This window comes from Desulfobacter curvatus DSM 3379 (assembly GCF_000373985.1).
Classification (GTDB): Bacteria; Desulfobacterota; Desulfobacteria; order Desulfobacterales; family Desulfobacteraceae; genus Desulfobacter; species Desulfobacter curvatus.
Genome location: NZ_KB893071.1, coordinates 1 through 47,265, shown reverse-complemented (window position 1 = coordinate 47,265; position 47,265 = coordinate 1). Strand labels below are relative to the sequence as shown.

42 protein-coding genes and 1 riboswitch are annotated in these 47,265 nt (G+C 49.5%); of the genes, 22 read left to right on the top strand and 20 right to left on the bottom strand.

Annotation, left to right across the window (positions count from 1 at the left end; all coding sequences use genetic code 11):
* Positions 1 to 320: 320 nt before the first annotated feature.
* From B147_RS0116730 to mnmG, 4 genes are all read right to left on the bottom strand, one after another.
* Positions 321 to 2,105 (bottom strand): DUF3426 domain-containing protein, encoded by a 1,785-nt coding sequence (locus B147_RS0116730; protein ID WP_020588352.1) that lies wholly within the window; start codon positions 2,103 to 2,105, stop codon positions 321 to 323.
* 30 nt (positions 2,106 to 2,135) lie between these two features.
* Positions 2,136 to 2,648 carry a hypoxanthine phosphoribosyltransferase gene (gene hpt / locus B147_RS0116725; protein ID WP_020588351.1) on the bottom strand — a complete coding sequence of 171 codons (513 nt, stop codon included), beginning with the start codon at positions 2,646 to 2,648 and terminating at the stop codon, positions 2,136 to 2,138.
* Between the two features lie 6 nt (positions 2,649 to 2,654).
* Positions 2,655 to 3,614, bottom strand: coding sequence for a DnaJ C-terminal domain-containing protein (locus B147_RS0116720; protein WP_020588350.1), 960 nt, complete (start codon positions 3,612 to 3,614; stop codon positions 2,655 to 2,657).
* Positions 3,615 to 3,728: 114 nt separating this feature from the next.
* Positions 3,729 to 5,612, bottom strand: a complete 1,884-nt coding sequence (gene mnmG, locus B147_RS0116715) for a tRNA uridine-5-carboxymethylaminomethyl(34) synthesis enzyme MnmG (RefSeq protein ID WP_020588349.1) — start codon at positions 5,610 to 5,612, stop codon at positions 3,729 to 3,731.
* 150 nt (positions 5,613 to 5,762) lie between these two features.
* Between mnmG and mnmL the strand changes: the two genes are divergently transcribed.
* Complete coding sequence (gene mnmL, locus B147_RS0116710; RefSeq protein WP_020588348.1) at positions 5,763 to 6,710, top strand: tRNA modification radical SAM protein MnmL/YtqA; 948 nt, start codon at positions 5,763 to 5,765, stop codon at positions 6,708 to 6,710.
* Positions 6,711 to 6,898: 188 nt separating this feature from the next.
* Here the strand turns inward: mnmL and B147_RS0116700 are convergent, their stop codons facing one another.
* The 3 genes from B147_RS0116700 to B147_RS31830 form a co-directional block, all read right to left on the bottom strand.
* A complete protein-coding gene (locus tag B147_RS0116700) occupies positions 6,899 to 7,102 on the bottom strand; it encodes a cold-shock protein (RefSeq protein WP_020588346.1) in 204 nt (67 codons plus the stop codon).
* A 260-nt stretch (positions 7,103 to 7,362) separates the two neighbouring features.
* On the bottom strand, positions 7,363 to 8,406 hold the full coding sequence (locus B147_RS0116695) for an FAD:protein FMN transferase (RefSeq protein ID WP_020588345.1): 1,044 nt from the start codon (positions 8,404 to 8,406) through the stop codon (positions 7,363 to 7,365).
* 45 nt (positions 8,407 to 8,451) lie between these two features.
* Complete coding sequence (locus tag B147_RS31830; RefSeq protein WP_020588344.1) at positions 8,452 to 8,625, bottom strand: hypothetical protein; 174 nt, start codon at positions 8,623 to 8,625, stop codon at positions 8,452 to 8,454.
* A 166-nt stretch (positions 8,626 to 8,791) separates the two neighbouring features.
* Here B147_RS31830 and hisD point away from each other — a divergent pair, with 166 nt between their 5' ends.
* Positions 8,792 to 10,090: a histidinol dehydrogenase gene (hisD, locus tag B147_RS0116685; protein WP_020588343.1), complete on the top strand. Its 1,299-nt coding sequence runs from the start codon at positions 8,792 to 8,794 to the stop codon at positions 10,088 to 10,090.
* Between the two features lie 115 nt (positions 10,091 to 10,205).
* On the opposite strand, the gene B147_RS0116680 is transcribed toward hisD, so the two are convergent.
* Positions 10,206 to 11,933 carry a hybrid sensor histidine kinase/response regulator gene (locus B147_RS0116680; protein ID WP_020588342.1) on the bottom strand — a complete coding sequence of 576 codons (1,728 nt, stop codon included), beginning with the start codon at positions 11,931 to 11,933 and terminating at the stop codon, positions 10,206 to 10,208.
* 691 nt (positions 11,934 to 12,624) lie between these two features.
* Here B147_RS0116680 and B147_RS0116665 point away from each other — a divergent pair.
* From B147_RS0116665 to B147_RS0116650, 4 genes are all read left to right on the top strand, one after another.
* Entirely contained in the window at positions 12,625 to 13,593 is a 969-nt protein-coding gene (locus B147_RS0116665) for a universal stress protein (RefSeq protein WP_020588339.1), read from the top strand.
* Positions 13,594 to 13,697: 104 nt separating this feature from the next.
* Complete coding sequence (locus B147_RS0116660) at positions 13,698 to 14,342, top strand: TetR/AcrR family transcriptional regulator (RefSeq protein ID WP_020588338.1); 645 nt, start codon at positions 13,698 to 13,700, stop codon at positions 14,340 to 14,342.
* A gap of 32 nt (positions 14,343 to 14,374) precedes the next feature.
* Positions 14,375 to 15,550, top strand: a complete 1,176-nt coding sequence (locus B147_RS0116655; protein WP_020588337.1) for an acetyl-CoA C-acetyltransferase — start codon at positions 14,375 to 14,377, stop codon at positions 15,548 to 15,550.
* A 65-nt stretch (positions 15,551 to 15,615) separates the two neighbouring features.
* Positions 15,616 to 16,467 (top strand): 3-hydroxybutyryl-CoA dehydrogenase, encoded by an 852-nt coding sequence (locus B147_RS0116650; protein WP_020588336.1) that lies wholly within the window; start codon positions 15,616 to 15,618, stop codon positions 16,465 to 16,467.
* A gap of 69 nt (positions 16,468 to 16,536) precedes the next feature.
* Here B147_RS0116650 and B147_RS0116645 read toward each other — a convergent pair whose 3' ends face one another.
* The 6 genes from B147_RS0116645 to B147_RS0116620 all read right to left on the bottom strand — a co-directional run bounded on the left by B147_RS0116645 (position 16,537) and on the right by B147_RS0116620 (position 21,868).
* Positions 16,537 to 16,776 (bottom strand): YheU family protein, encoded by a 240-nt coding sequence (locus B147_RS0116645; RefSeq protein ID WP_020588335.1) that lies wholly within the window; start codon positions 16,774 to 16,776, stop codon positions 16,537 to 16,539.
* Positions 16,777 to 16,861: 85 nt separating this feature from the next.
* A complete protein-coding gene (locus B147_RS0116640; RefSeq protein WP_020588334.1) occupies positions 16,862 to 17,473 on the bottom strand; it encodes a class I SAM-dependent methyltransferase in 612 nt (203 codons plus the stop codon).
* Positions 17,474 to 17,491: 18 nt separating this feature from the next.
* Entirely contained in the window at positions 17,492 to 17,671 is a 180-nt protein-coding gene (locus tag B147_RS0116635) for a FeoB-associated Cys-rich membrane protein (RefSeq protein WP_020588333.1), read from the bottom strand.
* A 10-nt stretch (positions 17,672 to 17,681) separates the two neighbouring features.
* Entirely contained in the window at positions 17,682 to 19,889 is a 2,208-nt protein-coding gene (gene feoB, locus B147_RS0116630) for a ferrous iron transport protein B (protein ID WP_020588332.1), read from the bottom strand.
* Position 19,890: 1 nt separating this feature from the next.
* Positions 19,891 to 20,124, bottom strand: a complete 234-nt coding sequence (locus tag B147_RS0116625; protein ID WP_020588331.1) for a FeoA family protein — start codon at positions 20,122 to 20,124, stop codon at positions 19,891 to 19,893.
* 226 nt (positions 20,125 to 20,350) lie between these two features.
* Positions 20,351 to 21,868 carry an AMP-binding protein gene (locus tag B147_RS0116620; RefSeq protein ID WP_020588330.1) on the bottom strand — a complete coding sequence of 506 codons (1,518 nt, stop codon included), beginning with the start codon at positions 21,866 to 21,868 and terminating at the stop codon, positions 20,351 to 20,353.
* 272 nt (positions 21,869 to 22,140) lie between these two features.
* On the opposite strand from B147_RS0116620, the gene B147_RS0116605 reads away from it, so the two are divergent.
* The 11 genes from B147_RS0116605 (at position 22,141) to B147_RS0116555 (ending at position 36,692) form a co-directional block, all read left to right on the top strand.
* Entirely contained in the window at positions 22,141 to 24,183 is a 2,043-nt protein-coding gene (locus B147_RS0116605) for a urocanate hydratase (RefSeq protein ID WP_020588328.1), read from the top strand.
* A gap of 139 nt (positions 24,184 to 24,322) precedes the next feature.
* Positions 24,323 to 25,294, top strand: a complete 972-nt coding sequence (locus tag B147_RS0116600; protein ID WP_020588327.1) for an MBL fold metallo-hydrolase — start codon at positions 24,323 to 24,325, stop codon at positions 25,292 to 25,294.
* 172 nt (positions 25,295 to 25,466) lie between these two features.
* Positions 25,467 to 26,531 (top strand): branched-chain amino acid aminotransferase, encoded by a 1,065-nt coding sequence (locus B147_RS0116595; protein ID WP_020588326.1) that lies wholly within the window; start codon positions 25,467 to 25,469, stop codon positions 26,529 to 26,531.
* A 90-nt stretch (positions 26,532 to 26,621) separates the two neighbouring features.
* Complete coding sequence (locus tag B147_RS0116590) at positions 26,622 to 27,167, top strand: helix-turn-helix domain-containing protein (protein WP_020588325.1); 546 nt, start codon at positions 26,622 to 26,624, stop codon at positions 27,165 to 27,167.
* Between the two features lie 30 nt (positions 27,168 to 27,197).
* The gene (locus tag B147_RS0116585) at positions 27,198 to 28,352 is read left to right on the top strand and encodes an acyl-CoA dehydrogenase (RefSeq protein WP_020588324.1); all 1,155 of its coding nucleotides are present in this window, start codon (positions 27,198 to 27,200) and stop codon (positions 28,350 to 28,352) included.
* 383 nt (positions 28,353 to 28,735) lie between these two features.
* Positions 28,736 to 29,320 (top strand): hypothetical protein, encoded by a 585-nt coding sequence (locus tag B147_RS0116580; protein ID WP_020588323.1) that lies wholly within the window; start codon positions 28,736 to 28,738, stop codon positions 29,318 to 29,320.
* A gap of 176 nt (positions 29,321 to 29,496) precedes the next feature.
* Complete coding sequence (locus B147_RS0116575) at positions 29,497 to 31,551, top strand: helical backbone metal receptor (RefSeq protein ID WP_020588322.1); 2,055 nt, start codon at positions 29,497 to 29,499, stop codon at positions 31,549 to 31,551.
* On the top strand, positions 31,551 to 32,429 hold the full coding sequence (locus B147_RS0116570; protein ID WP_020588321.1) for an ABC transporter substrate-binding protein: 879 nt from the start codon (positions 31,551 to 31,553) through the stop codon (positions 32,427 to 32,429). Before B147_RS0116575 ends, B147_RS0116570 begins: the two co-directional genes overlap by 1 nt.
* Positions 32,426 to 33,433, top strand: coding sequence for a FecCD family ABC transporter permease (locus tag B147_RS0116565; protein WP_020588320.1), 1,008 nt, complete (start codon positions 32,426 to 32,428; stop codon positions 33,431 to 33,433). The genes B147_RS0116570 and B147_RS0116565 overlap by 4 nt, the downstream gene beginning before the upstream one ends.
* Positions 33,430 to 34,242 carry an ABC transporter ATP-binding protein gene (locus tag B147_RS0116560; protein WP_020588319.1) on the top strand — a complete coding sequence of 271 codons (813 nt, stop codon included), beginning with the start codon at positions 33,430 to 33,432 and terminating at the stop codon, positions 34,240 to 34,242. The genes B147_RS0116565 and B147_RS0116560 overlap by 4 nt, the downstream gene beginning before the upstream one ends.
* Positions 34,243 to 34,400: 158 nt before the next feature.
* Positions 34,401 to 34,582: riboswitch (cobalamin riboswitch) on the top strand.
* Positions 34,583 to 34,694: 112 nt separating this feature from the next.
* Positions 34,695 to 36,692 (top strand): TonB-dependent receptor, encoded by a 1,998-nt coding sequence (locus tag B147_RS0116555; RefSeq protein ID WP_020588318.1) that lies wholly within the window; start codon positions 34,695 to 34,697, stop codon positions 36,690 to 36,692.
* A gap of 88 nt (positions 36,693 to 36,780) precedes the next feature.
* Here the strand turns inward: B147_RS0116555 and B147_RS0116550 are convergent, their stop codons facing one another.
* The 6 genes from B147_RS0116550 to B147_RS0116525 form a co-directional block, all read right to left on the bottom strand.
* Positions 36,781 to 37,317 carry a 2-oxoacid:ferredoxin oxidoreductase subunit gamma family protein gene (locus B147_RS0116550; protein ID WP_020588317.1) on the bottom strand — a complete coding sequence of 179 codons (537 nt, stop codon included), beginning with the start codon at positions 37,315 to 37,317 and terminating at the stop codon, positions 36,781 to 36,783.
* Between the two features lie 18 nt (positions 37,318 to 37,335).
* Positions 37,336 to 38,079 (bottom strand): thiamine pyrophosphate-dependent enzyme, encoded by a 744-nt coding sequence (locus B147_RS0116545; RefSeq protein WP_020588316.1) that lies wholly within the window; start codon positions 38,077 to 38,079, stop codon positions 37,336 to 37,338.
* 22 nt (positions 38,080 to 38,101) lie between these two features.
* Entirely contained in the window at positions 38,102 to 39,172 is a 1,071-nt protein-coding gene (vorB, locus tag B147_RS0116540; protein WP_026259696.1) for a 3-methyl-2-oxobutanoate dehydrogenase subunit VorB, read from the bottom strand.
* 22 nt (positions 39,173 to 39,194) lie between these two features.
* A complete protein-coding gene (locus tag B147_RS0116535) occupies positions 39,195 to 39,413 on the bottom strand; it encodes a 4Fe-4S dicluster domain-containing protein (RefSeq protein ID WP_020588314.1) in 219 nt (72 codons plus the stop codon).
* 21 nt (positions 39,414 to 39,434) lie between these two features.
* The gene (locus tag B147_RS0116530) at positions 39,435 to 40,118 is read right to left on the bottom strand and encodes a nucleotide-binding protein (RefSeq protein WP_020588313.1); all 684 of its coding nucleotides are present in this window, start codon (positions 40,116 to 40,118) and stop codon (positions 39,435 to 39,437) included.
* Between the two features lie 82 nt (positions 40,119 to 40,200).
* Complete coding sequence (locus tag B147_RS0116525) at positions 40,201 to 41,487, bottom strand: radical SAM family protein (RefSeq protein WP_020588312.1); 1,287 nt, start codon at positions 41,485 to 41,487, stop codon at positions 40,201 to 40,203.
* Between the two features lie 523 nt (positions 41,488 to 42,010).
* Between B147_RS0116525 and B147_RS33215 the strand changes: the two genes are divergently transcribed.
* The 5 genes from B147_RS33215 (at position 42,011) to hypE (ending at position 47,073) form a co-directional block, all read left to right on the top strand.
* On the top strand, positions 42,011 to 42,136 hold the full coding sequence (locus tag B147_RS33215) for a hypothetical protein (RefSeq protein ID WP_281167897.1): 126 nt from the start codon (positions 42,011 to 42,013) through the stop codon (positions 42,134 to 42,136).
* Positions 42,137 to 42,267: 131 nt separating this feature from the next.
* Positions 42,268 to 42,498, top strand: a complete 231-nt coding sequence (locus B147_RS0116510; RefSeq protein ID WP_020588309.1) for a HypC/HybG/HupF family hydrogenase formation chaperone — start codon at positions 42,268 to 42,270, stop codon at positions 42,496 to 42,498.
* Between the two features lie 7 nt (positions 42,499 to 42,505).
* Positions 42,506 to 44,863: a carbamoyltransferase HypF gene (hypF, locus tag B147_RS0116505; protein WP_020588308.1), complete on the top strand. Its 2,358-nt coding sequence runs from the start codon at positions 42,506 to 42,508 to the stop codon at positions 44,861 to 44,863.
* 90 nt (positions 44,864 to 44,953) lie between these two features.
* Positions 44,954 to 46,042: a hydrogenase formation protein HypD gene (gene hypD, locus B147_RS0116500; protein WP_020588307.1), complete on the top strand. Its 1,089-nt coding sequence runs from the start codon at positions 44,954 to 44,956 to the stop codon at positions 46,040 to 46,042.
* A gap of 17 nt (positions 46,043 to 46,059) precedes the next feature.
* Positions 46,060 to 47,073 carry a hydrogenase expression/formation protein HypE gene (hypE, locus tag B147_RS0116495; RefSeq protein ID WP_020588306.1) on the top strand — a complete coding sequence of 338 codons (1,014 nt, stop codon included), beginning with the start codon at positions 46,060 to 46,062 and terminating at the stop codon, positions 47,071 to 47,073.
* The last annotated feature ends 192 nt before the right edge of the window (positions 47,074 to 47,265 follow it).

Genomic DNA, 47,265 nt, shown 5'->3' with positions numbered 1-47,265 from the left:
AAGGCGCTCAGTCGATTCGTATACCCAAGTATTTCACGTTCTACCTGCTCCAATTCTTGAGCATTGCGAACCAACCTCGGATCGTCCTCCAGTTCTTTCAGGCAGGCATAGACTTCTTCAACAGTATTGCAATCTTCAGCTTTTTTCATCAGCACAGTCCAATTTTATAGTCGTCTCAGCGAGAAGAAACTATCACGTTTTTTGTTCTCAAAGATAGGCTTTTTTCAAACCGGGAAAATGGGAATGCGCCCGAATCCAGTTACCTGCCGGAGACTATCTTACACGGGCTGACCTGTTCTTTCACCAAGGCAGGCCACAACCTATTCTTGAGCCGGCTCAAATCCCTCTACCGCCACTGTAAAATTGGACAAATCCTCTGGCAAATTGGAAAAAATCAGCATAAACCAGACTTCCGCGCCGGGCTTGATATTGACATTGGTATTTTGATTGCCTTGTTTGACACCCATCTGCTTGGTTATGTCCGAGATATTGCCGGACTTAAGTGTCTCTTCAGGAATTGTATTTCCGCAATAGGCAATCAGCGTTCCTGCTTTGGTGTTGTTCTTTTTCATCAGGGTGCCTTTGACCCGGATGTAGCTGACGGCAGCATTGGACGGGTTTTTAACCTTGCCTGTAATAATGAACAGGTCCCCTGCGCTTTTATTGGAAACAAACCGGCCATCAATGCTGGGTTCGTCCAGTACGGGCTTCAGTGGCGGCTGGGGAGCCTGTTTGGGCTTAATCCACTGGGTGATAAAGGGAATCTGGATGTCGGACACCACCGGAATAGTTACACCAAGACGGATGATTGCCGCATAGCCAACCAGGATCAGCAGCACCAGCACCAACAGAATTTTAACGGCCGGGCTTCCCCCTTTTTTCTTTTTTGCGCTTCGCTTCTGGCGGACACTTTGTGCGGACGGTGGCGTGATCAAAGGCGCTTGTTCTATTGGTTCCCCTGTGGAGATCCCTATTTCGTCATCAGTCGGGGGGGGCAGAGGTGTGTTGTCTTCCGCTTCCGGGTCCGGAATGGTTATGCCGGTATCTTCCGGCTCTGTCTCCTGTTCCAACACCTTGTCATATTCTGCAAATTTATCCTGTTCTGATGCGGCCGGCTCAATTTCTTCGTCCTCGTCCTGTTCCACCGGTTCTTCATCGCCGGCATCAGATTCAAGCTCAAGGTCATTTGAAGGGGAATCGTCTTTTTCTAAATCCGGTTGCGCTTCAATTATGTCGTCCTGCTGTTGGTCAGATTCGTCAATTTCGGCTTTTTCGGGGTCGAAGGATAGATCCCGGGCGTCGTCATCTTCAATGCTAAGATCTTCCTGGAGATCGTCTGCAAATTCAAGTTCCGGCGTTTCATCCTCTTCGATTTCCAGTTCAAGATCTTCTTCCAGTTCAAGGCCGTCAATGGACGGTGCCTCTATATCCGGGTCATCCATATCAAAAGACAGCCCTTCCAGTTCAAGGTCTGCCCCTGTGTCGTCATCCTGGTCAAAACTGATTTCAATATCAGCCGTATCTGAATCTTCGGATATTGATGCCGGTTCAAAGACGGTTTCATTTTCAGTTTCTTCAAATTCAAAATCCTGGGTGTCCAGTTCGAGGCCATCATCCTGAAAGTCCAGTTCCGGTTCATCTATCTCAAAATCAGCCGTTTCGAAATCAAGTCCCCCTTCGTGAAAGTCGTTGGATGGGTCTTCAATTTCGATTTCAATATCCTGGACCTGGGAATCCGGGGATTCTGTGTCTGCCTGGCCTTCAGCCGGCTTTTCTTCAAATACCTGTTCATCGAATTCAATTTCTGAGAAATCAATGTCCGCATCTTCCTGGTCGGCGCTTTGGCTGTGCGAATCGCTTTCTAATTGGGAGTCGTCATCTTGTGATGTGTTAAAGTCCAAATCGTCTTGGGTTGCCGGTTCATCAAAGGAGATCTCGTGTTCTTCAGGTTTCGGGTGATCAGGGAGCTTAATTTCCGGCGGGTCCGGTGGAAAGGCTGTAAAAACATGCCGGCACTTACCGCATCTGACCTTTGACCCCTCCGGCTTAATCAGGGCGTCATCAAGGACAAATTGGGTTGAGCAATTTTCGCAGGTAATTATCATTGGGCATCCCCTTAATTTGAATAATTAACTTTAAAATTTTAATTCAAAGATTGCCGGTAGGTTTCTGTATTTTTCATTGTAGTCCAGCCCATAACCTACGATAAACCCATCAAGACAAAAACATGAATAGTCCACATTAATTTGCGTTTCCCGGCGTTCTTTTTTATCAATCAGCGCACATATTTTTATGGACCGGGGATTTAACAATTGCATGGATTCGACTGTCTTGGTAATGGTCCGGCCTGTATCCACGATATCTTCCACCAGCAGTATATCACGTCCTTTAAGTTCAAGGTCGGGCTGTTTTGTAAACACGATCTGTCCGGTAGATGATGTGTTTTGGTAAGATGATGCACCCACCAGATCAATTTCAAGATCAATGGTGATCTGCCGGACAAGATCGGCCAGAAAAACAAAAGCGCCCTTGAGCACCCCTATAACCACGAGATCAAGACCTTTATAATCCTGGGTGATTTTTTGTCCGGTCTCCTGGATTTTTTCCTCGATTTCCTGTTGGGAAATCAAGGGGATGAGTTCAGGCATGTTAAATTATAATCCCGTTTCTTTAAGTTCCTTGATTAGCTTTTGCTGTTTGGAGTTTAACTTTTTCGGCATCTCTATATTAACCACAACATAGAGATCTCCGCAACCATTTCCTTTCATGTGGGGAATTCCCATGCCAGGCAAACGCATTTTTGACTTGTGTCCGGTCCCCGGCGGCAAGGTCAGGTTTATGGTTTTGCCTGACGGGGTGGTCACCTCAACCTTATCGCCTAAAAGGGCCTGGGTAAGCTGAACATCCTTTGTCATCAGGATATCGTTCCCCTCCAGGGTAATGCCCTGGGGCAAGGTCGGGCTGGACTTGATGTAAAGGTTGCCGGCCGGACCGCCATTGGCACCTGATTCGCCTTTGCCTGCCAGTCTGATTTTTTTACCCTGGGTCAGGCCTTTGGGGATTTTTACCTCAATGGCTTTAGCCTGCCCATTCTGCGAAATGGTGATGGTTTTGCCGGCGCCGTTGATTAATTCGTCCAGGGTTAAAGGAATTTCATATTCCAGATCCTTGCCCCGGGCCGGGGCTTTGCGGCCGAAACCGCCACCAGGCCCCGCGTTCTGGGAAAAGGGATTGCCCCCCATGCCGGAGAACGACGACCTTGCACCACCCTGTTTAAATGCAGAAGAAAAACCGCCGGACCGGTTGAACCCGCCGCCACCGCCAAAACCAAATTCTTTGAGAATATCGCCCAGGTCAAAGTTTCTGAAAATATCCTCCTGGGAGAACCTTTGCTGGAAGTCGGCAGATCCGTAAGTGTCATACTGTTTTCTTTTTTCAGGATCACTGAGCACTGCGTAGGCTTCGGAGATGGTTTTAAACTTATCTTCCAGAGCCTTGTCACCTTTTGTTTTATCCGGATGGTATTTAAGAGCAAGTTTTCTGTACGCCTTTTTTATGTCGGCGGCTGTTGCCGTTTTATCTATTCCAAGTGTTTTGTAGTAATCTTGCGCCATTTTATATCTTATTCCTTTGTGTTTAGCTGTATGGTTATTTCTTTAGTACAAATGTGTAATAAAAATAAGGCGCAACCCGTTTAAGTCAAGGGACTGCAGGGCTCGTCTTTTGCATCAATTAAACCGGTTTTGTCCGAATGCGCTGATGGCCACCATGAGAACGGAGATGGCTGCCGGGGTCATGCCGTCAATGCGGGATGCCTGGCCCAGGGATGCAGGATTGATCCGGTTGAGTTTTTCCCTGATTTCATTGGACAGGCCGTGGGCCGCATCAAAGGAAAATTCAGGCGGAATCTTTATCCGTTCCAGATTCTCAAATTTTTTAATTTCATTATACTGCCGCCGGATATACCCTTCATATTTAATTTCAATTTCCACCTGCCGGGCTGCGCGGTCCTGGACTGGTTCAGAGGCAGGGGCTATCTGCTTTAACAGGTCGTAATTGAGCTCCGCCCGTTTGAGCAATTGAGTTAACGGAACGCCTGTGTCAATGGGATTGGAGTTGTGCCCGGTAAGAAAGGCATTGGTTTCATCACTGGGTTTAACCACGGTTCTGCTCACCCGTTCAAGTTCTCTTTCCGTGGCGGCTTTGATCCGGGAAACCTCATCCAGGCGCGCCCGGTCTGTCAGACCGTATTCATATCCGATCCGGGCCAGGCGCAGATCTGCATTGTCTTCCCTGAGCAGCAGCCGGTATTCGGCCCTGGACGTGAACATGCGGTAGGGTTCTTTGGTGCCCCGGGTGACAAGGTCATCCACCATGACCGCGATATATGCCTGGGACCGGTCCAGAATAAAAGGCGGGCGGCCAAGTATTTTTGCCGCAGCATTGGCTCCGGCCCAAAGGCCTTGGCCTCCGGCCTCTTCATAGCCTGATGTCCCGTTGATCTGTCCGGCCAGGAACAGCCCTTTGATCTTTTTGGTTTCAAGGGCGGGCGTCAGTTCCAGAGGCGACACATAATCGTATTCAATGGCATAGGCCGGACGCATGATCTGGGCCTGCTCAAGCCCTTTGACCGAGCGTACCACCTGGTACTGGATCTCAAGGGGCAGACTGTTGCCCAGTCCCGACGCATAAATTTCTTTGGAGTCGATGCCTTCATATTCCAGGATCACATGGTGGGAGTCCCGGTCCGGAAATTTTACCACCTTGTCTTCAAAGGAGGGGCAGTACCTGGCGGATTGGCCCTTGATATGCCCGCCGTACAGCGCTGAATATTTCAAGTTGTTGCGAATGATGGCATGGGTATCCGGGTTGGTCTGGCCCATGAAACTTGGCAGCATGGGGGTTGTCACCTGGGTGGTGGAAAAGGAGAAGGGTTTGATCACCTCGTCTGATCCGTGGACATTGAATTTTGAAAAATCAATGGAGTCGGCATGCAGCCGCGGCGGGGTTCCGGTTTTCATCCTGCCCATCTCAAGTCCCATGGATTCAAGGCTCAGGGCCAGGCCTGTGGACGCAAATTCTCCGGCACGTCCGGCCTGGATTTTGGAGGACCCGATATGGACGGTGCCCCGTAGAAAGGTGCCTGTGGTAATGACCAGGCAGGCGGCCAAATATTCAAATCCGGTATTATCGGTAATCCCTTTGATTTCATTGTTTTCAACAATCAAAGATTCCACCATGGCCTGTTTAAGGTCCAGATTTTCCGCCTTTTCCAGGACAAGTTTCATGTTTCGCGAATACAAGTTCTTGTCATTCTGGGTCCGGGTGGACTGGACAGCCGGGCCTTTACGGGTATTCAGGGTTCGGTACTGGATGGCCGAAGAATCTGAGACTTTTGCCATCCAGCCGCCCAGGGCATCAATCTCCTTGACCAGCTGTCCTTTGGCGGTACCGCCGATGGAGGGACTGCAGGGCATGGCTGCAATTTTGTCCATGTCAATGGTGAGCAAAAGGGTCTCGCAGCCCATACGAGCTGCAGCCAGAGCCGCTTCACACCCGGCATGTCCTGCACCCACCACAATGACGTCATACTTGTTTTTGAAAGTGTTCATAACATCCTTAGCTATTTTTTACAGGCACTTAATATAATGTCTGGTCGCTATTGGTCAAGCTTTCGCTGCTAATCTTCACCTTGGCAAATTCATTTGTAATCTGTATGGTTAAGCGGCTGCCTTAAGGGGTGAACGCATGAACGTAAAAAGATGAAATGGAGGAAAAAATTGGCAGATGCCGACCGAATGAAACGCTACTCGGATTATAATGCTTATCTGCGCAGCCTGTTTGGTGAGCGGGTGCAGAAAATTTCCGTGGATGCCGGGCTGACCTGCCCGAATCGGGACGGAAGTTTGTCCTGGGCCGGATGTATTTACTGCAATGCAAAAGGGTCGGGAACCGGGGCCTTTGCCAGGGGCCTTTCCATTTCCCAGCAGATTGAGGCCGGAAAGATCGGGGCCGTGAAAAAATACAAAGCCAGAAAATTTCTTGCCTATTTCCAGTCGTTTACCAATACCTATGCCCCGGTGGAGCATCTTAAAGCCCTGTATGACGAAGCCCTGTCTTGTGAGGGTGTGGTGGGCATGGCTGTGGGAACAAGGCCCGACTGTGTGGACAAAGAGAAGATAGATCTGCTTGACGCCTATACAAAGGATTATCTTATCTGGCTGGAATACGGGCTTCAGTCAGCCCATGACGCCACCCTGGCCCTGATCAACCGGGGGCATGATTTCAAGGCCTTTGAACGGGCCATGGCCCTGGTTACCCCTAAAAAAAAACTTAATGTCTGCGCCCATATTATTTTGGGACTGCCCGGAGAAACCCGGGACATGATGCTGGAGAATGCCAGAATTATAGGGGACCTGGGGGTAAATGGCGTCAAAATCCACCTGCTTTATGTGGTCCGGGGCACCGCCTTGGACAAGATGTATGCTCAGGGTCGGTGCACGCCTTTAGAACAACAGGAATATGTGGACCTGGTCTGCGATTTTTTAGAACGGCTGCCCAGGTCCATGATTATCCAGCGAATTACAGGGGATCCTCATTCTGACGAACTTGTGGCCCCGTTGTGGTCGGCCCGGTACAGAGAAACATTCAACATGATTCAACACACCCTTGAAGCCCGGGATTCGTATCAGGGAAAATGCCGGATTTAAATGCACCTGCTACCGCAGGCCATGACAGCCAATAAAAAAAAGCCCCTGAGAATAGAATTCTCAGGGGCTTTAATAACTGTTCAGATGAAAGCGTCCGAAATGCGCCAAGACCCTTTCATATTTTCCTCGGAGAGACCGGGAAACAAAGATAAGGTCCGTCCATGACAGTTATAAATAAAAGTGGTCAGCTATATCACTGTAACATTTGCAGCAGCCGGCCCTTTGGGGCCCTGCTCAATGTCAAATGTGACCTGGTCGCCTTCGTTCAGGGTTTTAAAACCTGTTGCGTTAATGCCTGAATGATGAACAAAGACATCTTTTCCACCATCTTCTACTTCAATAAATCCAAAACCTTTAGTTTCGCTGAACCACTTTACGGTACCTTTTGCCATGTTGGCGGTCTCCTAAATAAAAAAATAAAAATTTGCTTCTAACTTTGGGGGGTAATCACAGAAAATATTGAGATATACACCTTAAGGAAGGAACATATGCATTATACAAAATATACATTTTTCGCATTGTACTGAAAAAATAGAAAATGTCAAGAATATTCCAAGATATATCGTCTATATTTTTACAAATTTGTCCAAGTGCAATGCAAAACTGTTTGCTTGATTCATCAAGTTAAACAGGGAAAGGTTTCATATACGGATCAGAAACCAATTTCATATGATTTAAATCCGGATGACCGCAGTGCTGTTCTTTTTTTCCCGTCCTGGCAGATGATCAGGCATTCGGTATTTTCAAGGCTGTTGATCAGCGCCAGGGCCTGTTGGGTATCCATGACCATCAGTGCTGTGGCAAGACCATCGGCCCGGGTGCAGGTATCGGAAATCACCGATGCCGATACCACGGCGTTTTCAACCGGATAGCCGGTTTTCGGGCTGATAATGTGGGAGTAGACGTGTCCGTTTTTTTCAAAATAGTTTCTGTAATTGCCGCTGGTGGCAATGGCCTTGTTATCCAGGCGCACTTCTTTGTATAAGCCGGCATTCAAAAAGCCTTTTTTGGGGTTTGCAATACCCACGATCCATGGCTTCCGATGCTTGTTTTCTCCAGCGCCGACCAGCTCTCCGCCGATTTCCACAAGGTAGTTCTCAATTCCACCTTCCCTGATCAGGCGGGCAATTTCATCCACGCCATACCCTTTGGCTATGGAACCTAAATCCAGTGTGATGCCGGACGTTGTCTTGGTCAGGACATGATCCCCGATTGTAAGCTTGTTAAAGCCGATACTATTAAGTGCTGTTTTGATCGCCTCCGGTTTAGGTGGCGTGTCCCGCCGTCCCTGTGTGCCGAATCCCCACAGGTCCACCAGGGGTTTGACCGTGCCGTCCCAGGCCCCGTCGGTCAGGGCATGCAGGGTCCTGCATTGGTATAAAACCTGGTAAAAATCTTCAGAAACCCTGAAAGCCTGGTCCTTTGGCGCGGCATTGAACCGGGACAGTTCACTGTCTTTCCGGTACATGGACAACCGGGCATTTACCTGTTTTAAGCGCAGATTAATTTTTTCCTGCCACAGGCTTTTGGACAGCGGTTTGGCGGAAATCAGCTTAATGGAATAGGTGGTGCCCATTGTCTGGCCGGTAAACACATACTCCTGGGCCGCCAAAGACTGGGTGGGTAAAAGCAGGGTGGTTGCTGCAAGCAGCATCAGTTCGAAGATAACTGTTGTGATATACTTGGTCTCAGGCATGGGTGTTTTTCTCCTGGTTTTGTTTATTTTACAGGCATGTATTTATCATACCGGGCAGGATACGTCTATTTTCGATCCGGTCTTAAAATGCAGTGCTTTTATGTAAAGATTTTTTTCATCATCGCTCATTTTCTTTTTTTGAGAGTAAAACTCAAGGCTCCGGTCCAGCCCGTTTTCCCTCTGGTTCTGTTCGATTGCTTCAGCCACGGCCTGTGACATATTCTCATCATTTGGGCTGGATTTTTTAAACCCATTGGACTTGACATTGGTTTTTTGTGCTAAAAATTGATATATATTATCCTTTTATCAAGCGGCTCTGTTCCTCTATTTTGAAAATGGAAGCAGCTTTTTGGCCGAAAAAGAACATAAGTTAAAGAGACACACCATGAAAATATTTAATTACCCGTCCCCGGAAGCGGAAAAAAGGGTCCAGGATACCATAGACAGAGGTTTAGGGTTTTCCAGGGAAGACCAGGACAATGTCCAGGCATTTTTAGATGATGTTAAGAAAAGAGGGGATGAGGCGCTCATCGAATACACCAACAAATTTGACTCCCCGGCTGTTACTTTAGATACGCTTAAGGTAACGGAACAAGAATTTGAAGATGCCCTGAAACAGATGGCCCCACAGTTTTTAAAGGCCCTTAACCGGGCCGTTGAACAGCTCACCGCGTTTCACAGCCGCCAGAGGGAAAATTCATGGATGGACACCCCCAGAAACGGGGTGATGGTAGGCCAGATGGTCCGGCCGGTGGCCGCGGCAGGCATCTATGCCCCCGGCGCCAAGGGCGGTAAAACCCCCCTGGTCTCGTCCGTGCTCATGGGCGGAATCCCGGCCAAGGTGGCGGGCGTGGAATCAATCTCGTTGATGACGCCGCCTATGGCTGACGGAAAAATCAATCCCCAGCTTCTTGCGGCAGCCCGGGCCGTGGGTATTGATTCCGTGTTCAAGGCCGGTTCTGCCTGGGCCATTGGGGCGCTGGCTTACGGAACGGCCCAGGTGCCCAAGGTGGATGTGATTGTGGGGCCGGGAAATATTTATGTGGCCCTTGCCAAAAAAATTGTTTCCGGAACCGTCAGTATTGATATGATTGCAGGTCCCAGCGAAATTCTGATCATTGCAGATAACACCGCAGATCCTGAATGCATTGCCGCAGACCTGCTTTCCCAGGCCGAGCATGATGTTCTGGCATCGGCTGTACTGGTGACCGATTCCCAGGATCTGGCGCAAAAGGTTTCCGCTGCGATTGGGCCCCAGCTTGATGCCCTGCCCCGCAAGGATATTGCCGGACCGGCCATTAATGATTTCGGCGCCATTCTAGTGGTTCCGGATATCGATACAGCCATTGACCTGTCCAACCGCCTGGCGCCAGAGCACCTTGAAATTATCGTGGAGTCGCCTTTTGATTATATTGACAGGGTTCAAAATGCAGGGGCGTTGTTCCTGGGACCGTACACCCCCGAACCCATGGGTGACTACATTGCAGGCCCGAACCATGTGCTGCCCACAGCAGGTACGGCCCGGTTTTCATCTGCCTTGAGCGTATCCCATTTTACCAAGAAAACCAGTTTGATCCATTATTCCAAGACCGCCTTTGAACAGGAGGCCGATGATGTGATCACCCTGGCCCGGACCGAAGGCCTGGATGCCCATGCCAATTCAGTAAAAATCCGGCGGAAATAACAACCCTTTTGTTTCCTGTCTTTTTATGAAAGTCTCAATGGGTTCGAAATAAACTTTTAAGCGTTGTTGTGGGTTGAGCCTGGATGTCGATAACCCAGCTCAGCCCATGGCTGTTTTAGAGATTGTCAAGGGCCTGTTGCAGCGCCATGATGGAAAAGGGTTTGGACAGGGCCGCAGAAAATCCGAAAAAAGAATGGTTTTCCATGACCGCATCATTGGCATATCCCGAGGACACAATACCCTTAATGCCAGGATTCAGTGCCAGCAGCTTTTCCATGGTCTCTTCGCCTCCCATGCCATGCTTCACTTCAAGGTCAAGGATCACCTTGCCGATAATTTTACCTTCCACAAGACAGGACTGATATTTTTCCACCGCCTCTTCGCCGGATTTTGCAAGGACAGGTTCGTAGCCCAGCCGGGTAAGAATTATTTCGGTGATTTCCAGAATCATGGCATCGTCATCCATACACAACACAAGGGGTTTCCGGGTTGCCGCCCTGACGGGCCGTATTGCCTTGGGCTCCGCCTCTTTGGGCTTAAGGGTTTCTTTAGGGGTATCTTTTGGGAAAATAGGCAGAATGATATCCACACAAGTGCCCTGGCCCAGGGTAGAGCGGATCTGGATATTGCCCTGGTGATTTTTCACAATGGCCCAGGCAATGGAAAGTCCAAGCCCGGTTCCCCGATTACCCCCTTTAGGTTTGGTGGAAAAATAGGGATCAAAAATTTTTTCTAAAATATCCGACTTGATTCCCCTGCCCTGGTCCATGATTGATATGACAATCATGCCTTTTCTTTTAGGATAAAGTTTAGCCGTGATCTTCACCGTACCCTTATTGTCCATGGCCTCTGATGCATTGATAACAACATTCTTCAGCGCTTCATTGAGGGCGTCCCTGTCAGCTTCGATAACAGGAGGCAGGTCAAAGACCTCGAGCCGGGAAACAATATTTTTTTCCTGTTTCAATTGGTCAAAGGTGGCGGTAATAAAGCCTGTCAGGTCAATGTGGGTTTTAATACCCACGGTACTGCTGCTGGAAAAAATTACAAATTTAGAAGCAAGATTTTTTGCCTGGAGAACCGATTGTTCTGCGTCATCCAGGTATCCTCTGATGGTCCCGCTTGCCGCCGCCATCTGGGCCAAATTAATATTGCCAAGCGTGACGGAGAGGGTGTTATTGAAATCATGGGCAATGCCCCCTGCCAATGTGGCGATGGCTTCAAGCTTCTGGCTGCGGACCAGGCGTTCTTTGGCTTTGCTGAGTTCATTCTCCGCCTGCTTCTTTTTAATGGCCGTGGCAATGGTATCTGAAACGAAACTGAGCAACTCCACATGTGCTTCATTGTATTTGACGGCACTGGTATAACTTTTTACCGCCATCACGCCGATCACTTCGTCCTTGACCATCAACGGAATACCCAGCCAGTTTTTAGGCAATCGTCCCAAAACCCTGCCTTTGGCTGCAAGGTCCGTAAGTTGCTGTTCATCCAGCAGTAACGGTACTTTGTTCATAACCACATCACCGGTTAAACAGCACTTTTCAGGGAAATTGTATACCCATTCAGGTGACAGGTCTGACTGTTCATCCCTGCGAAATACGTACTGTATGGCTTTCTGATCTTCGTGATAAATGGCTATAAAAAAATTAGAGATATCCATAAGACCTGATACCCGTTTATATATGGAGGCATACAGATCCGCAAGGGAATCACAGGTAGTCAAATCGGATGTAATATAGAACAGTGTTCTATTGATCAATTCCGCCCGGCGAGCGCCCTGGATGGAGCGCTCCAGTCGTTTGATCTGTTGCTCAAGCATTTCGTAACTGGGTTTATCGCTCATTCAAATCTTCCCTGTAATACAATGTACTTCTTGCATGAAGGGTCGGGGCAGATAAGGTGCCAGATAGTACCTCAAGTATAATATACGCACCCGCTTTAAGGGTACTATTGCCTTTTTATCTTCCGATGTTAATCCCCCAACGTTGAGGAATACTTTGCCTCGGGCCATGGTTACGGTCCTTTTGGACATGGCTTGGAAGAATGTATCTTATATGATTTTCACAAAAGCATCAAGTCATTGGGACGGCCCCAAATCCAGGATCGACACAATTAAAAACCTTTACCCCCAGGATGAGACAAACCGGACGCAGTCGGCAAATGCTCTGCTTCATGATTGAAATAAAATCTCCCACCTACTGATCTTTAAATTCTAATTTATAAAAATAGGCAAGTCCACAATTTTTTCCATGTGGGGGGGGTAACAGATCTCTTTTTCATAACTTGAGCTCGATTAAGACAAGATGCCAATAACAATCTCCTTTTTGATTTTTAATCGGCAATCCGAAAATCCCTTCCGTTGCCTATACAAGCATATATGAAGGTGCTACAATACATAAAAAAGGTGTTCATAAATTTGAAAATATTTTTTACCTTAATGACCGCTGATTGGTCTATAAATAAAAGAGATAAATTCATTTTGATTATATGGACACAAAAAAATGTATACGTCTATATAATTTCAGGAGCAGATAATGAACCGGTTCAACCACATTATGGCGTGTATTGACCTGTCCGATTACTCACCCATGACTCTGGGCTATACCCTGGGGCTGGCAGGACAGGCGAATATGAAAGTCACCATTTGTTCCATTGTCCCTTTGCGTGAGGTTAACCCGGTGTATATGGCCGGAATGATGTACCCCTGCAGGGAGGACACCAAGGAGTATCTTGAGGAACTTAAAAAAGAGAGGATTGCCCAGATCAAAGAACTGATCCGGACACGTTACCCTGAATTCAACGGCAAAACAGATATCCAGATCAAAATGGGATATCCTGCCGAAGAGATCCTCAGCATGATTGATGAGGTCGATCCGGACCTTGTGGTCATGGCCAACAAAGGGCGTTCCAACCTGTCCAGCTTTATGTTCGGCAGCGCGGCGGAATTTGTATTCCGTCACTGCAGAAAGGCGTTGTTTAGTGTCAGGGACAAACATATTTTTAAGCGGATGTACTCAGGCACCGAACAGCCGGAACCCGGAGAAATTCGGAACATTATCGCTGCGGTGGACTTTTCTCCCTGGACCGAGCATATTCTGGCACGGGCGGGATGGATGGCCCAAACAACCGGCGCAAAGCTCCATGTGGTCCATTGCATCGGCAACAAGGAGATGGCCTGGATTAAATCCCATTACATCCCTGAAAACACCTTTTCCGAAGAAGAATTTTTACCCAAAGCCAAACAACGGCGAAGGGACCGGCTTGAGGGTCAGATAAAGGCGGCAGGCATTGGGGATTTACCAGGGATCGATATCACTATTGATTCGGGAGATCCTTGTGAACAGATCCTTTCTGCCACAAAGGCTCTCAGAGCAGATGCCCTGATTTTAGGCCCCCTAGGTCACAGTCGCTCGGTCAAATTCGTTCTGGGCAGCACCATTGAAAAAATTTTTCGTCATAGCCCGGTGCCGGTACTGCGTCTGAGTCCTGATATCTGCATTTAAGAATCATTCAATAATGACGCATACCCAGAATATTCCCTCCCGGGAACACGGTTTGTCCGTCCCGGGAGGTTTTGAATATTTGGGTTCACCCGAAGGAGCACCCCATGGCCCGGCAAAAGGCGCAACCTGCATCCGGTGCAGATGTCCCCACCCAAATAAAAAATGAAAAGTTAGTCCGCAAACGGCGTCAACAGATCATTGATGCCACGGTCAAGCTGTCCATCGAACATGGTTACCACAATACCACCACGCGGATGATTGCCAAAGCTGCGGGCTTTTCCATCGGCTCTTTGTATGAGTATATCAGCTCCAAGGAAGACCTTTTGTATCTGGTGTGCAGCGCCATCCACGAAGAGGTCCAGAAGGCCGTGGAAGATGCCCTGTCCGGTGAAGTCTGTGAAAAGACACAACTTGCCACTGCCATTCGTCGGTATTTTATTGTATGTGATAAAATGTCGGATCATGTCCTGCTCATGTACCAGGTCACCCAGTTTCTGCCGGACAAATGGAAAAAAAGGGTACTGGACACTGAACTGGATATTTCCAATACATTTATTAAAGCCCTGACCCAACTGTCCGGGAAAAATGATTTCCCCCATCTGGATGAAAAAGCATGCAGCCTGGTGGGGCACAACATTTCCGTGCTCGGGCATATGTGGGCCTTTCGGCGGTGGTATCTTAAAAAAAATTTTACCATAGACCAGTACATTTCCACCCAGACAGACTTTATTTTGGGTCTTATTTATTAAAAAGACAGGGTAAAAGAATAAAGGAGCGTAAAATGAATAAAGCAGTAATCGTCAGTGCCACCCGAACCCCTTTAGGCAGTTTTGGCGGTTCATTAAGCGGCATGGGTGCCACAACACTTGGGGGCCTTGTAATCAGGGAAGCAATCCGGCGTGCTGATATCGAGGATGCCGTGGTGGATGAGTGCATCATGGGCATGGTTCTGCCCTGCGGTTACGGCCAGAATCCGGGAAAACAGGCGGTGGTTAAAGCGGGCCTTCCCTGGGAAGTTGAAGCCATTACCGTAAACAAAGTGTGCGGATCATCGCTTAAAGCCGTTATGCTGGCCGCCCAGGCCATCCAGTGCGGTGATGCCGATGTGGTGGTGGCCGGCGGCATGGAGACCATGAGCATGGCACCTTATTATATGGACAAGGCCAGATGGGGGCACCGCATGGGACCGGGCCGCATTGAGGACCATATGGTCCATGACGGGCTGTGGGATGTTGTCAATGATTTTCACATGGGCATGTCCAACGAGCTTTGCTCCGAGCGCTGGGACGTCACCCGTGAGGACCAGGACCGGTTTGCGGCCCAGTCCTATGAAAGGGCCAACAAGGCGGTGGCCCAGAGGCGGTTTAAGGATGAAATTATGCCCGTTTCAATCCTCCAGCGAAAGGGTGACCCCAAAGTTTTTGATACGGATGAATGCCCCAAGGAGACAAGCTTTGAATTTTTGTCTAAAATGAAGCCGGCGTTTAAAAAAGATGGCGTGGGCACGGCAGGCAATGCGTCCATCATCTCCGACGGCGCAAGCGCCGTGGTCGTTATGAGCGAATCAAAAGCAAAGGAGTTGGGATGTACGATCATGGCTGAAATCGGCGCCCAGGCCTCCTACGGCATTGATATGAAATATGTGCTCATGGCCCCCATTTATGCCATCCCCAAAGTGTTAAAAAAGCAAGGGATCAATATTAATGATGTGGGCCTGTTTGAAATCAACGAAGCCTTTGCCGGCACATCCGCCGGCATTAACAAGGTCCTGGAACTGGACCCGGAAAAAGTGAACGTGAACGGCGGCGCCGTCTCTTTGGGCCATCCCATCGGCGCTTCCGGAGCCCGGGTTCTGACCACGCTATTATATGAAATGGCTAAAAGAGATGTGAAAACCGGCCTGGCTTCGCTCTGTTTGGGGGGAGGGGAGGCAGTGGCACTAGTTGTTAACCGGTAGGCACTAAATAGTGCCTGTCCTAAATAAAAATTTTTTCAAGTTGAATGCATAGGAGAACACAAACAATGGAAGTAAAAACCTTTGGTGTTGTTGGTTCCGGCCAGATGGGCAACGGCATTGCCCAAGTGGCTGCTGCGGCAGGGATGAATGTAATCATGAGCGATATTAAAGAAGAGTTCTGCGAAAAAGGCCTTGCCACAATCTCAGGCTCCATGGACCGTCTGTTAAAAAAAGAAAAAATAACCCAGGCGGATAAGGATGCCACCCTTGCCAGAATCACCACCACTACGAATTTAAAAGATATGGCCAAAGCCGATTTTGTGGTGGAAGCCGCTGTGGAACGTGAAGACCTGAAATTTCAAATATTCAGAGACCTGGATGAAGCCTGCCCGGAAAACGTAATCCTGGCCTCCAACACCTCATCCATCCCCATCGGCAGCATTGCGGCCCAGACCTCCCGGCCGGACAAGGTGATAGGCATGCATTTCATGAACCCCGTTCCCATGATGAAACTTGTGGAGGTCATCAAAGGGATTGCCACTTCCGAAGAGACCTTCAACCTGACCTGGGATCTGTCTAAAAAATTCGGCAAGGTCCCGGCGGAAGCCAATGATTATCCCGGGTTCATTGCCAACCGGATCCTGATGCCCATGATCAATGAGGCGATTTTCTGTCTCTACCAGAGCGTCGGCACCAAAGAGGACATTGATACGGTCATGAAGCTTGGTATGGCCCATCCCATGGGGCCGTTGACCCTGGCCGACCTCATTGGTCTGGACACCTGCCTGGCCATCATGGAAACCTTGTATGATGGATTCAAGGACTCCAAATACAGACCCTGCCCGCTGTTGAGAAAATATGTACAAGCCGGCTGGTTGGGGCGGAAGACCGGCAAGGGATTTTACGATTATAAATAGTGTTTGACGGCATCCCGAATAAAAAAATAAGGAAAAGGCGGGGCACTCTTCACCCCGCCTTTAATCTTTCTATTTTACAAATTTCAAGATAGGATCATTGGTCTTGAATATATTACAGGTTTCCGATTCCGAATCAAAAACAATAACGGCTTTTCCGGTTCGAAGCTGATCCAGAACTTGATTCATTTTGATTTCCAGGGGCACTTCAGTCTCCCCGTAATCGGTACCGTCACGGGTAACGAACTCTTCAACAACACCTTCAAGCGCGTCAGGGCTAAGCTGGTCATAGGGTATTTTAACCGCTTTCATTACTGAATTTCCAATCCAACATGGTTTTAATCTTTTTATCGGTCCGAGTCTTTTTTAAGTTGACCAGTTTTCCAATTCATCTCCATTATTTTGCCGCCATGACCCAAATGCTTACGACACCCCGCGCGTGTCGGATCTGCTGCTGGATTTCAAAATAGTCTCGAATTACAGGTGACATGCCGCCGTTGCCTACATAGGCTTTAAAATTGAGATAGTGCGCTTTTCCGGCCAGGCGTTCAATCATGTTGACAGCGATCTTGCTGGTCATCTTGGTCTGATTATCCAAAGAAAAATCCACCAGAATAAGTTGCCCACTAAGCGCGAGCAGGCGCCTGGCCTCAGCTATCATCTTAGTTTGCACCCTGGCAGGTTTTTCATGAACAGCAAGGGAAATAATGATGGTGTCGAAACTTGCACCAGGCAGACCAGTCTCCTGCACATCGCATTCCAGCAGATTGGCAATTTTGTTGCCTTTTCCGGCAACCTTTAGCATGTCGGAGGATATATCCACACCTGTTAAATTGCTGAAACCTGCATCGGACAATCTTTTGAGCTGATCGCCGGTGCCGCAGCACAAATCCAGAATGCGTGCGTCATGGTCCGGGATCAGCCGGATTATATCCTGCCGGATATTTTTCAGGACAAAATAGAGAATCGGATCGTATATTTTTGCAGTAAAAGCGTCTTGGGTATCCATTGTTCCCTTCCGATTATTTCATGACTGGTCGTCGGCATCCGAGTCATCTTTCTGGGTGCAGCAGTTTTTTTCCGGGCCGGGTGTACATCCTTCGCATCCGCAAGCGCACGAGGACTCTCCTTTAAAAGCATTGATCATTCTTTTTATGCAGTAAAACAACGCCGCTGCCACAATCAATCCAACCAGAATATTTCCCATTTTTTCCTCCTTAATTAACAAGCAGGGATCCGACCTGGTACGTCACTACAGACAACATAAAGGCCAGGACGGTGTTAAACCCAACAGAAAAAGCAGCCCATTTCCATGACCCGGTTTCCCTGGCAATGCAGACAACGGTGACAAAACAGGGGGCATAAAACACCGTAAAAATCATCAGTGCAAAGGCGGTTACAGGCCCCCATCCGGGAGATTTGGCAAGCCTTTGACCCAAAGAATCTGTGCTTTCAGGGTCCACATCACCAAGGGAATATGCTGTTCCCAGTGTGGAAACCACCACCTCCTTAGCGGCAAAACCACCCACCAGGGCGATATTGGTCCGCCAGTCAAAGCCAGCCAGGTAAGAAATTTTTTCAAGACCTTTGCCGATTCTGCCGGCAATGGATTTTTCCAGCCGGGTCAAGGCAGCCTCTCCGTCAATACCGGATAGGGCATCCTGAACCTCCCGGGCTTCGGGTGAAAGCTCCGCGCCGTCATCTGCGGTTTCAAGTTCCTTTAAAACGTCTGCCGGGACTGAATCGGTAATCGCTGTGCGCCGGGATTCAAATTGTGCGGTAGTTTTGTCATCAAGCCCGGGAAAGGTCATCATGGCCCAAAGCAGAATGGAAATCCCCAGAATAACGGTCCCGGCTTTTTTCATATATTGCCAGGTCCTTTCCCAGGTGTGGATCCAAAGGCCCTTGAGGGTGGGAAAACGATAGGGGGGCAGTTCCATGACAAAGGGTGTGGCTTCGCCCCGGATCACTGTGGTCCTCAACAGTTTCGCCACCAGAAGTGCGCCGATCCAGGAAATCAAGGTCAAAATGACCATGATCGTGGCCTGGTTTTTTGGAAAAAAGGCGGCGATCAGCAGGGCATACACCGGCAGTTTAGCCCCGCAGTTCATGAACGGCACCGTTAAAAGTGTGGCCAGCCGTTCCCGGGGGGATTTCAGGGTACGGGCCGCCATAACGCCGGGAACGGCACATCCGCCGGCAATACCACCGGAAACGATAAATGCCATCACCGAACTGCCGTGAAGCCCGAATATCCGAAATACTCGGTCCAGCATAAATGCCATTCTGGCCAGGTATCCTGAATCTTCAATAAATGAGATGCCTAAAAACATGAACATAATCAGCGGTACAAACCCCATGACACCGCCTACGCCATCAATGATTCCGGAGACGATCATGGATTTGAGAAGGCCGTCGGGCAAAACCGCATCCGCCACACCGCTGACCCAGCCAAAAAGCCCTTCGATCCATTCCACCGGCAACGCACTGTAGGTAAAGGTAAACTGATACAGGGCTGCCAGCACCCCCACCATAATCAAGGGACCTAAAAACCGGTTGGTCAGCACTTTGTCGATTTGATCCGAACGCTGGAGCCGGTTGCGGTCGTAAGCAAACCGAATCACATTCTGTTTGAGTACGGAGTTGATAAATCCGTACCGCTGATCGGCAATCATGCCTTCGGGATGGATGTCAAGGGTGGCAGACATATGGCGCTGGAGCTTTTCCCCAATGGCCATGAGTTTGGCCGCTGTTTCTTTATCCCGGGAGTCGCCAAGCTCAAGAATCTGGGTATCGTTTTCAAAATATTTAAGGCCCACCCAGCGGGCCGGATAGATATCCGTTAAAAAGTGGTTTTCCTCGATGATCTTTTCCATTTCATCCAGGGCTTCGTCAATGTCCTGGCCATAGGAGATCAACAACGGCGAGGCAGGTTGGCCAATTCCCTTTGCGACCTGCTCCAGCAACTCTTTTTTGCCTTTACCTGTCCTTGCCACCATGGGCACCACAGGAACACCTAAAAGGTCGGACAGTTTGTCAATATCAATATCTATCCCTCTTTTTTTAGCCACATCCATCATGTTCAAGGCCAGACAGACCGGAATACCCATTTCCATAAACTGCACGGACAGGTAAAGATTCCGTTCCAGGTTTGAGGCATCCACAATATTAACGACCATGGCCGGTTTTTCATTGACCAGGTAGTCCCTTGCCACCACCTCTTCCAGGGAATAGGCTGTCAGGGAATAGGTGCCCGGGAGGTCTATGATCTCAAAGGTACCGGCCTCGGAAACGCAGGTGCCCTGTTTTTTTTCAACCGTGACCCCAGGGTAGTTGCCCACCTGCTGGCGGGCCCCTGTCAGTTCGTTGAAAAGGGTTGTTTTCCCGGCGTTTGGATTCCCTGCAAGGGCAATGGCGATACTCATTTTATTCCACCTCCACCTGGATATAATCGGCTTCGTTGTTTCTCAAGCTCAACGTGAATCCCATAATCCGCAATGCCACCGGGTCATAAAGCGGGGCACGGCCCTGGATGGTGATTTCTTTTCCGGGAACAATACCCATGTCCCTTATACGGCGGCCCATTTCGCCCTGCGCTTTTACCGACGTTATGACCCCGGTTTGATTTCTTTTCATTTGCCTCAGGTTGATGACGGTCATTAAAAAAACTCCTCTTATAATTCACAATCTGACTTGTGATGCTTTTTAGCGTCATTGCGGATAAGTTTTATACAAATAACTTTTATGTTGGTCAATAAAGAAGTAACCATTATTGAACAATAGGGAAGGGGGAAGGATAAAAACGTAAGGACGTTGAACGGCACAATCTTTGTGGACAAAGAAGTTGTCGATAAGGACTGTGCCGAGTTTGCCTGGTATATAATGATTATTGTCCGTGGGTATATTTTTCTTTAATTGCAAAGCGGTCTATCTCTCCTGCCGCAGTCAGGGGCAACTGATCAACAAATACAATGGATTTTGGTTTCTTAAAACCGGCAATCAGGGTGCCGGTATAGGCAATTAACTCTTTTTCTTCAACAGTGCAGCCGACGTTCAGGGTACACACGGCCTTGACGGCCTCTCCAAATTCCGCATCCGGCACGCCGAAGACACATGCCTTATCTACGGCCTCATGGCTTACAAGGGCATTTTCCACCTCTGCGGGGAACACATTTTCCCCGCCGGGTTTGATCAACTCCTTTTCCGGCTTGCGGCCTTTAAAATAAAGGTAGCCGTTTTCATCCAACTGTCCCATGTCACCGGTATGGTGCCAGCCGTTTCTGAATGTAAAGGCATTGAGGTCGTCGGCATTCCAGTACCCCTTGAATACCAGGGGGCCTTTGACAAGGATTTCTCCGGTGCTGCCCGGCGGCAGGGCATGATCCAGATCATCGGCAACGATCATCCTGACCAGGGGCGACACCTGGCCCGCAGATCCGGGCGCCTCAAAAATAGGAGAAAACGTAATCAGGCCGGAGGTTTCAGTCTGTCCATACATAATCCAGAATTTTGATCCTGTTACCGCCTCCCACTGTCCCGCGGTTTCCGGGTTTTCAAGGCCTGCGACAATTTCAAGGCTGGACAAATCCGGTGCCGTCTCCTGGGATTGGATGCATTCCAGAATGCGGCCCAGAATCGGGGGGAAGGAGCCAAAAATCGACACATTCTGTTCCAGGATCAGGTCGAGGCTGGCTTGGGGCGAAAAGTGGTCCATTATCACATTTTTTCCGCCGGCCATAAGCGTACCAAGCCCGATATTCACCCCCATGATGTGAAACAGGGGTAAAATATTTAAATAGGTTTTTGTTTTGTCCAGACCATAGGCATGCATGAGTTGAAGGTTGGCTAAGATAAGGTTTGCCTGGCTGAGCACCGCCCCCCTTGGTTTACCTTGGACTGCTGCGGTGTGAATAACAATGTAGGCAAGGTCCGGGTCCGAATCACCGGCCAGTTCAACGGCACCCTGGGGTCCAGGCGCATAGAGGGAGGAAAAGTTCTCCGTCAGATTAAAGCTGTGAACAATGCCGCTTCTGTCCTGAATCAGGGGCAGCATTTTGTCTTTCATTTCCTCATCATAAATGACAACCTGTGGCGTGGTGTCATCAAGGGCATGGACCAATTCATCTTCGCCCAGCCGCCGGTTAACGAGCACAAGACACAGGTTTAACGCAGATGCCGCGGCAAACAGGTGAAAAAATGCCGGGCAGTTTTTGGCGACCACGGCCACCCGGGTACCGGCAGCCAGATTGAGCTGTGCCATGCCGCGGGTCAACCGGCAGGCATCGTCAAACAGTTCTGAATGGCTGCGGGTTTCACCATTATAATACAGGGCGCATCCCGGGCCGTTCATCTGGGCGTTTCTATGGAAAAAATCAAAGACCGTCAGTTGATGGGGCGTATTCATTAGGCTTATCCTTATGCTTACAAACAAAGTGACAGGAGCAAAAAACTTTACAGCTTCCCGGACCGGCCGGGGCCTGAAATTTCCTGCCCTTTAACTGTCATGAATTCAAATGCATTGTCAAAAAAATTATTAAACAAAACATGGAAAAGCTAAAAAAATATAGGTCAAGATAGGCGTTGACATCTGTTTTTTCAGCGGATAATTTTGTATATATAAGCCAATCAAATCCATCGGCAGGTATTCCCTGCCGGACAGCATGAAGGAGAAAAGCCATGAGCAATCCGTCTGCCCCGGCCATGACCATCTGCTTACCCGATACCCTGCCGCCTGAAAAACAATGTCGCCCCGGCGTCCGCAGGGCACCGGACAGAGGATTTCGCCTGACCCGGTCCCAGACTGCCGTGGCCTTGAAAAATGCCCTTCGCTATATTCCTGCAACTCTTCATGACGCACTGATTCCTGAATTTTTAGAAGAACTTCGAACCCGGGGCCGGATTTATGGCTACCGCTTTCGTCCCCAGGGACATATCAAGGCAAAGCCCATTCATGAATACAAAGGTAAGTGTGTGGCCGGCAAAGCCGTCCAGGTGATGATCGACAACAACCTTGATTTTGATGTGGCGTTGTATCCTTATGAACTGGTGACCTACGGGGAGACCGGGGCCGTGTGCCAGAACTGGATGCAGTATCAGCTGATCAAACGCTACCTGGAAGCGCTCACCGACCACCAGACCCTGGTGATGCAGTCCGGGCATCCTTTAGGGCTCTTTGCCTCGGCACCGGATAACCCCAGGGTTATCATCACCAACGGGCTTCTGGTGGGGCTTTACGACAACCCGGAAGACTGGGAGATTGCCGTGCAGATGGGGGTCTCTTCTTATGGTCAGATGACAGCGGGCGGCTGGATGTACATCGGCCCCCAGGGGATTGTCCACGGCACCTACAACACACTGCTCAATGCCGGACGGCAGATGTGTGGAGTCCCGGTGGACGGGAACCTGGCAGGACTGCTCTTTGTTTCATCCGGTCTTGGCGGCATGAGCGGGGCCCAGCCCAAGGCTGCTAAAATTGCAGGGGCAACCTGCATCATCGCAGAGGTGGATGAGTCCAGGGTCAAAACCCGGCATGAGCAGGGCTGGGTGGATGTGGTTTCCGATGACCTTGAAACGGTTTACCGGACCGCCAAGACGGCAGTCAAAGCGAAGGAGAACACCTCCATTGCGTTTCACGGCAACATCGTGGACCTGCTTGATTTTTTGATCAAAAAAGATTTGAACGTGGACCTTCTGTCCGATCAGACCTCATGCCATGTGGTGTATGACGGCGGGTACTGTCCGGTGGGCCTGACCTTCGAGGAACGCACTCAACTTTTGGCCAACGACAGGCCCCGGTTCAAGCGCCTGGTGGATGCCGGCCTGAAACAGCATTATGAACTGATTCAAAAATTCACTGCTCAAGGCACCTATTTCTTTGACTATGGCAATGCCTTTTTGAAAGCGGTGTTTGATGCCGGTGTCACCCAGGTGTCCAAAAACGGTGTGGATGCCAAGGACGGATTTGTCTATCCCTCCTATTTTGAAGATATCATGGGGCCGATTTTCGATTACGGGTACGGTCCTTTTCGCTGGGTATGCCTTTCCGGCAACCCCGAAGATCTGGATAAAACAGATGCGGCCGCCATGTCCTGCATTGATCCGGACCGCCGGTCCTATGACCGGGACAATTACGTGTGGATAAGAGATGCCAAACAAAACAAACTTGTGGTGGGCTCCCAGGCCCGGATTTTATACCAGGATGCCGCAGGCAGGGTCTCCATTGCCCTGAAATTCAATGAAATGGTTCGCACCGGTGAGGTGTCCGCCCCCATCATGCTGGGCCGGGACCACCATGACCCCGGCGGCACGGATTCCCCGTTCAGGGAAACCGCAAACATATATGATGGTTCCAATGTGTGTGCTGACATGGCCACCCACTGCTTTGCCGGCAATGCAGCCAGGGGCATGAGCATGGTTGCACTGCACAACGGCGGGGGCACCGGCATCGGCAAGGCCATCAACGGCGGGTTCGGCCTGGTGCTGGACGGCAGCGAACAGGTGGATTCAATCATCAAATCCGCCATGCTCTGGGATGTCATGGGAGGAGTGGCCCGAAGGAACTGGGCCGGCAACCCCAATGCCAGACAAGTGGCCGTTGCCTACAATACCCAAAACCCCAATGGCGACCAGATCACCATCCCCCACCTGGCGGATGAGGCCAAAATTGCGGCTGCCGTAAATAAACTGTTTGCCGGCACCATTCGTTCAAGTTTTATTTAAAATGGGAACTACGGTTATTCTTTAACACGCCATTACCCGCCTCTCCAATTCAAACTGCTTGCAACTATTTGATAAAATGGGTACTTATGTCTAATAACTCTATCCCGAAGCAAACCCATACAACGAGAGGCTAATAACTTTGAATATCAAATTCTGGGGCAGCAGGGGTTCAATCCCTATTTCACTTTCTTCACATGACATCGAACATAAACTTGCCAAAGCATTGCAGATGGCAGGATCTCATAATCTTTCATCGGAAAATGAAATCAGCCGGTTTATAAAGGGCTTGCCCTTTTCAATCCGGGGAACGTTCGGATCAAACACATCATGTGTTCAGGTTGAAGGGGAAGACAAAAAACAAATCATCATCTGCGACAGCGGAACCGGGATCCGGGATCTTGGAACATATCTTGCGACGGCCATAAATCGCGACGGCCCGCAAAATTTTGCCATTCACATTTTTATTTCCCACCTTCACTGGGATCATATCAGCGGATTTCCTTTTTTCATTCCGGCTTTCATGGAAGGCTGCACCATTAACTTTTACGGATATCATGACAAACTTGAAGAATCCATGACCTTTCAGCAGAACTTTACCAATTTTCCTGTTCCCCTGTCAGCCATGGGTGCAGATATTACTTTTAAAGTGCTGGAAATTGATCAAACCTATGAAATAGGGGGTTTTTCAATAAAAGGAATAAAACAGAACCACCCCGGAGACGCCTTTGGATTCAGATTTGAACAAAATCATAAAGCCTTTGTCTATTCAACAGATTCAGAGCATTATGACGATGTTGACAGGGATGACTACCCTTTTGTGAAGTTTTTTAACAATGCGGATCTGGTTGTGTTTGATGCCCAGTACAAATTTGCAGAGACATTAACCTGCAAAAAGGACTGGGGGCACTCAAGCAGCATAATAGGTATTGAACTTGCTCTCAGGTCGGGTGTAAAAAGGCTTTGCCTGTTCCACAATGATCCTGCTTCCTGCGATGAAAACCTGGAGCAGCATGCCATGGATGCCCAAAAATATGCCAGACATTGCCCCTTCCCCGGAGCCAAAGACCTGGAAGTTTTCACAGCCTATGACGGACTTGAAATAAACATTTAAAATCTCTTTGCTTTCAATTTATTATTGTCCTAATATGGCAATTTCCAGGAAAGCATGGGCTGCTTTCCTGGAAACGGCTTAACCGGCATTGTGCGGAATGCACCCTACATATAATAAGGTATAAGGCCGGCCGGTTAAATGACAGTTAACAGCAATTGAGAACGGAGGCGCAATGGAGGTTAAAGTTACCCGGGTATCTCAACCAGGAACCCGCCCCAAGGATGAAGACCTGGGATTTGGCACGGTATTTACCGACCATATGTTTGTTATGGATTATGAAAAGGACAAGGGATGGGTCAATGCCCGCATTGAACCCTACGGCGATTTTTCCATGTCGCCGGCAAGCATGGTGCTGCACTACGGACAGGCGGTATTTGAGGGCCTGAAAGCCTATAAAACTGCGGACGGAAAAATTCAGCTTTACAGGGCGCGTGATAACTTTGCCCGCATGAACCGTTCCAGCCAGGGCCTTTGCATCCCTGAAATTGATATTGATTTTGTCATGGACGCGCTTAAAAAGCTGATAAAAATTGAAGAAGCCTGGATTCCCGAAACCCCGGGAACCTCTTTATACATCCGGCCGACCGTCGTGGCCACCGACCCCTTCCTTGGTGTCCGGGCATCCTATACATACAAGTTTTTTATTATTCTTTCTCCTGTGGGATCATACTATGCCCAAGGGCTTCAGCCTGTAAAAATATGGGTCTGTGAAGACCATGTCAGGGCCGTACGCGGCGGGGTTGGCGAGTTCAAAACCCCGGGCAACTATGCAGCCAGCCTTCTGGCCGGGGAAAAGGCCAAAAAAGAAGGGTATAATCAGGTATTGTGGCTGGATGGTATAGAGCTTAAATATATTGAAGAAGTCGGGGCCATGAATATCTTCTTTCTGATCAATGACGAACTGGTTACCCCGATGCTCAACGGCAGCATCCTGCCCGGCATCACCCGTTTTTCAGTCATTGAGCTGGCCAAAAAATGGGGCATAAAAGTCAGTGAGCGCAAGATCAGCATTGATGAGGTCATTGCCGCTGCCGACGATGGCTCTTTGCAGGAAATGTTCGGCTCCGGCACCGCAGCGGTTGTTTCCCCTGTGGGAGAACTGCGCTATAAAGACAAAGTTATTCATATCGGCGACGGTACTCCCGGTGAAACATGCATGAAATTTTATAATGCCGTGACTGCCATTCAGTACGGAAAAGCTGAAGATACCCAAGGCTGGATTGAAGTTGTAGAGTAAATTAACCGAATGTGTTTTTTAGTCCATCGGCGCTGAACGAGCGCTCAGTCAAAGATGGAGTTTGATCACCCTCAAACTATTGGAGATCGTATGGCTAAAAAGAAAGAAGTTACCCATGTAGGCGTCCGGATCAAGCGGGCCAGGCTGGACAAAAAACTGAGCCTGGACGCCATGGCCAATGAGACCGGGCTGTCAAAAGATTTTATCAAAAAAATAGAGAGCGGAGAGCAGCGTCCTTCAGTGGGAACGTTGCTCCAGCTCTCACGCACCCTTCAACTGGATTCAGGCTCCTTGCTCAAGGAGCCTGATGATTCTTTGGAAGCCAGGGCCGATGCCTATACCAAGCGAACGGATCATTATGCGTATACGCCGTTGTCGCCTGGGGCTGAAAACAACCATTTAAAGGCATTTCGCATCGTTGTAGAAGCCGGTGCCGGCCATGAAGGAGTTGGGTTTCAGCACGAGGGCGAGGAGTTTGCCTATGTGCTGGACGGTGAAGTTGAAATTCAGGTAGGGGACCATATCAATGTCTTGAAAACAGGGGAATCCCTTCATTTTAATTCAGGGATCAAGCATGACCTGCGCAATATCGGCGATCACGATGCCGAACTGATTGTCGTGGTCTATGCGCCTTAAATCCGTTTTTTTGAACAATAAGGAGATACCATGTTATTCAAGTTAACTGATGAACAGGTGATGATCCAGAATATGGTGCGTGAATTTTCACGCAAAGTGATCGCTCCCACGGCTGCGGAACGGGATAAAACCAAAGAGTTCCCCTCCGACAATTTCAAACAGATGGGGGAGCTTGGGCTGATGGGCATGATGGTACCCGAAGAGTTCGGCGGGGAAGCCGCAGATGCGGTTTCCTATGTGCTGGCCCTGTCTGAAATCGCATATTCATGTGCATCCACCTCTGTCGTCATGTCGGTCCAGAATTCCATCGTCTGCGAATCGCTCAATAAATTCGGCACAAAGAAACAAAAACAGGAATTTCTAGTGCCCTTGGCCTCCGGGGAGATCATCGGGGCATTTGCCCTGACCGAACCCGATGCCGGGTCTGACCCGGTGAGCCAGACCACCACTGCCGTCAAGGATGGCGATGAGTATGTGATTGACGGCACCAAGCGTTTTATCACGTCTGGGGAAAACAGTTCCGTGGTCCTTGTCACGGCCAAAACAGACGAAACCAAGGGACACAAAGGCATATCCTGTTTTATTGTCCCCAAGACAACACCCGGTCTCGTTGTAGGACATCATGAAGACAAGATGGGACTGCGGGCATCGGACACCACGGACCTGATTTTTGAAAATTGCCGGGTACCGGCTGCCAATATTTTAGGCAAAGAAGGAGATGGCTTTAAAATCGCCATGTCCGGCCTGGACAGCGGCAGGATCGGTATTGCGGCCCAGTCCCTTGGCGTGGCCCAGGCGGCCTTTGATGCAGCCGTCAAGTATGCTGGAAAACGCAAGCAGTTCGGCGTGCCCATCACCAAACACCAGGCCATCCGTTTTCAGTTTGCGGATATGGCCACAAAGATAGAAGCGGCACGTCAGTTGGTTCTTTCCGCGGCATCCATGAAGGACCGGAGGGAAAAGTTCACCCGGGAAGCCTCCATGGCCAAACTCTTTGCCTCTGAAATGGTTCAGGAAGTTACGGCTCAGGCCATACAGATCCACGGCGGATACGGGTTTACCAAGGATTACCCTGTGGAACGGTTTTACAGGGACGCCCGGGTATTTACCATCTACGAAGGCACCAGCGAGATTCAGCGTATTGTCATTTCAAATGCAGTGCTCAAGGATAAGCGAAAATTATGATTGAATCTGCATTGGGCGACTATATTGTAATTATATAAGAAAGTCTGTGTAACCGACACAGACTTTCAACTTTTGTTATGGGCTGAACCATGGTGAAGAACCAGGTCAGCCCATGGCTGTTAGTTGAAAGGTTCCTCTCAAACTATAACATCTGACATTCAACCCCAAGCAAAAACTCGCTACATAACTACTCGGTATACCGATTTAGAGGGAATGAAAACCTTACACTCAAGCCGATATCTTCATCTCGTAAGGGAAATATTTTAACGTTATAGAACACCTCTTAAAATTTAACATATCAACCTCAATGAATTTAAAATGGTTTGCTTCTTCTTTATGCTTTTTGATACTACGTTTAGTAATTATTTTTACGGTTATAAAATATGAACAAGATGCTGTTATTAGATGTTCGATTAAATAAAAATTTTGGATATTGGTTAAATTTAATAATTCTTTTACTGATAGAAAGTACCTTCCTATCAATATATTTCTATATGTTATGGCAGGATGGTTCTTCCTTGAAACATCTTTTTGGGGCGACTCTTTTATTTCTTCTTTGCGGAGGAGGGCCTCTTTATTTACTATTCCATTACCCTTCAAAACTGGATATAAAAGTCTATAATAATAAACTTGCAGTTAATTTTGTTGATTATGAGCTAAAGCATATTCAAATAGAAAACTATGGCCTCCAAATTCCTTATATGCAAATCAAATATCGTGACAAAATTATTTGCAAAAAAATAATGACTCATGGCATTTTTGGAGATCTATTAGCAGTGAATGATCAAGCAATAAACAGCGCATATTTAGTAAGAGCAATCAATGAATTAAAAAATGGCAAAATATTGGAACAACCGATTGCCCCTTCAAAGTTGAGTCGTGAACGTTTTTTCTCCCATAAAATTGTTTGGCTTGCAGTTTTTTTATTGGCTTTACCTTGGCTATTAGTCTTCTTTGTAATCCCATAACTTCTCTTTTAGAATAGTTGGCAAAGTCAATAGAAAGAATCGATCCATTTAAAAATAGCCCAGAATGGCTCTATTTATTAGAGTTGACTATGTCCATATTATGCTCACTTGGCCTAGGATGGGACCGAGATCAACATCTTGTAGCCCCCTTTGCTTTGGGCGGGAAGGATAACGCATTGCCTCTTTTAAGGTATTTACTTCGTAGCCGTTATATTTATATTTTTTGTATCGTTGCAGTTCTCTTCACGGGGCTTTGCCTGGAAAATGATACGGCATCGGCCGCCCGGATTCAGGTACAGGACAGTTTCGGTACAACCCTTGTGTTTGATCAGCCGCCCCAAAGGATTGTCAGCCTTGTGCCCACGGCATCGGAAATACTTGTAACCATCGGGGCAGGGGGCCAGCTTAAAGGGGCTACCTACCATGATGTGACGCTTTCGGGGTCAGACCAACGAGAGGTTGTGGGCGGATTTTTCAATCCTTCCTATGCCCATGTTAAAAAAGTACATCCGGACCTGCTCATTGCCGCATCTTTTCACAGCCGTATCATTGAGGCTGCAAAAAAGTCCGGGTTGAAGGTTTTTGTTTATGACACAAACTCTCTGGACCAGGCATGGGCACAAATGAAAACACTGGGCCGGATCACAGGCCATGAAGTCCAGGCACTGGGCCTGGTGAAAAAGAACATGGACAACCTGGCCCATGTCAAATCAAAAAAAGGCAAGGCGAAAGTAAAACCTAAACGAGTAATGCGGCTCATGGGCCGGGACAGTATCATGACGCCGGGGGCCGACACGTTTCAGGCGGAAATGATACGAGCTGCGGGCGGACAGGCCCCGGATTTCGGAAAAACCGGGGAGATTGTGCCCGTATCCCTAAAAGAATGGACGGATTTTAATCCCCAGGTGATTTACGGTTGCGGGGATGATAAGCGGGCGGCGGAAAAATTTTTTTCAACGCCGGGGTGGAAGGATGTGGATGCGGTGAGAAATCACCAGATCTATTATCTGCCCTGTGACCTGACCTGCCGGGCATCGGTCCACACCTCCGACTTTGTGGCCTATCTCTCCTCATTGATTTACCCACAGGAATTTGCCGATGAGAAAAATGACGTCCATCCTTCCGGAATTATCGATGAAAGCTTTCTCGAGCAGGATCTTTCAAAAAAGTTTTCCTACGTTAAAAAAGCATCCATTATCAATGCCTACGTATTTGACTATCCCAATAAAACCCTGGCGGTGGATTTAAAAACGCCCATGACCGTTTTGTCCACCCTGGAAGGCTGGCGGGATAATATTACAACCGTGGGCAACCACTACACCCCGCCGCCCACCTGGATGCCGGGCCATTTGGCAGGCATAGATGCCCTTCGTACCCGCATCCTTGACGCCATCGGCAAAACAAACGAAACCACAGCCCTGCTCATGACCGGGGCAGATATGGGCAACCTGTCCATCCGGACAGAAAGATTTAAAGAGATGAAAGTCACGACGCTGGTTACGGCGGGCGTTATGTCCAATGCCGTACGCATGGGCACCGATCAAGGCATGTTTTATGAACCGGGCACCATCAATATATTGATACTAACCAACATGCACCTGACTCACCGGGCCATGTCCCGGGCAATTATTTCGGCCACGGAAGCCAAGACAGCTTTGCTGGAAGCCCTGGACATCCGTTCAAGCGTCTCAGGGGCGAGACATGCGGCCACGGGCACCGGCACAGACAATATCCTGGTGGTGGCCGGGCAGGGTGCAACCATTGATAATGCAGGCGGGCATTCAAAAATGGGAGAACTCATTGCAAAGGCTGTTTACGCAGGGGTTAAAGAAGCCGTGAAAAAACAGAACGGAATTCTGGCCGACCGGCACATTATTCAACGCCTGAAAGAGCGAAATATCAGCATTTATGAACTCACCACCAAAGCCCAGTGCAATTGCGGACAAAAGAAAAGTGAATTCAACGCTATGGTGGAACATCTGCTGTTGAACAAAGAAATTTCAGGGTTCATGGAATCGGCCTTGGCGCTGAGCGATGCCCATGAGCGTGGACAGGTGAAAAATCTTGACGCCTTTGACCTGTGGTGCGGAAAAATGGCGGAAAAAATCGCGGGCCGGCCCATTGACATCATGGATTTAACCCGGGATGATCATGTTCCCATTGTGATTAAAAAAGCGTTGAATGCCGTTATGACCGGTGCCAAAGCCCGGATCGGAGAAGAAAACGAATAATGGACAGGCTAAACCTCCCTAAAACCATTCTGGTCTGGGTGCTGGTCCTGGTCTGTGCGCCTGCCTGGGCTGCAGCCCAAGGGCCTGCACCGGCGGCCCGGGTGATCTCCCTGTCTCCTTTTATCACGGAAACCATTTACCTGCTGGGTGCCCAAGACCAGCTGCTTGCCGACACTATTTATTGCACGGTTCCCCCCGAGGCGGCTCAAAAAGAAAAAATCGGATCCGTGACCCAAATGAATGTGGAAAAAATCATCAGCCTGCAGCCGGACCTTGTGATCTCCTCTCCTTTAAGCAAAAAAAAGCAGCTTAAAATTCTTCAGTCCCAAGACCTGCGGATCATGGAGATCCGCAACCCCAAAACCTTTGAACAAATGTGTGCCATTACCCTGAAGATTGCAGACGCCCTTGGCAAAACGCCCGAAGCCAAAACTCTTATAAAACTGGCGTCGGATGATGTGGACAAGATTCGCAGGCAGGTTTCCGGCTTAATTCCGAGACGGGTATTTATCCAGATTGGGCTTAAACCCCTTCACACCGTGAACAAAGATCTGTTTATCAATGAATATCTTATCCTTGCCAATGCCGTTAACATCGCTGAAAACCAGCCATCCGGCATCTATTCCCGGGAAGAGGTGATTAAACAGAACCCGGATGTCATTCTCGTGGCCACCATGGGATCAAATAAAAAAGCGGCAACCCTTGAAAAAAAACGATGGATGGCATTTCCTTCCCTGACATCTGCCAAAAACAACGAAATTCACGTGCTCGACCCCGAAGTGATTTGCCATCCCACACCTGTCAGTTTTGCATCCGGCCTTAAGCAGGTGGCGGCACTGATCCACCCGGAAATCAACAGCGCAAAGGCCCGCCATTGAAAGCCAATGCCAGGTCATGGGGCCTGTTTTCCTTAGGCCTGTTTATGCTTCTGGTGTTCACCGCAGGCCTGTCTTTATCCGTTGGCAGCGCCGATATCCGATTGTTTGACATCCCGGGAATCATTGCCGCAGGGCCGGGCAGTGCCGAATACGGCATTCTCATGGGTATCCGGCTGCCGAGAACCCTGCTCGGCATTGCCATGGGCGGGGCATTGAGCCTTGCAGGCACCCTGCTCCAGGGCATGTTTAAAAATCCCCTGGTAGAGCCCTATACCCTGGGGATTTCCGGCGGCGCGTCCCTGGGCATCTGCATCAATATTTTGTTCAAGCTCTACGCGGTTATCGGCATCATTGCCTATCCCTTATCCGGGTTTGCCGGTGCAAGCCTGGTCATTTTTCTGGTCTACGGGCTGAACAAAAGTACCCGGCATATCCGGTCCAACCGGATGCTGCTCACCGGCGTCATGATCTCCTATGTGGCCTCCTCCCTTGTCATGCTGCTCATGGCCCTGGCCGGGACCGACGATCTTCAGACCATTGTGCTGTGGATCATGGGCGCATTGGACGAACCGGACATGACCTTGATCCGCATGGCTCTGACGGGGTCTCTTGCCGGCATTGTTCTCTCCTATTTTTTTTGTTTTGACCTCAACGCCCTTGGCCTGGGCGAAGAAGAGGCCGCAAATCTTGGGGTAAACACGGCCCGGGCAAGGAAAGGCATTTTTTTTATTGCATCGTTTCTCACCGGTCTGTCCGTATCCATGGCAGGGGTGATCATGTTTGTGGGGCTGATTGTTCCCCACTTCATGCGCCTGGTCACTGGGCCGGATCACAGGATTCTTCTCATTGCCTCCTATCTGGGCGGTGCGGTGTTCTTACTGATATGCGATGTGATCGCCCGAACCGTGATCGCGCCCCTGGAACTGCCCGTGGGGGTAATCACCGGCATCATTGGCGGTGTGGTATTCATCTGGGCCATTTCCCAAAAAAAGGAAGACCTATGACCCCATCGCCGTTGGTAAAAATTGAGGATATCACCCTGGGCTTTGGCCGGCGTCAGGTGTTGTCGAATATCAGTTTTGATGTGCCGGCAGGCCGGATTGTTTCCATTATCGGTCCCAACGGCGCAGGGAAAACCAGTCTGCTGCGCACGGTTTGCGGGAACCTGGCACCGTTCAAGGGAAAAATTATGCTCAAAGGCAAGGATATCTCGACCCAGACCCAGGCCGATCTTGCCCGGCAGATGGCCGTGGTGCGGCAGAATCAGGAACTCATGCCCATGAAGGTTCAACCTTATGTGCTGCTGGGCCGGCTGCCTTTTTTCAAACCATTTCAATTTTTTGAAACCCGCAAAGACCTGGATCTTGCCCGGCACTTTATGTCGGTTACCGGCATCCTGGATCTTGCCGATTCCGCCATGGATCAAATTTCAGGCGGGGAGCGCCAATTGGCGGCCCTTGCAAGGGCGTTGACCCAGGAACCGGAATTCCTGGTGCTGGACGAACCCACAGCACATCTGGACATCACCCACCAGGCCGGAATGCTTGATCTTATTTCCGGATTGCGGGATCGCTTGGGCCTCACTGTACTCATGGTGATTCATGATTTAAATCTGGCCGCTGAATATTCCGATGATCTGGTGCTGTTAAACAAGGAAAAAGGGCGGATTCATGCCATGGGCACCCCGGAAAAAATTTTGACCCGGGAAAACATCCAGGCCGTGTATCATACCCCTGTCCGGGTGGAAAAAAATCCCAAATCCGGGCGACCCTGCATATTTATCGACAGGGCCGGTGCCTGTCCCAATTCTTGATAAATTCTCAGTATCCTAGTAGACGCTGTTTATATGAAAGTACCAACAAGTTGTTGAGTTACTTTCATTTTTTGTTGTGGGCCGGGCCTGGGCGCTGATAGACCAGATCGGCCCATGGCCGTTATTCGTTTGACAAATTTTGTGCATCGGATATAGAAATACAAAAAATTTGTCCAGGTGTGTGAAAACACTAAATAGGGAATCCTGTGAAAATCAGGAACGGGCCCGCCGCTGTAACCGGATACGATCTCTGTATGAAACCACTGGTACCAGATACCGGGAAGGGGCAGAGAAAGCAAGACCCGGGAGTCAGAAGACCTGCCTGGACAAGGTGCCGATGACCTCGAGGATTGGGTAGGCATGAAAAAATCCTGAGATAGTTTGGGAAATCCCGGATTGAAATTTATCGGTCCGGTTTTTTTATGCCCGGATCAATACCTTCAGGAGGAAAAGTGAAAAAAGAATTGTGGCTGGTTTTGATGTCGGTTTTTCTGGCCCTGCCCGGTATGGGCATGGCAGATGAGATTGAAACCGAGGATGATGTGGTACTGGTGGACGATATTATTGTTACGGCCAGCCGGTCTGAACAGTCCAATGAAAAAATCCCGGCCCAGATCACAGTGATCACGGCCGAAGATATCCGGGCCAGTGGGGCCCAGTCTGTGCCGGATGCCCTTAAACATCTCGGGGGAATTGTTATTTCAGACCTCAACGGAAACGGATTTAATCAGAAGGTTGATATGGGTGGATTTGGTGAATCGTCTGACCGCCATGTGGCGGTTCTGGTTAATGGAAGAAAACTGAATCCCATTGATCAGTCGCCTGTCAATTTTCTCGCCATCCCCATTGAAAATGTTGAAAAGATTGAATTGGTTCACGGCGGTAATGCTGTGCTGTACGGCGGGGATGCCATGGGCGGTGTCATTAATATTATTACCAGAGGAATCCGGGACGGTGTGCATGGCTGGGCAGAAGGTGGTATCGGCAGCCATGGTACGGCCAAAGGTCTTGCCGGGGTCAGTTTTTCCTCGGGGAAATTCGGAGGCAGTATTGGCGGCGTTTATTATGATACCGATGGATACAGAGCGCATTCTGATGCAAGCCGGAAAAGCGGAAATGCAAAGCTCAACTTTGATCCGTCTGATGCTTTAGGCTTTTCATTTGAAGCGTCTACGACCCAGGCCGATTATGAATATCCCGGCGGCCTGACCAAAGCCCAGATGGAAACGAATAGAAAACAGTTTAATCCAAGCTACCCGGATGATGAAGGGGAGAGCCGGGACGATGCGTATGTTCTGTCTGTTAAATCTGACTGGGGAAGGTTTGGCCGGTTAAATCTTGATCTAAGTTATCGATCCTACGAGCGCCGGGATATCTCATGGGGCTCATCCTACGATTATGATTTCAACACTGTTGGCGTCTCTCCTCAGTACGTCCTGGATCATTCTATTTTCGGAAAAGATAATCGATTGACCCTTGGTTTTGAATACTACGACACAGATTATGACGCCAGGATGTATAACTGGAATATTATGGATTTTGCCAATTATGATCATACCCAGGAAACAATCGGCTTCTATGTACAGGATGAGTTCAGCATATTGGAAAGCCTGGTTTTAAATCTTGGCGCCCGCTATGAAGCGTTCAGCACCCACCTGAAATCTGCTGACCTTGGGTCGAATAAGGATGTAAATGAAAATGAGTGGGCTTGGAATGCCGGCCTGGCCTATATTTTTTCACCCAAATCAAAAATTTATATCCGGGCATACCAGGCGTACAGATTTCCCCGGGTTGATGAATTCATGAATTTAACATCCGGTACGGTGAATTCAGATTTGACTCATGAGACATCACAGGGATATGAGGCCGGTGTCCGTTATGTCGGGTTCGAAAATCGTCTGGCTGTTGATTTTAGATTATTCACTTTTGATGTAGATGACGAGATCACCTGGGTCACGATAGGGTGGTCCGGCGAGAATCAAAATTTAAATCAAACCCGGCACAAAGGTGCGGAACTCAATGCTGATTTTAAAATGAACAAGCTGATTTCATTTTTCGGCGGTTTAGGATACACCGATGCCAAGGTCACCAGCGGCCGGTATTCCGGTGTGGATATCAGCGGAAACAAGATCCCTCTTGTTCCCGAGTTTAAAGCAAGTCTTGGGTTTGCCCTTAACTTTGATTTTGGTCTGACCTTCAGATGCCAATACAATTATCTGGATGACAGGTATGCAGGAAATGATTTTTATAACTCCTATGAAAAGCTCGGCAGTGCTCATACTGTTGATTTATACCTGGCATATCCATATAAGCAGGTGGAATTTTTTCTCAATGCTACCAATATCTTTAATGAAGAATACTGTGACGGCTACAGTTATGGGGCGGGTTCGGAATCCTACTATCCTGCGGCAGAGGCTGTTTATTACGGCGGTGTCCGGGTCAAATTTTGAACACCCTTGTATAAAAGGAACATAGTCAAAGGCGGGAAAAAGGCTTTTGAAGCACTTTTTCCCGCCTTTAATATTTTTGGAGCTATGGCTATGCCTGGGCGGCAGCCACGCCCCTGTCAAACGCATCCATGTTCAAGGGAATAATTTTTGCCTTGGCGGCAAATTCTTCCTTGACGCATTTTTTCAAAAGATCCAGTTCCACCAGCTTGCTTTTGGCGGCAAACGCCGCCAGGGCAACAATGTTGGCAGCCCTGACGGATCCGGCCTCAATGGCTATATCATTGGCCGGTACCAGTAGTTCAACCACATCTTTGCGCTGGCTTCTGACCGGGATCAAGGATGAGTTGATAAATACAATCCCACCGGGTTTAATGGTGTCGTCGAACTTTTCCAAGGATGGCCGGTTCATGGCCACCAGGTGGGTGGGATTTTTTATAATGGGTGATCCAATGAGCTTGTCACTGATCACAACGGTGCAATATGCGGTGCCGCCCCGCATTTCAGGTCCGTAGGAGGGAATCCAGGCGACCTGGTATCCCTGCTTCATTGCGGCATAGGCCAGCAGCTTGGCACTGAGAAGAATGCCCTGGCCGCCGAATCCTGCAAATTTAATTTCTGTCTGCATGGGTCTCTCCCAATATTGTTAGGCGTCTTCAGGGGTTTTGTAATCGCCCAGTTTATAGTAAGGCAGCAAGGTTTCTTCGGCCCATTTCAAGGCATTGATGGGTGTCATGCCCCAGTTGGTGGGGCAGGTGGAGACCACCTCCACAAAGCTGAAACAGGTGTTGTCCATCTGGTACTGGAATGCCTTTTTAATCGCCTTTTTACATTTGTTCACCATCTGTGGTTTGAGCACGGACTGCCGGGTCACATAACCCGGGGTCACAATTTCACTCATCAGATTGGCCATACGCAACGGCATGCCGGTCTGGGCCACATCACGGCCACCCGGAGCCGTGGTGGCTCGCTGGCCCGGCATGGTGGTGGGGGCCATCTGGCCGCCGGTCATGCCGTAAATGGCATTGTTAATAAAGATAACAGTAATCTTTTCCCCGCGGTTGGCGGCATGCATGATTTCACCGAAGCCGATACTGGCAAGGTCGCCGTCGCCCTGGTAGGTGAAGACCATCAAATCCGGACGAACCCGCTTGATGCCGGTTGCCATGGCAGGGGCCCTGCCGTGGGCGGCTTCCTGAAAGTCACAGTCAATATAATTGTAGATCATGACGGCGCATCCCACAGGGGCGATACCCACGGTCCTTTCCCGGATACCCAGTTCGTCTATGGCCTCGGCCACCAGCCGGTGGACAATGCCGTGGGTGCAGCCGGGACAATAGTGGGTGTAATTGTCTGTTAACGCCTCTGGCTTAGAAAATGTTTTTCCCATTATTTTCTCCTTGACCGGCGTCTTACCCGATCAGCTCTTTTACGATTTCGATGATTTTTTCAGGTGACGGAATTTCTCCGCCGCATTCCCCGTAAAATTCCACCGGTTTTTTGCCCATGACCGAACGCTGGACATCTTCCACCATCTGGCCCATGCTCATTTCAATGCTGATAACGCATTTGCAGCTCTCTTTGATTGCGGCATCATGCACCTGTTCTTCAGGGAAGGGAAATAAGGTCTTGGGACGGAACATGGCAGCTTCAATGCCCTCGGCCTTGAGCATGTCAATGGCGGTGCGGCAGACCCGGCTCATGGTGCCGTAGCTTGCCAACAGAATCTGATAGTCCCCGTCTGCATTGTACAGCTCATACTGGACATCTTCCTTTTTCATCCGCGCGTATTTGGCCTTGAGATTCAGGTTGTGCTGGTTCAGTTCGGTGGGGTCCAGGAACAGGGATTTCACCAGGTTCGGCGTTTTGCTCTTCCGGGTGGACATGCCGTTGGAAGCCCAGTCGTCCTTATTGGTGGGTTCGGTTTTCAAATCATCGGGGAATTCCACCGGTTCCATCATCTGGCCGATCATGCCGTCGCCCATGATCATGACGGGATTTCTGTATTTTTCAGCCAGGGAAAATGCCTGCATGGTCATCTCTACGGCTTCCTGGACACCGTCCGGTGCCAGGACCATCAGATGATAGTCGCCATGGCCGCCGCCTTTGGTTGCCTGAAAATAATCACCCTGGGACGGCAGAATCCCGCCGAGTCCCGGACCGCCTCTCATGATATTAACAAATACGGCCGGGCACTCAGCCCCGGCAATATAGGAAATTGCTTCGCTCATCAGGCTGATGCCCGGAGATGATGACGTGGTCATGACACGCACTCCGGCGCCCGATGCGCCAAAAATCATATAACCTACGGCCACTTCACTTTCGCCCTGGAGGAACACGCCGCCCTCTTCGGGCAGGCGTCTGCTCAGGTATTCGGCGACTTCCGACTGGGGCGTGATGGGGTATGCAAAATAGTTTAAACAGCCTGCCCTGATGGCGGCTTCGCCGATTGCTTCATTGCCTTTCATTAAGACTTTAGCCATTGTCTCTTGTCCTCATAAAATATTAAGCACTTTGTTCTTCAACTATAGTTATAGCCACATCCGGACACATGGTGCAGCAGATGGCGCAGTGAATGCAGTCCTCTGGTCTGGCCTGAAAGGCCGGAAAATGCCCTTTTGCATTTACCTTGTCGGAGATCTCAAGCACGTCTTTGGGGCAGAAATGCACACAAAGACCGCACCCTTTGCACCTTTCGACATCAATAATGTGTTTATAGGCCATTGTACGTAGTACTCCTTGGTGTTAAGTGCGTGTCCAGGGAGGTGCCAGCAACCGGTCAATGGGCAGGATCGGGCAAAAGATCCGTTCCGGGGCCAGTTGGGGCAAAAGCCTGGTGGACGCTGTTATAAATTCAATATTAAGGCCGGTGGCTTCGGATACCCGGCGCACCAGATTGTAGCCGTCATAAATAATTTGCGGCGTGGTCTCGTCAAGAAGGTTGGCATTGGAAATCAGGCCTGTGACAGACAATTTAGCGGCAGCTTCAATTTTGGCCTTTATCCTAAGACAGCCTTGAACATCGCAGGTTTCGGGGCGCAATGGATTGATCACCTGGAGCAGTTTGACATCACCTTTTTCAAGCACGTCGGCCAGGGCCGCAAGCACCTTTACCCCGGCATCATCACCGCCTGCATCCAATATGGTCAACTGGGCCGGATTTTTAATCATACCGGCCACGGCCGGGGTCAGGATGGGCAGGTCCGCATGCATGTATTTTTTATCCGGCAGCACCACTTCCACACCCAGATCTTCCAGGGGCTTTTGGGCTTCCCTGGTTCTGAAATAGGGGTTGACCAAATCCAGATCCGTTATCTTGACACGTTTGCCCGCCCGCCGTGATGCGGCTGCCAGATTAACAGCTGTCTCACTTTTGCCGCTGCCGTAATTTCCGGCTATTATAATGATACCGCTGATGTCGGGTAACATGTAGCCCTTTCCTTAACAAGTTAACTACCATTTAATAATAAACTATGAATTAAATCAAATCGAGCAAGGTTTTTCAATAATATTATCGGGGTGGATTGAAATAGCCGTGGATAAGGTGGGGAAAGGCTTGACTCAACTCTTTTATCAAGTTTGTCATGCCGGTGGGGGCGCCGCCGGGTGCTGCATTTTCCATAATACGGATGTAATGCCGTGGGTCAAAATTCAGGTTGCGCCATTGGATCATATTGATGTCCGTGTCGTGAATAAAATCAAAAAGTGCCTGTTTTTCCTGTTGGCAATCGGTAAATCCCGGGCAGTTCAGGTAATTGATTGCCACAAAACGCCCCTTTGCCCGGGCCCGTTTGATACTGTCCACAACATCTTCAAAACAATAAGACTTGGGACGAAAATAGGCAGTATAACAATTTTTGCGCACCGAGTTCATACTCACGCGCATGCTGTCCAGGCCAGCGTTGCACAAACGTTCCACCCGGTCGGGCAAACTGGCATTGGAGTTCAGGTTAATGGTACCTTGATCGGTCTTTTCCCGGATCAGGACAATGGCCTTTTCAATGGCATCTGCCGAGGTTAACGGTTCGCCCTCACACCCCTGGCCAAAACTGACCACGGCCTTTTCAACCTTCAGAATATGTTCCAGGGCAACGCCGGCAATCTCCTCGGGATCAGGGATAAAGGATATTCTGTCCTGGCAGGCGCAAAGATTATTTTCCGTTTGAAGGGAGATGCATCCAAGGCACCGGGCGTTGCAGACCACGGACGTCGGCAGTGGTGCTTCATACCGGCCCAGGAAAAAATTCTTACCGGCCGGGCATCCGTATTCCAGGGCGCATTTTTCCAGATGGCGCATCAGACGATTGTCCGGATATTTTTTTCTGTATTTTTCAACGCCGCGTTGAACGCCTGCAATGGGCATTAAACGCAAATCCTGCCGGGGCTCATCATCCACCTGAAGAGCGGCTGACCGAAAATCATTTTTTCCAAACCCCACGGCACCATAGGAAAAAAGGGGCAGGGGGGTATCCATGCCGGAATCATCGTAGGCGCAAAAATGCAGGTTCACATACCCCGGAGAGTTGAACACACCCACCGGATAAATACGCTGGCCAGACTCAAAGGGATTGGTTTCAAGGGCTTCAAACCGGTCTGTGACAAGGTTGAATACAATGGGGACTCTGTCGGGCAGCAGCATCAGTTCACTGCCGTGGGGCATGGGACAAGTACCGGATTTTGTCAGAATAAAAAATTGATTTCCGGACATGCCTGCGGCAGCATATCCGTCCAATTCAAAAATATTTCCGTGTTCATCAGCCACCACAGCCGTGAGCATCTGTTTATTGATATATGCCATGATGAATCAGGATATACCAGAATGGCCCGGATCTCAATCTTCCGTCTATGTTTTATATTTTGGTTGACAAAAAGCAAATTCCTATCCTATGACGTTTCGGAAAATATGTATGAAAGTACCAATAAACTGCTCAGTTACTTTCATGTTTTGTTGTGGGTTGAGCCTGGGCGTTGATAGACCAGGCCGGCCATGGCCGTTAGTTGGACATGAACCCTGCCCGGATTCAGTTCAACACCCTGGACCGGCTCGGGGCTATTGATGTAACCAATGTGCCGAGCCATTGCCCGTATAAAAAATCCGGCATCCGGGGACTATATTAGCGACGAGAAGAAAAAAGCAGATAAAAAAGAGAGTAATGTTAGACATGACGAGCCCCTCCCAAATCCCCCCCCACCAAGACCGACGCCAAAATAAGCATAACCGACGTAGTAATGAAGACAGACGCAGCAGGGTTGAACGTCGACATGATTTTCGCAACAGCTCGAAAAAGCAGCGACGCACATTTTGTGAGTGGTGGCGCTCTGTGTTCAACGCACGCCTCGGTGTTGACCGGAGAAAACAGGAACGCAGAAAGAATCCGGATCGCCGCCGGCAAGACCTTAAGAACCTGCTCACCGAAGAAGAGATTAACGAACTCCTCAACTGGTAGATCACCCCAACACTGCATATTTTTTACATTGCCCGGCTGAATAAAATGAATTGGGTTTGTTCATAGGTCGACTTATGGTATATTGGTTTTCTTGATTTAAAATAAAAACAACAGGATGGAATTTAAACCCTATGTGTTTAGCTGTACCTTCAAAAATTATTGAAATCAACGATGCCTTGGCAAAGGTGGAAGTGGACGGGGTGGTCCGGGAGGCCAGCCTGATGCTGCTCGAAGATGCCGGTATTGGGGATTACGTTATTGTTCATGCCGGGTTTGCCATTTCAAAGGTGGATGAAGAAGCAGCCTTGCAAACCATTGCAGACATGCGCATGATACTTGAGCTGGGTGGCGACCTGGCCTGACTTTTAAATGGGTTCTTCCAATCTGTCGGCAAAAAAAATTGAAATCTCAGGGGTGGTCCAGGGTGTTGGATTCCGCCCTTTTTTATTTGGGTTAGCCCGCGCGCATCATCTATGCGGACATGTGTCTAATACCGCCTCTGGTGTGATGCTTTTTGTCCAGGGTACGCCAAAGGACCTGGATGCATTTCTCTTGGATATTCCTGAAAAAAAACCGCTGCTGTCACAAATTTCACAGATGGTTTCAACGGATACACACCCTTTGGACCTGGCTGATTTTACAATTATTAAAAGCCGGAATGCCCAAACCAGGTCCGCCCTGATATCCCCGGATGTAGGGGTGTGCCCCGATTGTCTCAAAGAGATGCAGGATCCTGCTGACCGCCGGTTTGAATACCCGTTTATCAATTGCACCAATTGCGGGCCAAGATACACCATTATCCAGGATATTCCCTATGACCGGCCAAAAACGTCCATGAAATCCTTTGCCATGTGTCCGGACTGCCTAAAGGAATATGAAAATCCCTTAAATCGAAGGTTCCATGCCCAGCCCAATGCCTGCCCTGATTGCGGTCCCCAGGTATTTTTAATGGATAATACGGGGAAACGGGTGGACCAAGATGATCCGGCACAGGCCATGGCACTTGCGGCCCGGCTTCTCAAGCAGGGAAAAATCGTTGCGGTCAAGGGGCTTGGCGGGTTTCATCTGGCTGTGGATGCATCCAATGCAACGGCTGTTGACCTGCTGCGCCAAAGAAAAAAACGGCCTCATAAACCCTTTGCCCTGATGGCGGCCTGGAATTCTCCCCTATTTGACCATGTTCAGGTGGATGAGAATGAAAAAAAGCTGCTTTTATCCTATCACCGGCCCGTTGTTTTGTTGAAAAAAAAGGCGCCCTCCCAATCTGTGGACACGGGTCTGGCCCCGAATCTTGCACCGGACAATCTTTGTCTGGGTATCATGCTGCCCTATACACCGTTACACTATCTGCTTTTAGACAAAGGACCCGGTATTCTGGTCATGACCTCTGGGAACCGGTCCGGCGAACCCTTGGCCATTGATAATGCCGACGCCCTGGATGCCTTTTCCCACATTGCCGACTATTTTCTGCTCCACAACCGGGATATCTACTTCAGGGTTGATGATTCCATAACCAGGATTCAGCAGGGGAAAATGCGGTTTCTGCGCAGATCCAGGGGATATGCCCCCCTGCCCGTGGACATAACCCCGCCGGTAGGAGATCGACTTGCCAATATTCTTGGCTGCGGGGCGGGTATGAAATCAACCATCTGTTTGACCCGGGACCGGTACGCCTTTTTTAGCCCGCACATCGGGGATCTGGAATCAATGCAGGTCCAAAATTTTTACAAAAAGACCATTGAGCATATGCAAAAAATTCTGGATATCCGGCCGGTGTGTGTGGCCCATGACCTGCATCCGGGATATTTTTCCACACAGTTCGCCAAAACGCTCGGAGAGCAGGGCCTGCCGCTGATAGGAGTCCAGCACCACCATGCCCATGCCCTTTCCTGCATGGCGGAAAATCACTTGGACGGTAAGGTGCTTGCCCTGACCCTGGACGGCACTGGTTTAGGTACGGACGGGCATATCTGGGGCGGCGAAGTCCTGGTCTGTACTTATGAAGGGTTTGAACGCCGGGCCCGGCTGAATTACCTGCCCATGCCGGGCGGAGATGCGGCGGTAACAGCACCCTGGCGCATGGCGGTGGCTTTGTTATATAAGGTATTCGGACCAGGGATAATGGATCTGGATATTCCCTTTATCCACTCTTTGGACAAATCTCAATTATCATTTTTAATTCAGATGATGGCCCGGCAGATTAACAGCCCATTGACTTCCAGCACAGGCCGTCTGTTTGATGCTGTCTCCGCCCTTTTGATGATCTGTCATGAAATATCCTATGACAGCCAGGCCGCCATTGCTCTGGAGGCCGCTGCGGATCTTGAAGAACCGGCAAACATCGCCTACCCCTTTGACATAACGATCGGAAATGACGGTTGTTGGATCATGGACAGCGCCCCTTGGGTGAGGCAGATGGTGGCGGATATCAAAAAAGATATGCCCCGGGGCAAAATTGCAGCCCGGTTTCATCTAACCTTATCCCGTATGATGGTGGATGCCGCCGCAAGGGTAGGCAAGGAAACCGGCCTTGACCGGGTTGTTCTGTCCGGCGGGGTATTTAATAACGATACAGTGTTATCCCAGATAACCCGTATGCTTGAATCAGAGGGCTTTAAGGTCTATACCCACAACATTGTTCCCTGCGGGGATGGCGGCATTGCCCTGGGGCAGGCCATGGCGGCCGCAGCCTTGCAACATACAATGTACGGCCATAGGCCGACCTGACATATCATCTGCCAGGCTTTAGCCCACAACGAAACAAGAAAGCAATTCAACAACTTAACGAAACTTTCTTATAAAACATAAAGGTAATCCATGAGTTCTACATATAACCATGAGTTCAAAGATCCTGAAATTTCAAAAGCCCTGGTGGCCCGGATTCGGGAAAAAAGCAACCGCCCGTTACGGTTAATGGAAGTGTGCGGAACCCATACCATGGCCATTTTTCGTTACGGCATCCGGTCCGTATTGCCCGACACCATTACACTTTTGTCAGGGCCAGGCTGTCCTGTGTGTGTGACCGCCCAAAAGGACATTGACGCCTATGTGATGCTGGCACGCAGGCCGGATGTCATTTTGACCACCTTTGGCGACCTGATGAAGGTACCGGGGTCCGGGAGCAGCCTTGCTGCGGAAAAAGCCGACGGTGCGGATGTCCGTATGGTCTATTCCATTTTTGATGCCCTGGCCGTTGCCAAGGAAAACCCAAACAAAGAGGTGGTGTTTTGCGCAGTGGGCTTTGAGACCACCATCCCGACCATTGCAGGGGCGGTGCTCACGGCCAAAGCCCAAGGAGTGGACAATTTCAGCATTTATACTGCAAACAAGCTCACCCCCCCGGCATTGACCGCACTCATGGAGACCGGCGGCGTGGAAATAGACGGATTTATTCTGCCCGGACACGTATCGGTCATCACAGGGCTTGACGCTTTTGCCCCTACCTTTGAAAAATACCGGATACCTTCAGTGGTTACAGGGTTTGAGCCGGTGGATATTCTTAAAGCCGTACTTAAACTGGTTGAACAGAATGAATCCAACACCCCCGGACTGGTTAATGCCTATCCCCGTGCCGTGGCCGATGACGGCAACCCCAAGGCCCGGGCAATTATGAATCAGGTGTTTGAAAGGGGCGATGCCCTCTGGCGGGGAATTGGTAATATTCCGGATTCAGGCATGGTACTGAGAGAATCCTTTCATCAATTTGACGCGGCCAAAAAATTTGCAATGTCGATTCCGGAAACCCGTGAGCCGGCCGGATGCGACTGCGGACGGATTTTAATGGGACTGAAGCGGCCAGACCAGTGCCAGCTGTATAAAAAAACCTGCACCCCCATGCATCCGGTGGGCCCCTGCATGGTCTCCAGTGAAGGCGCCTGTGCCGCCTTTTATAAATACAGCCGGTAAGAAATAAGGAAAATACCATGAACGATAATGATACAATTCTTCTGGATCACGGTGCCGGGGGCAAAGTTTCCCATGCCATGTTTTCAGAATTAATATTGCCTTTATTCAACAACGGATTATTGGCAAAACAGGATGATGGGGCCGTTTTTGAGGTGCCTGCGGGCCAGATGGCTTTTTCAACGGATTCCTATACCGTAGACCCCATTTTTTTTCCAGGCGGGGATATCGGAGAGCTTGCCGTAAACGGCACCGTCAATGATGTGGCCATGTGCGGGGCAATCCCTTTGTATATATCAGTGGGGCTGATCATTGAAGAAGGCATGAAGGTGTTTGACCTTAAACGCATTCTTCAATCCATGGCCGGGGCTGCCAAAAAGGCAGGGGTCCGGATCGTCACCGGAGATACCAAGGTGGTGCCCCGGGGAAAGGTTGACAAAATATTCATCAACACCTCCGGGATCGGACTTCTTCCGGTCGGCGTCAATGTATCAGGTAGCGGAGCACGACCCGGCGATAAAGTAATTGTTTCAGGCACCATTGCCGACCATGGCGTCACCATATTAAGCGAACGGGAAGGACTAAAATTTGATTCTGACGTAAAAAGTGATTCCGCTCCCTTGAACCACATGGTGAAAGCGGTGCTGGAATCAGGGTTTCCGGTTCATGTGCTGCGGGACCCCACCCGTGGTGGCCTTGGTACAACACTTAACGAAATTGCCGTCCAGTCAATGGTGGGTATACGGCTTTTTGAGGACCGGCTGCCGGTACGCGGACCGGTCCAGGGCATTTGCGAGCTTCTTGGGTTTGACCCCCTGTACCTGGCCAATGAGGGTAAACTCATCGCCATTGTGCCTGGCGCAGACGCCGACAAGGTCCTGGATATAATTCGCCGGGATGAATTCGGTAAAGAGGCTGTGATTATCGGGGAGGTTACGGACCAGGATTCAGGCCGGGTTGTTCTGGAGACGCTTATCGGCGGCACCCGGATTGTGGATATGCTGACCGGCGAGCAGTTGCCCCGAATCTGCTGATTTTAATGAAAAATATCCGGATATTGACCAGTGCTGACGCATAAATAATAAAAGGTCGGCCGAAGTTGTTCCGCCCACTCCTTTTTGGGAAAATTCCGCCTTTCCTTCTTTCAGAAGGCATCGGAAAGGTAGTTCTTCCTACACAAACCATGGCCTGTACCGAAGATTTTCATTCCGTCCGGGCATAGTTCT

What these genes read in the sequence shown, in the direction of transcription:
- B147_RS0116730 (WP_020588352.1), bottom strand. Translation starts at nt 2,105, where the DNA reads ATGATAATTACCTGCGAAAATTGCTCAACCCAATTTGTCCTTGATGAC.
- hpt (WP_020588351.1), bottom strand. Translation starts at nt 2,648, where the DNA reads ATGCCTGAACTCATCCCCTTGATTTCCCAACAGGAAATCGAGGAAAAA.
- B147_RS0116720 (WP_020588350.1), bottom strand. Translation starts at nt 3,614, where the DNA reads ATGGCGCAAGATTACTACAAAACACTTGGAATAGATAAAACGGCAACA.
- mnmG (WP_020588349.1), bottom strand. Translation starts at nt 5,612, where the DNA reads ATGAACACTTTCAAAAACAAGTATGACGTCATTGTGGTGGGTGCAGGA.
- mnmL (WP_020588348.1), top strand. Translation starts at nt 5,763, where the DNA reads ATGAAATGGAGGAAAAAATTGGCAGATGCCGACCGAATGAAACGCTAC.
- B147_RS0116700 (WP_020588346.1), bottom strand. Translation starts at nt 7,102, where the DNA reads ATGGCAAAAGGTACCGTAAAGTGGTTCAGCGAAACTAAAGGTTTTGGA.
- B147_RS0116695 (WP_020588345.1), bottom strand. Translation starts at nt 8,406, where the DNA reads ATGCCTGAGACCAAGTATATCACAACAGTTATCTTCGAACTGATGCTG.
- B147_RS31830 (WP_020588344.1), bottom strand. Translation starts at nt 8,625, where the DNA reads ATGTCACAGGCCGTGGCTGAAGCAATCGAACAGAACCAGAGGGAAAAC.
- hisD (WP_020588343.1), top strand. Translation starts at nt 8,792, where the DNA reads ATGAAAATATTTAATTACCCGTCCCCGGAAGCGGAAAAAAGGGTCCAG.
- B147_RS0116680 (WP_020588342.1), bottom strand. Translation starts at nt 11,933, where the DNA reads ATGAGCGATAAACCCAGTTACGAAATGCTTGAGCAACAGATCAAACGA.
- B147_RS0116665 (WP_020588339.1), top strand. Translation starts at nt 12,625, where the DNA reads ATGAACCGGTTCAACCACATTATGGCGTGTATTGACCTGTCCGATTAC.
- B147_RS0116660 (WP_020588338.1), top strand. Translation starts at nt 13,698, where the DNA reads ATGGCCCGGCAAAAGGCGCAACCTGCATCCGGTGCAGATGTCCCCACC.
- B147_RS0116655 (WP_020588337.1), top strand. Translation starts at nt 14,375, where the DNA reads ATGAATAAAGCAGTAATCGTCAGTGCCACCCGAACCCCTTTAGGCAGT.
- B147_RS0116650 (WP_020588336.1), top strand. Translation starts at nt 15,616, where the DNA reads ATGGAAGTAAAAACCTTTGGTGTTGTTGGTTCCGGCCAGATGGGCAAC.
- B147_RS0116645 (WP_020588335.1), bottom strand. Translation starts at nt 16,776, where the DNA reads ATGAAAGCGGTTAAAATACCCTATGACCAGCTTAGCCCTGACGCGCTT.
- B147_RS0116640 (WP_020588334.1), bottom strand. Translation starts at nt 17,473, where the DNA reads ATGGATACCCAAGACGCTTTTACTGCAAAAATATACGATCCGATTCTC.
- B147_RS0116635 (WP_020588333.1), bottom strand. Translation starts at nt 17,671, where the DNA reads ATGGGAAATATTCTGGTTGGATTGATTGTGGCAGCGGCGTTGTTTTAC.
- feoB (WP_020588332.1), bottom strand. Translation starts at nt 19,889, where the DNA reads ATGAGTATCGCCATTGCCCTTGCAGGGAATCCAAACGCCGGGAAAACA.
- B147_RS0116625 (WP_020588331.1), bottom strand. Translation starts at nt 20,124, where the DNA reads ATGACCGTCATCAACCTGAGGCAAATGAAAAGAAATCAAACCGGGGTC.
- B147_RS0116620 (WP_020588330.1), bottom strand. Translation starts at nt 21,868, where the DNA reads ATGAATACGCCCCATCAACTGACGGTCTTTGATTTTTTCCATAGAAAC.
- B147_RS0116605 (WP_020588328.1), top strand. Translation starts at nt 22,141, where the DNA reads ATGAGCAATCCGTCTGCCCCGGCCATGACCATCTGCTTACCCGATACC.
- B147_RS0116595 (WP_020588326.1), top strand. Translation starts at nt 25,467, where the DNA reads ATGGAGGTTAAAGTTACCCGGGTATCTCAACCAGGAACCCGCCCCAAG.
- B147_RS0116590 (WP_020588325.1), top strand. Translation starts at nt 26,622, where the DNA reads ATGGCTAAAAAGAAAGAAGTTACCCATGTAGGCGTCCGGATCAAGCGG.
- B147_RS0116585 (WP_020588324.1), top strand. Translation starts at nt 27,198, where the DNA reads ATGTTATTCAAGTTAACTGATGAACAGGTGATGATCCAGAATATGGTG.
- B147_RS0116580 (WP_020588323.1), top strand. Translation starts at nt 28,736, where the DNA reads ATGAACAAGATGCTGTTATTAGATGTTCGATTAAATAAAAATTTTGGA.
- B147_RS0116570 (WP_020588321.1), top strand. Translation starts at nt 31,551, where the DNA reads ATGGACAGGCTAAACCTCCCTAAAACCATTCTGGTCTGGGTGCTGGTC.
- B147_RS0116560 (WP_020588319.1), top strand. Translation starts at nt 33,430, where the DNA reads ATGACCCCATCGCCGTTGGTAAAAATTGAGGATATCACCCTGGGCTTT.
- B147_RS0116550 (WP_020588317.1), bottom strand. Translation starts at nt 37,317, where the DNA reads ATGCAGACAGAAATTAAATTTGCAGGATTCGGCGGCCAGGGCATTCTT.
- B147_RS0116545 (WP_020588316.1), bottom strand. Translation starts at nt 38,079, where the DNA reads ATGGGAAAAACATTTTCTAAGCCAGAGGCGTTAACAGACAATTACACC.
- vorB (WP_026259696.1), bottom strand. Translation starts at nt 39,172, where the DNA reads ATGGCTAAAGTCTTAATGAAAGGCAATGAAGCAATCGGCGAAGCCGCC.
- B147_RS0116535 (WP_020588314.1), bottom strand. Translation starts at nt 39,413, where the DNA reads ATGGCCTATAAACACATTATTGATGTCGAAAGGTGCAAAGGGTGCGGT.
- B147_RS0116530 (WP_020588313.1), bottom strand. Translation starts at nt 40,118, where the DNA reads ATGTTACCCGACATCAGCGGTATCATTATAATAGCCGGAAATTACGGC.
- B147_RS0116525 (WP_020588312.1), bottom strand. Translation starts at nt 41,487, where the DNA reads ATGGCATATATCAATAAACAGATGCTCACGGCTGTGGTGGCTGATGAA.
- B147_RS0116510 (WP_020588309.1), top strand. Translation starts at nt 42,268, where the DNA reads ATGTGTTTAGCTGTACCTTCAAAAATTATTGAAATCAACGATGCCTTG.
- hypF (WP_020588308.1), top strand. Translation starts at nt 42,506, where the DNA reads ATGGGTTCTTCCAATCTGTCGGCAAAAAAAATTGAAATCTCAGGGGTG.
- hypD (WP_020588307.1), top strand. Translation starts at nt 44,954, where the DNA reads ATGAGTTCTACATATAACCATGAGTTCAAAGATCCTGAAATTTCAAAA.
- hypE (WP_020588306.1), top strand. Translation starts at nt 46,060, where the DNA reads ATGAACGATAATGATACAATTCTTCTGGATCACGGTGCCGGGGGCAAA.